We start from the raw sequence: 56,993 nt of genomic DNA, 5'->3' as shown, positions 1-56,993 counted from the left end.
CACACCCCCGACAATTGCAGTGGCAGTTCGCGCAGGCGTTGCCCGGTCAAGGCGAACACTGCGTTGGCCACCGCCGGCGCGGTCGGTGGCACGCCGGGCTCGCCGATGCCGCCGGGTTTTTCACTGCTGGGGACGATGTGCACTTCCACCACCGGCATTTCGTTGAGCCGCAGCACCTGATAATCGTGATAGTTGGACTGCACGACGCCGCCGTCCTTGACGGTGAGCTTGCTGTGCAACGCCATGCCGAGACCGAAGGTGATGCACGATTCCATCTGCGCGGCGATGCTCTGCGGATTCACCGCAATGCCGCAGTCCACGGCGCAGACCACCCGATGCACGCGGATCGCCAGATTGTCCTGCGACACCTCCGCCACTTGCGCCACGTAGCTGCCGAACGACTCGTGTACCGCCACGCCCAGAGCATGCCCGTCCGGCAACGGCGCGCCCCAGTTGGCCTTCTCCACCGCCAGATTGAGCACGCCGAGGTGGCGCGGGTGCGCCTTGAGCAGCGTTCGTCGGTACTCCACCGGATCCTTGCCCGCCGCCGTCGCCAGTTCATCGATCAGCGATTCCATGACAAAACCCGTGTGGGTGTGGCCCACCGAACGCAGCCACAACACATTGATGCCGGTCTGCGGCGAATGCAGCTCGACCTGATGATGAGGCAGATCCTTGATGTACGGACTGTCGGCCACGCCCTCGACCGAGGTGGCATCGATGCCGTTCTTGACCATCGCTGCCTCGAGCATCGTCCCGGCCATGATCGACTGGCCGACCAGCACATGCTGCCAGCTCATCGGCAAACCATCAGCACCCAGTCCGACCTGCGCCTTGTGCAGGTACATCGAGCGGTAGTAGCCGCCGCGAATGTCATCTTCGCGCGCCCACACGGTTTTCACCGGCAGGTCCGCCGCTTTCGCCACTTGCACGGCTTCGGCGACGAAGTCCGAAGTCGGATTGGCACGGCGACCGAAGCCACCGCCGAGAAATTCCGTGTGAATTTCGACCTGCTCGGGCTTGAGCCCGGTGATCTTGCTGGCGACCATTTGGTCCAGCGTCTGAAATTGCGTACCGGTCCAGATCTCGCATTTGCCGGCGCTGATTTTCACCGTGCAATTGAGCGGTTCCATCGGCGCGTGGGCCAGGTAAGGCACGCTGTATTCGACCTCGATTTTCTTCGCGGCTTTGCCGAAATTGGCCTTGGCGTCCCCCGCCTGAGTGGCGGAAGTACCCGGCGTCGCCGCCAGTTTGCGGAAACTCTCCAGCAGCTTTTCACTGCTCATGCCGGCCAACGGCCCCAGGGCCCAATCGACCTTCAGCGCATCACGGCCCAACTTCGCCGCCCAGAAATGCTCGGCCACCACCGCCACGCCGCTGGGCACCTGCACAACCTTGTGTACGCCGGGAATGGCCAGCGCTGCGGCGCCTTCGAAGGTTTTCACCGTGGCGCCAAACACCGGCGCGCGGGCGACCATCGCGGTCATCAGGCCTTCGAACTGCACGTCCATGCCGAATCTGGCGCGGCCGGTGATCTTCTCCGGGGTGTCGAGACGCTTGGTCGGTTTGCCGATGACTTTCCAGTCCTTGGCTTCCTTGAAAGTGATGGTCTTCGGGTCCGGCACCGGCAGTTGCCCGGCGGCATCGGCCAGTTCGCCGTAGGTCGCGCGTTGGTCCCCGGCGATGACCACGCCGGACTCCGTGCGAATCGTCGACGGCGCGACGTCGAAGCGTTTCGCAGCCGCTTCCACGAGCATCTGCCGCGCCGTCGCCCCGGCCAGTCGATAGCGGTCGAATTCCATCCAGGTCGACGTCGAGCCTCCGGTGATCTGCATGCCGCCAAATGCCGGCAAGCCGTAATCCGCCGCCGAGGCTGGCGAGTGCTCGACGCGGATTTTCGACCAGTCGGCGTCCAGTTCTTCGGCGATCAGCATGGTCAGGCCGGTCCAGATGCCCTGGCCCATTTCCGAATGACCGAGCAGGACAGTGACGTTGTTGTCCGCCGCGATGCGCAAAAACGCGTTGGGTGCGAAGGTCTTGTTTTCATTTTCTGCCGCCCGGGCAAAGCGGTTGGCCCCGGGCACCACAAACGCCACCATCAGACCGCCGCTTAACAGTGCGCTGCCCTTGAGAAACCCGCGACGCGATACAGGACTGTTCATCGTTCCTCTCCCAGAGAATGAATCAGCCGATTTCGGCGGCGCGTTTGACCGCAGCGCGAATGCGCGGATAGGTGCCGCAGCGGCAGATATTGCCGGAGAGCGCCTGATCGATATCGCTGTCGGTGGGCTTGGGAATTTTCGCCAGCAATGCGGCGGCGGACATGATCTGCCCGGACTGGCAATAACCGCACTGCACCACGTCCAGCTCGGCCCAGGCCTGCTGCACCGGGTGCGAGCCATCGGTGGACAAGCCCTCGATGGTGAGGATTTTCTGCCCATGGGCGACGGCAGTCGCCGGGGTAATGCAGGAGCGTAATGGCGCGCCGTCGACGTGCACGGTGCAGGCGCCGCACTGGGCCATGCCGCAACCGAACTTGGTCCCGGTCAGGTGCGCGATATCGCGCAGAACCCAGAGCAGCGGCATGTCGGCGGGTACATCGAGCTCTTGGTCCTTGCCATTGATATTCAAGGTCAGCATCAGCGGATTTCCTCAGGCTCACGGTGGTGCAAAGGGGCGTCGCTGTGGTCGCAAAAACCTACGGACGCCCGCGCTTATCCCTTTCAGCAAAGCCTAATTTGCGCAGCAAGCCAGACGTTGTGACCAGCGGTCATGCAGACCCCGGCTTTGCTCCTACAGTTGATAACGGCTCGCACTGAGTCGTCGTATCTCTGCGCAACCGGCCCGCGAACCTCGCGGTTGTCCATCACAGGTCAGGAGTAACGAATATGGGCTTTGTCACCACTCGAGACGGCGTCGACATCTTCTACAAGGACTGGGGGCCGCGCGACGCGCCGGTGATCCACTTCCACCACGGCTGGCCGCTCAGCTCGGATGACTGGGACGCGCAGATGCTGTTTTTCCTGGCACAGGGCTTTCGGGTGATTGCTCATGATCGACGCGGACATGGCCGCTCAAGCCAGGTCTGGGACGGCCACGACATGGATCACTACGCCGACGATGTGCTGGCAGTGGTTAATCATCTGGGTACGCGCAACGTTGTCCACGTTGGCCATTCCACCGGCGGCGGCGAAGTGATCCATTACATCGCCCGGCATGGTCAGGACAAGGTCAGCAAAGCGGTGTTGATCAGCGCCGTACCACCGTTGATGGTGCAGACCGAAAGCAACCCGGGCGGCTTGCCGAAATCGGTGTTCGATGGCTTTCAAGCGCAGTTGGCGGCAAATCGTGCGCAGTTTTATCGCGATGTGCCGAGCGGACCTTTCTACGGCTACAACCGCCCGGGCGCCGAGTCGGCGGAAGGGATCATCGCCAACTGGTGGCGCCAGGGCATGATCGGCGGGGCCAAGGCGCATTACGACGGCATCGTCGCCTTCTCGCAGACTGACTTCACCGAAGACCTGAAAAAAGTCACCGTGCCGGTGTTGGTGATGCACGGCGAGGATGACCAGATCGTACCTTACGCCAACTCCGCACCGTTATCGGCGAAACTGCTGCCCAACGGCACACTGAAGTCGTACCCAGGATTTCCGCATGGCATGCCGACCACGCAGGCTGAAACCATCAATGCGGATTTGTTGGCGTTTATTCGCGGGTAACCGCCTCAATCAGGCTTACTGCAATTGGCAAACACTGATCCCCTGTGGGAGCGGGCTTGCCCGCGAGGCGTCTCTCCAGTCCAATTATCTGCGAATGACACTCCGCTTTCGCGAGCAGGCTCGCTCCCACAGTTGGGATTGGGTATATCCGTCAGAGACTGGTCGGCTACAAGGCCGCCATCGCTGGCAAGCCAGCTCCCACAGTTGGAATTGGGTATATCCGCCAGAGACTGGTCGGCTATAAGGCCGCCATCTCTGGCAAGCCAGCTCCCACAGTTGGAATTGGGTATATCCGCCAGAGACTGGTCGGCTATAAGGCCGCCATCGCTGGCAAGCCAGCTCCCACAGTTGGAATTGGGTATATCCGCCAGAGACTGGTCGGCTATAAGGCCGCCATCGCTGGCAAGCCAGCTCCCACAGTTGGAATTGGGTATATCCGCCAGAGACTGGTCGGCTATAAGGCCGCCATCGCTGGCAAGCCAGCTCCCACAGTTGGGATTGGGTATATCCGTCAGAGACTGGTCGGCTACAAGGCCGCCATCGCTGGCAAGCCAGCTCCCACAGGGATCAGGGCAGGTCCGCTGCTCATTCGTATCTTTGAGATAGCTATCGCGAGCAGGCTCACTCCTACAAGAGCAAGAGCAAGAGCAAGAGCAAGAGCAAGAGCAAGAGCAAGAGCAAGAGCAAGAGCAAGAGCAAGAGCAAGAGCAAAAGATCGCAGCCTTCGGCAGCTCCTACAGTCTCCGCGTTCGCCTTAGGCCGAGTGTCAGCTCGCCTGCTTTTGATCTTGATCCACCGGCGACGTCGGAAGGCTGAGCGGAGGGATTGATCCGGGCGTGGGAGCGCAGCGACCGTCTGGCGCAGCCAGACACAGCGGAAGGAGGTGCAGCGAAGCAAACCGGAGCCGCTGCGCCCGGATCAGTCCCGGAGCGAAGGAACCCGAGCCTGCGAGGGCCGAACGCAGGAGCAAGCCTTTTTGGTTACTTTTTCGGCGTTTGGAAAAAGTGACCCGCCGTAAGGGCGGAACCATAAGCAGCCGTTACCGCAGCAACGGATATGTACTCACTCAAAAAAAAACCACCGCCTGACAAAAAGCCTTAGCGAGCAGACTCGCCCCCACAGAAATCGCAAGCGTGCTGAAGGCTGAATCAATCCCCTATCCCTCTGCCCGCCCTTCGCCTTCACGATCACCACGGTAATGCCTGGCCAGCGGAAAATCCGGCAGCCACGATTCACGCCGCACAATCCAGCTCTCATAGGTCGGCTTCAACTGATCCGGCGCATCCAGCGCGCCGAGGCTCACCTCGACCTCATCAACACTGCGGTTGAACACCGACGAACCACATCGCGGGCAGAAATCTCCATCGCGCCCGTGGTGTCACGCCCCCCCAGAGCCTATAACAGCCGGCGCTGCAATGCAGGCGCGTTTCAGATGAAAAAGCTCGATGTCACTGCGCTGCAACGGGCATTCGACGGCCAGAGCTAATACACTCAGGCACTGACCTGCCGGGACAATCACGATGAAACACGCCGCTGCGAAAAACCCCGAGAAAGCCCCGCGCTTCTGGCGCGACGACGCCCTGCCCTTCATCGAAGCGCGGGCGATCGTGGATGGGCGTGAAGTCTGTTATGCGCGGCATTCCCACGCGCACTTTTCCATCGGCGCAATCACCGCCGGGCGCAGTACCTATGTGCATGAGCAGGCGCAGTATGAAGTGGCAGCAGGCACCGTGGTGCTGATGAATCCCGGCGATGTACACGCCTGCAATCCGATCGATGATCAGCCTTGGTCGTACGTGATGTTGTATGTCGAAACGCCGTGGCTGGCGGATTTGCAACATCAGTTGGGGTTTGCCGGGGAGCTGGAATTTCGGCGGTTTAGCGACACGCATCTGGCTGATGCCGAGCTGTTCGGCAAGTTGATGGGGTTGTATGAGGTTTTGCTCGACGACCAAATGGAGGCACTGGCGAAACACAGCGCGGCGGTAGAGTTTTTCAGTGATTTGCAGGTCCGCCTCAATCCGGCGGATGAGCCCGTCGATGAGCCGAATTTCAAGCTGGAACGCGCCGCTGATTTCATCCGGGGACATTGCACCGAAGTGCTCAGCCTCGAGGCGATTTGCGCGGCGGCGCAGCTGTCGCCGTCATACCTGATTCGCGCGTTCAAGCAGCGCTACGGGATGACGCCCCATGCCTTCCTGGTCAACCAGCGCATCCAGTTCGCCCGCGAGCGCTTGCGCAGCGGCCAGTTGATTGCCGATGTCGCGCTCCAGGCCGGGTTTGCCGATCAGGCGCATTTTCAGCGAGCGTTCAAACAACATCTGGCGGCAACGCCGGGGCAGTATCGCGGCTGACTTTTATCTCCCGTACATGCAAACCCCTGCACTCGTCAGCTCCTACAGCAAATCAGGTGATCAGCAGATAACCCGCACTCACCGCCAGCAACAACGCCATCAACCGATTGAACCAGCGCATCCCGGCGGCATTGCTCAGATAACCGCGCAAAAACGTCCCGGCATACGCCCAGCAGCCCACCGACAGATAGCAGATCACCAGATACACCGCCGCAAACTGCCAGACCAGCCGCGCCTCGCCGTCGGCGACAAACGCGCCCATGCCGGCCACGCATGCCAGCCAGGCCTTGGGGTTGAGCCATTGCATCACCGCGCCATAGAGCATCGACGGCGCACGGCCGGACTCGCTGGTGTTCAGTTGGCCGTCATCGCTGGCCAGTTTCCAGGCCATGAACAACAGAAACGCCACCCCGGCCCATTGCACCACGCGGGTCATGAATGGCCACAATTGCAGCACCTCATGCAGGCCCAGGCCCATCAGCACCAGCAGCAGCACAAACCCCAGCGTCGCCCCGGCCACGTGCCGTTGGCTGGCGCGGAAACCGTACTGCGCGCCGGCGCTCAAGGCGACGATATTGACCGGCCCGGGGGTGATGGATGCGGCGAGGGCAAACGCCGCCATGGAAAGAATCAGACTCATTGCACACCTGCTTTAATCGAGGAACGAGGTGGCTACGGTAGCGAGCGGGGGATTTGCAGTATTGAAGAAAATGACCCTGAGGCTGCGAATCTGATCCGATCGTTCCCACGCTCTGCGTGGGAATGCAGCCCGGGACGCTCTGCGTCCCATTCAGAGCCGAACGCAGAGCGTCCGTAGAGGCATTCCCACGCAGAGCATGGGAACGATCAAAACCTACAGGGGGCACTCAGGCCAGGCGCGGCACGGTGAAGCGGAATTCGCTGCCCTGCCCCGGCTCGCTCTCGGCGACGATCTGGCCGCCATGAGCTTCGACGATGCCTTGAGTGATGTACAAACCCAGGCCAGTGCCGGTCGGGTTGCCTTCCTTTATCGTCCAGTAGCGGTCGAACACATGCGGCAAGTGCTCCTTGGGAATGCCTTCGCCACTGTCACGCACGATAAACACGATCTCGTCGCCCACCGATTTCGCGTGCACGCCGACGGTGCCCATGCGCGGGGTGAATTTGATGGCGTTGCCCACCAGGTTCGACAGCACCTGAAACAGCCGCTCGGGGTCGGCGTGGATGCGCAGGTCAGGATCGGCCTGGAAGGAAATGCTGATGTCCTTGTCATGGGCCAGAGGCGACAGCAACGCTTGGGCCTCTTCAAAGATGTGCCCGACCTCCAGCGCCTGCGGGGTGATCGAGTAACGCCCGGCATCGATTTTCGAGGTATCGAGCAGGTCCTCCAGCAGCGTGTTCATCCGCGCCGTGGCCTGCTGCATGGTGTCGATTGCAGTGGAGATACGCCGCGAAGTGTGCGCGCCTTCCGAGCTGAAGGCTTTCTGCATCATGCCGCAGAGCATCGAAATCACCGTCATCGGGTTGCGCAGGTCGTGGGAAACCACCGCCACCAGATCATCGCGCGCCTGCACAGCCGCCTGCTCGCGACGTACCTGACGGGCCAGATCGTTTTCCAGCGCCGAACGGCGCAGGTCATTGGCGGCGAACCGGTCACCGTGGCTCCACTTGGTGGAGATCCCGGCCATCTCGACCTTCCAGATCTCGAACGAAGTACGCGGACGCAGGCGCATCCCGGCGTCGGAGGTTTCCAGATCCAGCGGCTTGCGCGGGTCGCCGCTCCAGTTGATGTTTTCCTTCACTTCCGGACGGAACCACAGCACACCGTTGTCCACCGGTTTGGGCAGGCTCATGGCGAGCACACCGCTGGCCACAGACTGATACTGCGCCGCCGGCGGGTAAACGCTGGACAGGTGATGGCTGGCGAACACCGGCTCGCCGCGCGCCTGCAACCACTTGTGCAGCGCGCGAATTTCTTCCGGCGCCGGGCAGTTGCCGTAACGGTGCAACTGCTTGTCTTCGATGATCGCGATGCCGCCGGCATTGACCAGCGCCATCAGCGTCGCTGGCTGCTGGGCGAGGCCGTCGAAAACGTTCTGCGGCGAATCGATCATCGCCTGATTCAGCCGCGCCAGCGCTTCGACCTTCTCTTCACGCTGGCGGGTCAGTTCAAGGGTTTCCATGGCACTGATCTGCAACGACAGGACCTGGCCGATGGTCTGGCAAGCCATGCGCAATTCATGCGGCACGTGCAGCGGCTGGCGATTGCCGCAGCTGATCAGGCCCCAGAGCTTGTCGCCCTTGAGCAGGGAAATGCTCATCGACGACAGCACGCCCATGTTCTTCATGTACTGACAGTGAATCGGCGAGACGCTGCGCAGCGTGGCGAAACTGAGGTCCAGCGGCGTCTGCGTGTCCGGGCGCAGCTTCGGCACCAGTGGCACTGGCTGATAATCGGCGTTGGGGATGATCCGCAACCAGTTGGTGCGATACAGCTCGCGCGCCTGCTCGGGAATGTCCGAAGCCGGGAAGAAAAGGCCGTTGAACACTTCCATCGACGGATCGGACGCTTCGGCGATGACCTGACCGTGGCCCTCTTCCTCGAAGCGATAGATCAGCACCCGGTCGTAACCGGTCATCGCCTGGATTTCCTTGACGCTGATGTCGTACAGGGCCTGCAGCGTGGTCGCCGCTTGCAGGCGCTGGAGCATGCGGCCCAGGTGGGTATTGACCCCGGCGACGTTGCGCGGCTGGAAATTCTTCACATGAATTTCCAGCTCGAGAATCAGCACGCCCTGATGGCGGTGCAGCAAACCTTCGAATTCAGTGCCGTTGAGCTCGAATCGTAGCGGCGCCGCCTCGGAAAACGCTGTCTGCTGCAAGGCTTCGAGCACGTGCGCGGTGTGTTCGGCGCCGATCAGGCTGTGCAGCGGCTGGCCGATCAAGGATTCGGGCGCGCGGGCCAGCAGGGCTTCGACGTTGGCGCTGACCTGAATGATCTGCAGCGCAGGCTCGGTCAGGGTGAGCAGCAAACCATGGGGCTGGATCGCGCCAGGAAAGCGGATCGGCTCGTCGGCACAGTTGGCCAGCAGTTCTTCAAAGGCTTGTGGGTCTTGCGGGTTCATGCCAGTACCTCCTGGCGCTCGAGCCACTGCTCGAAACAGCTGAATGTGGTTTGTGCTGCGCTGACCACGGCCGCGCGTTCGCTGGCCGCCATGGGCCGGTTGCTCAGGTATTCGATGAACTCGCGCCAGCGCCGCCCGGTGGCCGCGCCGTAGACATCGAGGAAGGCAGCGCCATTGTCGGCGTCCAGATTCAGCCGCGCGGCGATCTCCCGACGCAGGATCTGCCCGCCGAGAGTGGCGCCTTCGAGCACGTACAAAACACCGAGACTGGCGGCGCTGGAGTCGATCACCGGCAAGTCCTCGCACAGCGGCAAATCATTGGTCGTCGCGCCCAGTGCGCGCAGGTCGGCGTGCAAGGTCTCGGCCTTCAAACGAGGCGTCAGATCGAAATCATCCGGGACAGCGCCACTGGCGAGCAACGCCCGTTCCAGCGGCTGATAAAAACCGTAATAGGCCGCCATCAAGCGCTCGAATGCGGGGGTATTGAGGGTATCGGTAAAAAAAGGAAGGCGTTTTTCCAGTGCGATGTGCAGTTCGGCTGTGCCGGCCCGCAGATCTTGCAGCACCGGTGGCACATAAACCTCACGGGCCTTTGCTTGCATGTAGATCGCTCTTGGTGGGACCCGGCAGGGGCCATTCTGGGTGGGCTCGACGTGGGGGGAATTTATCACGCCACGCAGCTTTTTCTGACTGCCGAAGCGTTTTTTCTGTCGAACTGCGACCCTATGACAGGTTCAGAGTGGCGCCGGATCAGAAAAGTTCGACCGACGCCATTATCCTGCCACTACTGACCACCTCAATCAGCGCCGTCGTTCTGCACCGATGGGTCGCCGTTGGCCGGTACGCTGCTGTCGGCAACGGGTTTCGAAGGATTGTTTTTTTCGGCCCCGGGATAACCGGGCAGACCGCGAGTATCGTCCGGCGTCATGACATCCTCGTTATCTCGACTAACGTCCCAGTCGGTGGTGGCGTTGGGGTCTTCATCGCGCCCGGCCGTGCCGATGGCGAAGCCGTCGTCGTTGGGATTGACGGTTTGATTAAGCGCTTTGTCGTTGCTGGATGGGTTGCTCATGTCTGCCTCCAGAACACGTTGATCGGACTTGTTTGGAAACGCCTTGGCCGCTCAAGTGCAATGGACAAGACCAACGGTGCATTCGCGGGGCACTGGTCGCCTGGCGTGAACCACCGCAACGGCGCACGGTTCTCAAGAGAAACACTTGCTCGAGCACCGTCATGAGCCACCCGCGATTCGGCATTGAGGAAGAGTACTTTCTCACTGACCTGCAGAGCCTGCGCATGGTCGGCAGTCCGCCGCCACAGGCCATCGAGGCTTGCAGGGCGGCGCTGGGTGTGTGGTTTGCCACGGAGATGTTTCAGGGGCAGATCGAAGTGGCTTCGCCGGTGTTCAGCGACTTTGTGCACGCTGGCGATTTTCTCCGTGGCAGCCGTCAGGCCTTGGGTGCAGCCCTTGAACCGTTTGCTCTGGGCGTGCTCAGCGCCGGCAGTCATCCGCTGGCCGACTGGCGCGAGCAGGTTCCGACCGACGAGGAACATTTCCATCATCTGTTCGAGCGCTACGGCCATGTTGCCCGGCGCAGCGTGTTGTCGGGGCTGCATGTGCACGTCGAGGTGATCGAGCCGCTGGATCGCATCGCCGTGATAAACGAAGTCCTGCCGTGGACGCCGCTGCTGTTGGCGCTGAGTTGTTCGTCGCCGATCTGGGATGGCGCCGCCAGCGATTTCATGAGCTATCGGCAGACCGCGTGTGACGAGTGGCCACGCATGGGCATCCCGCCGCTGTTTGCCGATCAGCGCCATTACGACGAACACTTGGCGTTTCTCATGCGTATCGGCGCGATCAGCCAGCCCGGCGAGTGTTGGTGGGGCGTGCGCCCGGCCGCGCGTTTTCCGACCCTGGAACTGCGTATGACTGACGCTTGCCCTCGCGTCGACGATGCGCTGACCCTCGCGGCGTTTTTCCGCGTATTGGTGGCCCATGCCAGTGCGCAGCGGCGGCCAGGATTGCTCTATGACCAGACCGCACGTTCGATGCTGGAGGAAAATCGCTGGCGGGCCAAACATCAGGGGATTCATGCGCGCTTTTTGGTCGAAGGCATCGACGGCGACTGTTCGCTCGCGCAATGGCTGGAACTGGCCGAGCAGCGTTTTGCCGAAACGGCACAGGTATTGGGCGCGGCGCAGTTGTTCGAGCGTGCCCGGGCGATCATCGACAGCGGCACCAGCGCCGATCGGCAACTGGCGCTGTTCAATCTGGCGTCTGAACAACCGCAAAACGGCCGTTCGGCCCTCGGGCAAGTGGCCGAGCTGCTGCTTCAGGAAACCGCTGGCTGATCGCTCTCGGACGGGCCTTTGAGTTCGACCTGATTGCCGTCCGGGTCGAAACAGTAAAGCGACAAGCCGTAACCCTCGGCGCCAAAACGCCTGGCGGCTTGTTCAACGGTCAGCCCGAACGATTGCAGATGGGCGATGAGCGCGGCTTCGTCGAACGGCTCTATGCGCAGACAGAAGTGATCGACGTTGCGCTTGTGCGCATCAGCGGCGCCGCCGCCCTTGCGCCCGAGTTCGCCCGCCAAATCAACGAGATCGATCATCGACGTACCGGCCCGCAGGTGCACCAGCCCCAGCGGCTGGTTATGCCTGACCACTTCGGCGCCAAACACCCTGGCGTAGAAATCGATGCTGCGCTGCAGGTCGGCGACGCGCAGGACGATATGATCGATGTGCTGAATGGAAAAGGGATGCATGAGTTGGCTTCCTCGAAAGCGGCGACCCGCTCATTGTGCTGCACAAGGGAAAAAATTCACTGTCGATTTTTCGGTGGAGCGATCGACAAAGCGGATTTACTCTCTAGCCATGAACATACCAGCCGCTGTCCTGCCGCCCCACGCCGAAATGGTTCGCGCCATGCTCGAGCGCGACACTGCCTATGAAGGCGTTTTCTTCACCGCCGTGAAAACCACCGGGATCTTTTGCCGCCCCAGTTGCACGGCGCGCAAGCCGAAACCGGAAAACGTCGAATTCTTCGCCCACGCCGACGAATGCCTGTGCGCCGGTTACCGCGCCTGCCTGCGCTGCAAACCGCTGGACGCAGCGGCCATCGCCCCGGACTGGGTGCAGCGCCTGCTCAATGCGGTGGACGCCGATCCCGAACGGCGCTGGAGCGATGCGCAATTGCTCGCCGAGGGCATCGAACCGCTGAAACTGCGACGCTGGTTCAAGCAGCACTTCGGTATGACGTTCCACGCCTGGCTGCGCACACGTCGCCTCGGCATGGCCTTGGGCGGGATCAGGCAAGGCACTTCGATCGATCACGCGGCGTTCGACTCCGGCTACGAGTCGCTCAGCGGTTTTCGCGATGCGTTTCAGAAGTCCTTCCACATCACCCCGGGCCGTGCGGCCAACAGTGAGCCGTTGCTGTTCACCCGCCTGACCACGCCGCTGGGGCCGATGATTGCCATGGCTGAGCGGCGTGGGCTGGTGTTATTGGAGTTTCTCGATCGACCGGCGCTGACCCGCGAAGTCGAAGCGCTGCAGAACCGTTATGGCTACGCGATTGCACCGGGGCATAACGCCCACTTGCAGCAGATCGAGGTGCAACTGGCGGATTATTTCGCCGGCAAACTGACTCAGTTCAGCGTGCCGCTGCACCTGCCCGGCAGCGCTTTTGCACGCGAGGTGTGGGCGGCGCTGCTGCAAATCCCCTACGGTCACACCAGCACGTACGGCGCCATCGCGGCAGGCTTGGGCAAACCCGGCGCCAGCCGTGCCGTCGGCCTGGCCAACGGGCACAATCGGCTGTCGATCGTGGTGCCGTGCCACCGAGTGATCGGCGCAGACGGTTCGCTGACCGGTTATGGTGGCGGACAACCGCGCAAGGCGTTCCTGCTCAGGCTGGAAAACGCCGCGCTGCAAATGACTCAACAATTGGCTTTTTGAGCCATGCGATCCAACGCGCAAACAGGGATTTCGATGAGTACGTCCGTATCACCGCAACATGGCTGACACGTATGAGATGGCCAGCGCTTTTCTGGCCGCGATAGACGCTGATTGGCTGCGCCATGTCAGCGCCGTCGGCCCGTGCCTGCATCAACCACATCCAGCGCGCGACCCGTATGAATCGCTAGTACGGGCGATTGCCTATCAGCGACTGCACGCCAAGGCCGGCGATGCGATCCTTGGGCGTTTAGTGGGGTTGTTTCCCGGTCAGGTGTTTCCACGCCCGGAGCAGATTCTCGCGACTGAGGTCGAGCGACTGCGTGCTTGTGGCTTTTCAGCGAGCAAGATTGCGACGATTCAAGGGATCGCCCAGGCGACGCTGGACGGCGTGGTGCCGGATTACCCGACTGCACGGGCGATGGACGATGAAACCCTGATCGAACGCCTGACCAGTTTGCGCGGTGTCGGCCGCTGGACCGTGGAGATGCTGTTGATCTACAGCCTCGAACGCATGGACATCCTGCCGGCGGATGATTTTGGCGTGCGTGAGGGATATCGGCGCTTGAAGGGACTGGAGGTGCAGCCGACGCGCAAACAGATGATCGAGATTGGCCAGGCGTGGAAGCCTTATCGGACGGTGGCGGCCTGGTATCTGTGGCGCGTAGCCAAGGGTTAGACCGCGTTATCGTTCTTCGCGAGCAGGCCCGCTCCCACACTGAATCAGCGTTCGGCGCTCTGTTTCCGCGCTCCCAGGGTGAGGGGAAAATCGAACTGTCGCTGCAAATCCTCAGCCTTGAGAATCTCGAATAACGCCTGCGCCGCCGCCGACAGGTCATTGCCCGGCTCGGTCAACACACCAATCGCCCGCTCCACAGAATCATTCAAGGTCAGGCAATGCGCACCGAGCTCGCACATTTGCCCCGCGCACAATGCCGGCACCGCGCTGACCCCAAGCCCGCTGGCAACCATTCGCCCGACCGTTGCCAATTGATGACTCTCGAACTCCACCGGCAACTTCATTCCGCGCGCCTGCAAATGCTCTTCCAGCATCACCCGCACCGTTGATGGCCGCTGCAGGGTGATGAACGGTTGCTCCAGCAAGGTCTGCCAATCGATGTCGGCGCGACCGGCCAGCGCTGAATCGGCCGGCACCACGGCGACAAAGCGATCGACATACAAAGGCGTGAATGTCATCGACGTGCTCTGCATCGGCGCGAACGCCACACCGAGTTCAACCTGACGATCGCGGACCATTTCCAGCACTTGCTCGTTGATCACGTCGTTGACCGTCACGTTGACGTTCGGATAACGCGCGCGAAAGCTTTTGAGGATCGGCGGCAGCAGATTGCCGGCAAATGACGGCATCGCCGCCAGCGTCACGCGTCCGCGCTGCAGGCTGAAACGCTGGCGCATTTCGTCTTCGGCATTGTCCCAGTCGGCGATCAAGCGGCGCGCCAGCGGCAGCAGGGACTCGCCTTCCGGGGTCAACGCCACGTTACGCGTGTTACGGCTGAACAGACGCCCTCCCAGGCCCTCTTCCAGCGCCTTGATGGTCAGGCTGAGCGCCGATTGCGACAAATGCAGACGCTCGCAGGCCACAGCAAAACTGAGGCTGTGGGCCACGGCGAGAAAGGCCCGGATCTGTTTGATGGTCATGGTCGCTTTGCTCCAGTTGCAAGCTGCAAGCGTCAAGCTGCAAGCCGTGATGCGATGGCCCTGATCGTTCCCACGCTCCTGCGTGGGAACGATCATCGCCGAACGCGTATTGGTGAGATTTATCAATCAATCCACCTTAAAAATCAACTTAACAAATATATTCAGCAGAGAGACACTCCAGTCATTCGGCTAGCCAGCCGCCCGCAAATAATAAAAGAGGTGCCTATGGCAGGTTTCGACAAGCGTGTGTATTCCTACGAGGAAGCGATGGCCGGGCTGGAAGACGGCATGACAGTCATCGCCGGCGGCTTTGGTCTGTGCGGCATTCCGGAAAACCTGATCGCCGAGATCAAGCGCAAGGGCACCCGTGACCTCACCGTGGTTTCCAACAACTGCGGCGTTGATGGTTTCGGCCTTGGCGTGCTGCTCACCGACCGCCAGATCAGCAAAGTCATCGCCTCCTACGTCGGCGAGAACAAACTGTTTGAAGAGCAACTGCTCAAGGGCGAGATCGAAGTCATCCTTACCCCGCAAGGCACCCTCGCCGAGAAGATGCGCGCAGGCGGCGCCGGCATTCCGGCGTTCTTCACCGCCACTGGCGTTGGCACCCCGGTTGCTGAAGGCAAGGAAGTGCGCGAGTTCAAGGGGCGCAAATACCTGATGGAAGAATCCATCACCGGCGATTTCGCCATCGTCAAAGGCTGGAAGGCGGACCATTTCGGTAACGTCGTTTACCGTCACACCGCGCAGAATTTCAACCCGCTGGCCGCTACCGCCGGCAAGATCACCGTGGTCGAAGTCGAAGAAATCGTCGAGCCCGGCGAACTCGACCCGACGCAGATCCACACCCCGGGCATCTACGTCGATCGAGTCATTTGCGGCACGTTCGAAAAACGCATCGAACAGCGCACCATCCGCAAATAATTCAGGCCTACGGAGAACAACAACATGGCACTTACCCGCGAACAAATGGCTCAGCGCGTCGCCCGCGAAATGCAGGACGGCTACTACGTCAACCTCGGCATCGGCATTCCGACCCTGGTCGCCAACTACATCCCCGATGGCATGGAAGTCATGCTGCAATCGGAAAACGGTCTGCTCGGCATGGGTCCGTTCCCGACCGAAGAAACCATCGATGCCGACATGATCAACGCCGGCAAACAAACGGTGACTGCAAGGATCGGCGCGTCGATCTTCAATTCCGCCGAATCCTTCGCGATGATCCGCGGCGGCCATGTCGACCTGACCGTGCTCGGCGCTTTCGAAGTGGATGTGGAAGGCAACATCGCTTCGTGGATGATCCCCGGCAAACTGGTCAAGGGCATGGGCGGCGCGATGGATCTGGTGGCCGGCGCCGACAACATCATTGTCATCATGACCCACGCCTCGAAGGATGGTGAGTCCAAGCTGCTGGCCAAGTGCAGCCTGCCACTGACCGGTGCCGGCTGCATCAAGCGCGTGCTGACCGACCTCGCGTATCTGGAAATCGAAAATGGCGCTTTTGTCCTCAAGGAACGCGCACCTGGCGTCAGTGTTGAGGAAATCGTCGCCAAAACCGCTGGTAAACTGATCGTCCCGGATCACGTACCGGAAATGCAGTTCGCTGCCCAGTGAGGAATTCGCACATGCAAGACGTCGTCATTGTTGCCGCCACGCGTACCGCGATCGGCAGTTTTCAGGGCTCCCTGGCCAATGTATCCGCCGTAGACCTGGGCGCGGCGGTGATCCGCCAGTTGCTCGAGCAGACCGGCCTCGACGGGGCGCAGGTCGATGAAGTGATCATGGGCCAGGTGCTGACCGCTGGCGCCGGGCAGAACCCGGCACGTCAGGCCGCGATCAAGGCTGGCCTGCCCCACGCCGTACCGGCCATGACCCTGAACAAGGTTTGCGGTTCGGGCCTCAAGGCTCTGCACCTGGGCGCGCAAGCGATCCGTTGCGGCGACGCCGAGGTGATCATTGCCGGCGGTCAGGAAAACATGAGCCTGTCCAACTACATCATGCCGGGTGCGCGCACCGGCCTGCGCATGGGCCACGCGCAAATCGTCGACACCATGATCAGCGATGGCCTGTGGGATGCGTTCAACGATTACCACATGGGCATCACTGCCGAGAATCTGGTCGACAAATACCAGATCAGCCGCGAACAGCAGGACGCCTTCGCTGCCGCCTCCCAGCAGAAAGCTGCCGCTGCGATCGAGGCCGGGCGCTTCGTTGATGAAATCACGCCGATCCTGATCCCCCAGCGCAAAGGCGATCCGGTGGCGTTCAAGGTCGACGAGCAGCCACGCGGCGATACCAGCGCAGAATCTCTGGCAAAACTGCGTCCGGCGTTCAAAAAGGACGGCAGCGTCACCGCTGGCAACGCCTCGTCGCTGAACGACGGTGCCGCCGCCGTGATTCTGATGAGTGCCGAGAAAGCCAAAGCGCTGGGCCTGCCGGTTCTGGCCAGGATCGCCGCCTACGCCAACGCTGGCGTCGACCCGGCGATCATGGGCATCGGCCCGGTATCGGCGACCCGCCGCTGCCTGGACAAGGCCGGCTGGAACATCGACCAGCTCGACCTGATCGAAGCCAACGAAGCGTTCGCTGCGCAATCGCTGGCCGTGGCCAAAGACCTGCAATGGGATCTGGACAAGGTCAACGTCAACGGCGGCGCCATCGCCCTCGGCCACCCGATCGGCGCATCAGGTTGCCGCGTGCTGGTGACATTGCTGCACGAAATGCTCAAGCGCGATGCGAAAAAAGGTCTGGCGACCTTGTGCATCGGCGGCGGTCAGGGCGTGGCTTTGGCGCTGGAACGCGGCTGATACGGAGTTCAAGGTTGACGGCGGATCCACGACATCCGCTGTTGGCTGGCAACAAAAAACCCGGTGCGATTTGCGTTGCACCGGGTTTCTTTTTGCCTGTCTACAATCGGTGGTGAATGTTCTGGCCCCTTCGCGGGCAGGCTCGCCCCACATTCTGCAACGCATTTCCCTGTGGGAGCGAGCCTGCTCGCGAAAGCGCTTGATCAGGCGCCAACCACTCAAGGCTTGCGCAACAGATAGGTATCCATGATCCAGCCATGCTCCGCTCGCGCCGCCTTGCGCACCCGTTCGATCTCATCGGCCACTTCCGCCAGCCGGCCGCTGAGCAGTATCTCGTCCGGCGTGCCCAGGTAAGCGCCCCAGAAAATCTCGGTCTGCCGATCTGCCACTTGCTGATAGGAATCTTCGGCATCGAGCATCACCACCAGACTGTCCGCTTCACTCACCTGCCCCGCCGCCAATCGCCGGCCTGTGGTGATTTCTACTGAGCGACCAATCGTGTTCAAAGGTATTCTGTGCTGCGCAGCCAGGGCCTGAACGCTGGTGATCCCCGGTATCACTTCGTATTCAAACTGACAGCGGCCTGATGCCTGAATCGCCTGAAGAATCCGCAGTGTGCTGTCGTACAACGCCGGATCGCCCCAGATCAGGAATCCGCCGCACTGGCCGTCGGACAATTCTTCATTGATCAGCCGTTCGAAGGTCTGCTGCTTGGCGATGTTCAGTGCATCGACGCTCGCTGTGTAGTCGACATCGCCGCGCTCGCGCTCCGGACTGCTGGCTTCGACAAAGCGATGTGCGTGGTCGGTGATGTAGCGCTCGCAGATCTCGCGGCGCAGATCGATCAGCGTCTGCTTGCTCTGGCCTTTATCCAGCAAAAAGAACACATCGACCCGATTCAGCGCTTTCACCGCCTGCATCGTGATGTAGTCCGGATTGCCGGCGCCAATGCCGATGACCAGCAGCTGTTTCATCAGAATTCCTCTTCAAGGGCTATGCCCGGCAAGCGTAGCCGCCAGATGCCATTGAAGCGCAAGTCGATCATCGCCAGTGGCTCGACGTCGATCGCATTGAACGCTGCGCCCTGCAGCACCTGCATCAGCGCCGCGCGCATGACGAACGGATGCGTGACTGCCACTACATGTCCTGGGGTTTCGGCGATGGAGTCCAGCCACATTGAGACCCGCTGCGTCAGTTGCCTGACCGATTCGCCGCCGTGGGGTGCGGCTTCAGGATCGGCCAGCCAGGCTTGCACAGCCTGGTTTTCATTGGCTTGCAGATCCTTGACCGATTGCCCGTGCCAGCGTCCCCAATCGCAATCGCGCAGGGCTTGATCAATCTGCGCATCGACGCCAAACCATGCTGCCGTTTGCCGGGTACGCAGCTCAGGCGCGCAAATCAGTCGCCGTGGCGGGGCGAATCGCGCCCTCCACGCGTCAGAAGCTAAATGCAACTCTTCAACAGGCTCGTCCGTAGGAAAACGCGCCAGTTTCTGTGCGACGGTTCGCGCATGGCAAATCAGTGTCAAACGGCTACTTGGCACAAGCATGTACTCGCTCGAAATATATAAAAATAACGGTCACTAAGAGATTTGCGGCCCATTGTGCCGTAAAACCGTGCTCCTCAGCGTAGCCCGGCCTCTGGCCGCGCGCGCGCCACGGGCAATGTCTGACACTAGCGAAGGCAAAGGACTACAAAACGATGCAACTTCCGCGTAAGCCTTGCTACACGGGCACTCTGCACACTTTTGGTGCTCGAAAAACCTGTACAAAAATTCGCTAGACATGTAGCACCCATTACATAAATACTCTTTTAACGGAATGTGAAACAAATTCGACACCCCATCCAGCAGGAGCCCGGATGCCCCCTCTCAGAGACCTGATCACCGATCCCGGCCTGGACCTGACGCCGTCGGAACGCAAAGTCGTTCGCGCCCTGCTTGATCAGTATCCACGCAACGGTCTCGGGCCTATGGCGCGACTGGCCGAACATGCCGGTGTCAGCGATCCGACCATCGTGCGTCTGGTGAAAAAGCTCGGTTTCGGCGGTTATGCCGAATTCCAGGAAGCCCTGCTCAGCGACATGGACCATCGCCTGCGTTCACCGCGCACGCTGTTGCAGCCGCGCTCGCAGCAGAACAAGGACGATGCCTGGGCGCATTACCTGGCCGACAGCCAGCGTTTACTGGTCGACACCCAAGCCCTGACCCAGCCTGAAGACGTACGCATCCTCTTGGAATGGCTGCTCGACAGCCGCCATCAGGTCTACTGTTTCGGAGGCCGCTTCAGCATTCTGCTCGCCAACTACCTGCTCAACCACTTGCGCCTGCTGCGTCCCGGCTGTTTCGCCCTGGAAGATAACGCCCTGCTGCCCGACCGTTTGTACGATCTGCAACGTCAGGACGTGGTGCTGGTGTTCGACTACCGGCGCTACCAGACCCAGGCTTTGCGCGTTGCGCAGGCGGCGAAAAACAACAACGCGCGAGTGGTGTTGTTCACCGATGTCTACGCCTCGCCGCTGCGCGAATTGGCCGACCTGATCATCAGCGCGCCGGTGGAATCGGCGTCGCCGTTCGACACCATGGTGCCGGCGCTGGCGCAGGTCGAGGCGTTGATTGCCTGCCTGACCTTGCGCGTGCCAGACCCGGCCGATCGCCTGGAAGGCATCGATGCCCTGCGCAACGACTTTGCGACTCACCTGCTGGAGGAAAAATAAGGATGTTCAGCCTTCCCCACCGTTCGCCGCGAGACTTGCCGTTTGTGGTCGACCACACCGCTTTGCTGCTGGTGGACATGCAGCGCGCCTGGCTCGAACCGCAATTCGACCCACACCTGCGCGAGGCGGATGCCGAATATTTTCTCCAGCGCACGCGCAGCCAGGTGGTGTCCAATCAGCAACGGCTGCTTGGCGCCTTTCGTCAGGCGCAGCAGAACGTGCTGCACACGATTATCGAAAGCCTGACCGCCGACGGTCGCGACCGCTCGCTGGATCACAAACTGTCTGACATGCACTTGCCCAAGGGCAGCGTGCAGGCTCAGGTCATCGCTGAACTGACCCCGACCGAAAACGAAATCGTGCTGCCGAAGACCTCCTCCGGGGTGTTCAACTCGACCAACATCGATTACGTGCTGCGCAATCTGCAGACCCGTCATCTGATCATCGCCGGCATCGTCACCGACCAATGTGTGGACATGGCCGTGCGCGACGCCGCCGACCGTGGTTATCTGGTCACGCTGGTAGAAGACGCCTGCGCCACTTACAGCGCCGAACGCCATCACGCCTGCCTCAACGCGATCAAGGGTTACTGCTGGATCACCGACACCGACACCGTACTCGGTCGTCTGCGGGAGATGCAGCCATGAGCCCGCGCCTGACCCCGTTGCCGATGACCACACTGGTCACCACCGACCTGATCGGCATCACCCGGGGCCGCTCGTTTCCTAGCGATGAGCTGGAGCATTACCAGGCGGCGGGTTGCGGCTGGGTCCCCGCCAACAGCGCGTTGACGCCGCAGGACATCATCGCCTCGAGCAGTCCGTGGGGCGCGTACGGCGATCTGCGGCTGATTCCGGATCTGAGCAGCCGCGTCACTGTCGGCAGCGGCCCGGACGCCAATGCACCGGTGCTGGATTTCATCCACGCCGATATTCGCGAGACCGACGGCCAGGCCTGGGGCGCCTGCCCACGCACATTGCTGCGCGATGAAATCGAGCGCTATCACGATGAGCTGGGGTTGCAGGTCAACGCCGCCTTCGAACATGAATTCAACCTGCACGCAGGCATTGCCGAACACGCGGCGTTCTCTCTCGAAGCGCAGCGCCAGGGCGCCGAATTCGGCGGCTGGCTGCTCAGTGCCCTGCGCGCCGGCGGCGTCGAGCCGGAAATGTTTCTGCCGGAATACGGCAAGCACCAATACGAAATCACCTGCCGCCCGACTCTCGGCGTAGCGGCGGCGGATCGTGCGGTCAACGTGCGCGAAATCACCCGGGAAATCGCCCGGCAAATGGGCCTCGACCTGAGTTTTGCGCCGAAGACTGCCGCCGAAGCGGTGTGCAACGGTGTGCACCTGCACATCAGCCTGCTCGACCTGGCCGGCCAGCCGATGTTGTACGACGCCGGCACCAGCAACGGCCTGTCGAGCATCGGCCAGCATTGGTCTGCCGGAGTCCTGCATTTTCTACCGGCGCTGTGCGCGTTCACCGCGCCGACGCCGCTGTCATACCAGCGTTTGCAGCCGCACCACTGGAGCGCGTCGTATGCGTGTCTGGGGCAGCAGAACCGTGAAGCGGCGCTTCGCATCTGCCCGACCGTGACCTTGGCCGGCAAGTCCGCCGCGCAGCAGTTCAACCTGGAGTTCCGCGCCATGGACGCCACCGCCTCGCCGCATCTGGCCATGGCCGCGCTGCTGATTGCCGGGCGGCTGGGCATCGAACAACGTCTGGCGCTGAACGCGATCACCGACGAAATTCCCGATTCACTCAACGACGAGCAACGCAAGGCCCGGGGCATCGTCGCCCTGCCCGCCTCGCTGGCCCAGGCGCTGGATTGCCTGCGCGACAGTGCAGCCTTCAATGAATGGCTGCCCAAGCCGTTGCTCGACACGTATTACGCCCTGAAAACCGAGGAACTGGCGCTGACGGAACAGCTCTCGCCCGCTGACCTGTGTGAGCACTATGCACGCCTGTACTGAATCCGCTGAGCTGGGGTTATACACCCGCCCGGTCTACACCCTGAGCCGCGAGGACTCGACGAATCCGTTGATCCTCGTGTGCGAACACGCCAGTCGCTACATCCCCGACGCCCTGAACAATCTGGGCCTGGACGAGGCGGCCGCACGCGAACATATCGCCTGGGACATCGGCGCGCTGCAACTGGCCGAACAGTTGTCGGAACAGCTTGGCGCTACGTTGCTCAGCGCCAATTATTCACGGCTGCTGATCGACCTCAACCGCCCGCGCCATGCGCCGGACAGCATCCCGCTGCAGAGCGAGATCTACCCGATACCTGGCAATCGCGAGCTGGATGAGGCGACCCGCGAATACCGGCGCCAAACGCTGTTCAAACCGTTTCATGCGCGCTTGCAGATGTTGATCGACGAGCGCATTGCCAAAGGTCTGCCGGTGCGTGTGGTCGGCATTCACAGTTTCACCCCGGTGTATTACGGCCAGCCGCGACCGCTGGAAGTCGGCGTGTTGTTCGGCCAGGCCAAAGATTATGCCCTGCGTTTGCTCGACGGCCTGCAAGCGCACCCGCTGAAAGTGGCGGGCAACCAACCGTACAGAATTGATCCCTTGGGCGACATGACCGTGCCGGTGCACGGTGATGCCCGGGGCCTTGAGGCAGTGCTGATCGAGGTGCGCAACGATCTGCTGCGCAGCCCCGAAGCAGTGTCGCGCTGGGCCGGCTACCTCGCACCTTTGCTGTAAATGACGGACCGATAAAACATAAACCGACCGATGGCTGACAAGGAGTTGCGCTTCATGGAAATTGAAGAATTCGGCTACAAGCAAGAGTTGAAACGTAGCCTGACGCTGACCGATCTGGTGGTGTACGGGATGATCTTCATGATCCCCATCGCCCCGTTCGGTGTGTATGGCTACGTCAACGCCGAAGCACCGGGGATGGTGCCGCTGGCGTACATCATCGGCATGGTGGCGATGCTGTTCACCGCGCTGAGTTACGGCAGCATGGCCAAGGCCTTTCCGGTTGCCGGCTCTGTATATTCCTACGCGCAACGCGGCCTTAATCAACACGTCGGCTTCATCGCTGGCTGGCTGATGCTGCTCGATTACCTGCTGATTCCGCCGCTGCTGTACCTGTATTCGGCGATGGCGCTCAACCATTTGTACCCGGACATTCCCAAGGTCGGCTTCATCCTGGCGTTTCTGGTCAGCGCAACATTCGTCAACCTGCGCGGCATCACCTTCACCGCGCGGATGAACATGCTGTTCCTGCTGGCACAACTGGTGGTGCTGGGGATCTTCCTGTTCTACGCCTGGAACGCCCTGCACAACGGTGGCGGTAACGGTGAGCTGACGCTGGCGCCGCTGTATCACCCGGAAACCTTCAACTTCGCCCTGCTGATGCAAGCGGTGTCGATCGCCGTGCTGTCGTTCCTCGGCTTCGACGCGATCTCCACCCTCGCCGAAGAAATCAAGGAAGATCCGGGCCGCAGCGTCGGCAAGGCAGCGCTGATCACCCTGGCGGTGATGGGCACGATTTTCGTCGTACAGACTTGGATTGCCACCGATCTGGCGGCGGGCATGGGCTTCAAATCCGCCGACACCGCGTTTTATGAAATTGCCGAAATCGCCGCTGGCAGCTGGCTGGCGACCCTGACCGCCGTCGCCACGGCGCTGGCCTGGGGCGTGGCCGTGGCAATCACCTCGCAGGCCGCCGTCTCGCGTCTGCTGTTCGGCATGGCCCGCGACGGCAAGCTGCCGAAGGTGCTGGCCAAGGTCCACCCGAAACACAACACGCCGTACCTGAGCATTTATCTGGTGGCGGTGTTGTCGCTGCTGATCTGCTACCTGTTCATCGACGCGGTCGACATCCTCACCTCGCTGATCAACTTCGGCGCCCTCAGCGGTTTCATGCTGCTGCACCTGACGGTGATCAACCACTACTGGCGTCGGCAGAAGTCGGGACAGTTTGTGCGCCATCTGCTCTGCCCGGTGATCGGCTTCATCATCGTCGCCGCCATCATGTACAACATGGGCGTCGATGCGCAGAAACTCGGCCTGATCTGGATTGCCCTGGGCCTGGTGTACCTGTTCTTCCTCAACAAGCTCGGCGCCAGCACAGCGCTGCCCGATCCGAGCAAAGGCTGACAAGAAAAAGAGCGGCGTCTGACAACAAATCAGGCGACCGCCGATTCAACGCGTGGACACCGACAGTGATAGTCAGGTTCGGCGAATCGGCCGAATCTTTTGATACAGGAGTACATCCATGCTGGTCTTACGCCCAGTCGAGCAGAATGATCTGCCCCAGCTACAGCGCCTGGCCCGCGAGAGCCTGATCGGCGTGACTTCGCTGCCGGATGACAGCGAACACCTGCGCGAAAAAATCGCCGCGTCGTGCGCGTCTTTCGACAGCGCCGCCACAGCCCAGGGGCCGGAAAACTATTTCTTTGTGCTGGAAGATCTCGAACGCCAGCAATTGGTCGGCTGCTCGGAAATCCTTGCCACCGCCGGCTTCAAGGAGCCGTTCTACAGCCTGCGCAACCGCCATTTCACCAGTGCATCGCGAGAATTGAACATCGAGCATGGCGTGCCGGCGTTGTCGCTGTGCCATGACCTCAGCGGGCATACCTTGCTGCGCGGTTTCCACATTGACACCGCGTTGGTGCGCACGCCGTTTTCTGAACTGCTGTCGCGAGCGCGCCTGCTGTTCATTGCTGCGCATGCACAGCGGTTCTCCGAGGCGGTGATCACCGAGATCGTCGGCTACAGCGACGAGCAGGGTCACTCGCCGTTCTGGGATGCGCTGGGCAAGCACTTTTTCGACCTGCCGTACGCGGAAGCCGAGCGTCTGTGCGGATTGCAGAGCCGCACGTTCCTCGCCGAACTGATGCCGCAATACCCAATCTACGTGCCGATGCTGCCGCAAGCGGCGCAGGATTGCATCGGCCGCGTGCACCCGGACGGCCAGGAAGCGTTCGACATCCTCGCGCGGGAAGGCTTCGAAACCAACAGCTACATCGACCTGTTCGACGCCGGCCCGACCCTGTATGCGCGTACCGCAAACATTCGCTCGATCGCTGACAGCCAGACCGCTATTGTCCGCCAACAAGTATCGACCGACGCCCGTGGCCGTTACCTGCTCAGCAACGACGCCCTGCATGACTACCGCGCGATTGTCACCGAACTCGACTATCACCCTGATCAACCGCTGCCCCTGACACCCGCCATCTGCGCGGCACTGAAAGTCAGCGAAGGCAGCTCGATACGGCTGGTCGCTCTGTGAGCCGCGTTAGCCATCCGCGCCTGAATCGGTACGCCAAAGGAGTTGGAGCATGATTGTCCGTCCGGTAAAAGTCAGCGACCTGCCAGCCTTGATGACCCTCGTCGAACAGGCTGGACCAGGTTTCACCACCCTTCCGGCCAACGAGGACCGACTTGCGCACCGGGTGCGCTGGGCGCAACGGGCGTTCGCCGAACAGGTGGAACGGGCCGATGCCGATTACCTGTTTGTCCTCGAGGATGATGAGCAGCGCGTGGTCGGTGTCAGCGCGATGGCCGGCGCCGTTGGCCTGCGCGAGCCCTGGTACAACTATCGGCTTGGGGTGACCGTCAGTTCGGCACCGGACCTGGGCATTCAGCGGCAGATCCCAACGTTGTTCCTCAACAACGAACTGACCGGCCAATCGGAGCTGTGCTCGCTGTTCCTGCGCCATGACCAGCGCAACGGCAGCAATGGCCGCCTGTTGTCGCTGGGTCGTCTACTGTTCGTCGCCGAATTTCCGCACCTGTTTGGCGAGAAGATGATCGCCGAGTTGCGCGGCAGTGCCGATGAAAACGGTTGCTCGCCATTTTGGGACAGCCTTGGCCGGCACTTCTTCCAGATGGATTTCACCCACGCCGATCACTTGTCCGGTCTGGGCAACAAAGCCTTTATCGCCGAACTGATGCCGCGCCAGCCGCTGTACACCTGCCTGCTCACCGAACAGGCGCAGGCGGCGATAGGCCAGACTCACCCGAACACCCAGCCGGCGTTGAAGATTCTTCAGGCCGAGGGCTTCACGCACAAAGGCTATATCGACATTTTCGACGGTGGCCCGGTCATCGAAGCGCCGATCCGCAGCATCCGCACGGTGCGCGACAGCCTCGAACTGACCTTGAGCCTCGGCACCCCGGACGAGCAGGCGCCGCTATGGCTGATTCACAACCGCCGGCTGGAAAACTGCCGTATCACCGTGGCCCCCGGTCGCCTGGTGGGCAACAGCCTGGTTGTCGATCGTCTCACTGCCAAGCGCCTGCAACTGCAGCCGGGCAATTCAGTGCGCGCAGTGCTCCTGCCCCATCAACAGCAACATGCCGTGGCGGCCTGATATTTCCGGCACGGGAGATTAAACCTTTCAGCCGCCAGTCCTGCCGCGCAAATTCGTCATGATTCTTGACCCATTCGCGTGATAGCCTTTTCATTCTTCGGCGTTGACACCTTTGCTCAAGCCTTTCCATTCCTTATGTATTGGTGGAACTCGTATGACCAGGCTTTCCCATCAAGATTTGCGCCGTAACTTCCGTCAGCTGCTGGCCTCCGACACCTGCTACCACACGGCTTCGGTATTCGATCCGATGTCCGCCCGCATCGCCGCTGACCTGGGTTTTGAAGTGGGTATTCTCGGCGGTTCCGTGGCCTCCCTGCAGGTGCTTGGCGCGCCGGACTTCGCCCTGATCACCCTCAGCGAATTCGCCGAACAGGCCACGCGCATTGGCCGCGTCGCCCAATTGCCAGTGATCGCCGACGCCGACCACGGCTATGGCAACGCTCTTAACGTGATGCGCACCATCGTCGAACTGGAACGCGCGGGCGTCGCTGCACTGACCATCGAAGACACCCTGCTGCCCGCGCAATTCGGGCGCAAATCCACCGACCTGATCACCGTGGCCGAAGGCGTCGGCAAGATCCGCGCGGCGCTGGAAGCCCGGGTCGACACCGAGATGGCCATCATCGCCCGCACCAACGCCGGCATTCTGCCGAATCAGGAAATCATCAGCCGCACCCGCCAATATCAGGCGGCGGGCGCTGACGGTATCTGCATGGTCGGCGTGCAGGACTTCGATCAACTGGAACAAATCGCCGAGCACCTCACAGTGCCGCTAATGCTGGTCACCTACGGCAACCCGGCCCTGCGCGACGACAAACGCCTGGCCGAACTGGGCGTGCGCGTGACCATCGACGGCCATGGCGCCTACTTCGCCGCGATCAAAGCAACCTACGACAGCCTGCGCGAACAGCGGCAGATCTTCACCCAGGCCGCCGACCTGAGCGCGACCGAGTTGACCCACACCTATACCCAGCCGGAGGAATACATTCTCTGGGCCAAGGAGTACATGAGCGTCAAGGAGTGATGCACACGCTGCACCGGCCCCTTCGCGAGCAGGCTCGCTCCCACAGTTGAAATGCGGTCCCCTGTGGGAGCAAGCCTGCTCGCGAAAGCGTCTATTGCGGCACCGCTAAACCGGCGTCTTATACCCCTCCTCCCGCTGCGCCGCCCGCGCCTGAATCACATTCAAAATCGCACAGCCCTCGCGCATCAGCAGATGAACCGCGCTGGTCACCCGCGTCAGATCACAATCGGAGATGCCCTTGAGGTTGAGGCTGGCGAAAGTGTCGGCCAGATCGCGCACGACCAAAAACCGGTGCATCGCACAGGCGGCCATGTCGCTGAGTTCAGTGTGGGTATTGATGAAGAGCACCGGCGATTCGGCGTCGTAGGTGTCGATGGGGAGATAGCGCGGCATTACTTGGTCGGTCATAGAGTTCACTCCAGAAAGGTCAGGTTCTGTATTCGACCGGCCAAGATCGTCGCAGGGTTATCTGCGAACCGAGACTATAAGAGCCGCGCCCGACGGCCGCAACGAGAGCTTCTGTCGGACTTTTCGGTATTTTTTGTGCGCCGTCCTCGACTGCCACTTTTCCCACAAAAGCCCCTCACCCTAGCCCTCTCCCAGAGGGAGAGGGGACTGATTGGGGAATGCTCTGGATCTGCGCCGACGTGGTGGACCGTGTTGAATGCGAAATTGAATTCAGCAGAAAATCTTAAGCTTGCCGCATTGACTATAAACAACACGGTCAGTCCCCTCTCCTGGGGGAGAGGGCTAGGGTGAGGGGTGAGTCAACTGACACCCCGCCCCAAACATTCACACCACCAATCCCATCACCGCGGCTTGGCCAACTCCATGATCATCCGTGACAACAAATAAATCCGCGGCGCCACGCTCGCCACCTCGGCATATTCCTCAGGCGTGTGAATATTGCCGCCGACAATGCCGAAGCCATCCAGCGTCGGCGTCCCTACGCCTGCGGACAGACTGGCATCCGCCGCGCCACCACTGCCCTCCTCGGTCAGCTTGCGGCCAATCTCGCCGTAAATTCCCTGGGCCATGGCCATCAGGCGATCCGACTCGGCCGTTTGTGGCATCGGCGGCAAACCGCGCTGCAGAGAGGTTTTCACCTCGGTCTCGGCAATCAACTTGTCCTGCGAGACCCGCGCCAGATCCTTCTCGATGCGATCAAATTCCTCCGGCACTGCCGCACGCACATCCGCTTTGGCCGTGGCCTGATCAGGAATCACGTTGGTGCGATCACCGGCCTTGAGCACGGTAAAGTTGATGGTGGTCTTCTTCGCCTCGTCACCGAGCTTGCCCAGTTGCAGAATCTGATGCGCCGCTTCCATCGCCGCGTTCCGGCCCAATTCAGGCGCGACGCCGGCGTGGGCGGCCTTGCCTTTGACTTCGACCAGCGCCGTCGCACTGCCCTTGCGCCACACCACCAGGCCATCGGCCGGGCGCCCCGGTTCGAGGTTGAGGGTGACGTCGTGCTGTTTGGCGGTTTTCTTGATCAGGTCGGTGGCGACGTCCGAGCCGGTTTCTTCGCTGGCATCCAGCAGGAAGGTGATCTGCGCGTAATCCTTGAAGTCGAGGTTCTTCAGCACTTTCAATGCGTAGATGCCGGCGACGATGCCGCCTTTGTCGTCCATTACACCCGGCCCGTAGGCGCGGCCGTCCTTGATGTGGAAAGGCCGCTCGGCGGCGGAGCCTTCCTTGAACACCGTGTCCATGTGCGCCATCAGGAGGATCTTCGCTTTGCCCGTGCCTTTGAGCGTGGCCAGCACGTGGTTGGATTTTTCCGGGGTGTTGGGCACCAGTTCGATGGTGGCGCCGAGTTTTTTCAGTTCATCGATGGCAATGTCGCTGACCTGTTTCAGGCCCGGCTCATAACCTGAGCCGGAGTCGATATTGACCAGTCGCTCCAACAATTTCAGGGCTTCGGGCTGATACTGCTCGGCATCGGCGAGCACTTGTTTGTGCGGTTCGGCGGCGTTTGCGGCCGAGAATGCGAGGGACAGACCGAGGCTGGCGGCCAGCAGAGAGCGGGGAAAGGAGAACGTCATGAAGCAGTCCTTGTTTCGTGTCGGAGGGATTCAACCGTAACCGACATCGGCGCAAGGCTCTATAGCGGATGCGACACTGATCTAACCGACAACACATACCCCGGTGGGAGCGAGCCTGCTCGCGAAGGCGTCGTGGCAAACGATATTGATACCGCCTGACCCAGCGCTTTCGCGAGCAGGCTCGCTCCCACAGGTATCAGCTCGCCCGTCAGACCGAATCCAGCAGCGCCTGCCTCGGCTTGTTGTCGCTGTTGCAGATCACCCGATTGCGCCCACTGGCCTTGGCTTCGTACAACGCCTGATCGGCCTCATCCAGCCAACGCGTGGCGTCGGCATGGCTCGGGTCGTACGCGGCCAGGCCAATGCTCAGACTGACCTTCAACGCCGGGTTCTGCTCGTAGCCCATCACCGCAAAACGCTCGCGCAAGGCTTCCATCGCCTGAGCCGCGTTGAACAGTGGCAGCTCCGGCAAAATCACGCAGAACTCGTCCCCGCCATAGCGCCCCGCCACATCCGTGGCGCGCAGATTCTGTTTGAGCAGTTTGCTCAACTGGCGCAGGACGATATCGCCAGCGACATGCCCATAGGTGTCATTGATCGCTTTGAAGTGGTCGATGTCGATCAGCGCAATCGCCGCGCCCTGCTGCTGGCGTTTGCAGCGCTGGAACGCGAGGTTCAGCTGATCCTTCCACGCGCCATGATTGAGCAGGCCGGTCAGGCTATCGGTGCGACTCAACGCCAATAGCTCGCGCTTGTGCCGACCGAGGGTCGAGGCCTGGCGAAAGCAGATCCAGCCTAGCGCCAGCGGATACAGCAACAGCAACGGCAAACAGGCGTACAGCTGCAGCGGCGTTGTTGGCGGGATGAACGCCGGCGCAAACACCACCAGCCCCACGCCCATACCGAATAGCTGTGCCGCCGTGCCCGCCAGCAAAAAACGCCCGCCACCGATGGCGACGTTGTTCATCGCCATCATCGAAATCGTGGTAGCGCTGGGCAAGGGATTGAACTGCATGGCGGCGACCCAGAAGCCGCCCATGAATGCATCGATCAGCAAATTGCGGTGTTCGGCGCGAAACGGCACGCTCGAGCTTCGCGCCCATAGAAAGGCCAGATGCGGCCAGACCAGGCCGTTGAACAGCATCAGGCCCCACACCCACAGCGGCGGATCGAGCGCGTGCATCGCCACGCTGACACACATCAGCCCGAGCAGCAGCCCGAACACCCGCGACCTGTACAGCCTCCTGGCCAGTGAAAGTCCCTTTCCTCGCGTATTTCCCATAAGGGCCTCGACCGCGCGATGCATGGTTACATCCCGACAAGGATGTGTCCGGAGTCTATCAGGGCGCCGCTAAATAGCCATCACCGGCCAGCGGCCTGAATAGAGCGCTATCAGCGCCGCACGCGCGGCCCAGAGTTGGCTATAAATGAAAGAGGGGAAATGGAAAAACAACTATAAAAAGGGGGCACATGCATACCTACGCTGTGTTGATCATCGGCAGCGGTTTCGGCGGCCAGTGCGCGGCGGTCAACCTGCTCAAGGCCGGAATCGACGACTTTCGCATTCTCGAGCGACGCGATTTTTTCGGCGGCACCTGGTGCCAGAACACCTACCCCGGCGCAGCGGTGGACGTACCGTCGCCGCTGTATTCGCTGTCATTCGCGCCCTACCGCTGGTCGCAGATGTTCGCCGAACAGGCGGAACTGCGTCGCTACACCGAACAGCTGATCGAGCAGTTCGGTTTGCGCGACCGCGTGGAGCTGGGGGCCGATGTCGAGCGGGTCGAATGGGACGAAGCGGAAAAGCGTTGGTTGGTGCACACCCGCGCCAGAGGTACTTTCCGAACCCAATTCCTGATCAACGCTTCCGGGCCGTTGAGTCAGCCGGTCATCCCCAACTTTCCTGGGATGGATCGCTTTCAAGGCAAGACTTTCCACACAAATAATTGGGATCACAGCTACGACTATCGCGGTAAACGCGTGGCGATCGTCGGCAGTGGTGCCAGCGCCGCGCAGGTGATCCCGGCGATTGCGCCACAAGTCGAACACCTGCATGTATTCCAGCGCACGCCGCATTGGGTGCTGCCGCGTGCCGATCGCAAATTCGGCCGTTTCCAACGCTGGCTGCTCGGTCTGAAGCCGGCGTACAAGCTGCTGCGCTGGCTGATCTACTGGCAATTCGAAACCCGGGTGATCGCCTTCAAATACTCGAGACCGGCGATTCACTTGGTCCAGCGACATGCGCTGCGTTTTCTCAAGCGGCAGGTTCCGGACCCGCTGCTGCGGCAAAAACTCACTCCGGACTTCACCATCGGCTGCAAACGCGTTTTGGTGTCCAGCACGTACTACCCGGCGCTGAGCCGCGCCAACGTCACGTTGCACAGTCGCGAGCACGGCATCGCTTCGATCGACGAAAGCGGGATCAACACCGTGGACGGTGAGCATCTCGATGTTGATCTGATCGTCTGGTCGACCGGTTACGACGCCACCGACGGGGTGATTTCTTACCCGGTCAGCGGCAAAAACGCGGTGCAACTCAGAGATGTCTGGGCCGAATACCCGCGCGCGTACCTCGGCACCAGCCTGCCGGATTTCCCCAACCTGTTTATCGTCACCGGGCCGAACACCGGCATTGGCCACACCTCGGCGCTTTTCATCATTGAATCGCAGATGAACTACATCCTCGACTGCATCCGCACCGTACGGGCCAAAGGCCTGAGCAGCATCGAAGTGCGCCGTGACGCAGAACGTACCTACACTGCAATGATCCACCGGGAAATGCAGCGCACGGTGTGGAAGTCCGGTGGTTGCCACAGTTGGTACCAGAGCAAGAGCGGTCATGTGATCGCGATGTTTCCCGGCTTCAGTTTCAGCTATCACCTGCTGACCCGGGCGCTGAAACCGGCCGACCATATTTTGTCCTGAACACGTATAAGGAAGACGTCGATGCTTTTGCTGTTTGTCGCACTCGCGGTTTTCGTGGCCTGGAGCTGGTTGAGTTACCCGGCGGTCGGCCATTGGCTGTACGACCTGGCGATGGCAAGCGAGGCCAGGTTGTACAAACTGCACAAGATCGAAGTGCCGATCGCCGAGATGACCGTGTCGACCTGGCAAGGCGGGCCATACGAGGCGTCCAGCGCGATCCTGATGCTGCACGGCTTCAGCGCCGACAAAAACCTCTGGCTGCGCTGCGCCCGGCATTTCGTCCGTCAGTATCGGGTGATCATTCCGGATCTGGCCGGCCACGGTGAGACTGGCTTCAAGGCTGGCGGCGGTTACGACATTGCGGTTCAGGCCAAACGCATGATTCAACTGCTCGACGTCTGCGGCGTGGAGAAAGTCCATGTCATCGGCAACTCCATGGGCGGCTATATCGCCGCGTGGCTGGCGGCAACCTATCCCGAGCGCATCGCCTCGCTGGCGTTGATCGACCCGGCCGGCGTCACTGCACCGGAGCCGAGCGACATGGAGCGCCATCTGGCGCGCGGGCACAATCCGTTCCTGATCAACTCCCGCGAAGAATTTCAGCGCTTCTACGCGATGACCATGGAGTCGCCGCCGTGGGTGCCGAAGCTGGTGCTGGACGCCGTCGCCCAGCGCTACGAGCAACAACGTGACGAGCTCGAAGAAATCTTCCGCGACTTCCGCGCCAGCCCGCCGATGGAGCCGAAACTGGCCGAGATCAAATGCCCGGCGCTGTTGCTGTGGGGGCGCAAGGATCGCCTGATCGACGTCAGCAGCGTGCCGGTGTGGAGCAAAGGCATCGCCAATCTCGAAGTGGATGTGTGGGATCACGTCGGGCACATGCCGATGGTCGAACAGCCGGGAAATACCGCGCGTCTGTACGGGGAATTTCTGGAACGACAGCGATGAAGATGGATATTCGCAATGCCCCAGGTTGCGCAACTGATCGTTCCCATGCTCTGCGTGGGAACGATCAGCGGAGACAGAAGGTTGGCGTTCCCATGAACATCCTTTACGACGAACGCCTCGACGGTCCGTTGCCCGAGGTGAACAAGGGCGAATTGCTCAAGGCTCTGCAACAAGCCCTGCCGGACCTGGACATCCTCTGGCGCGAAGATGAACTCAAACCCTACGAATGCGACGGTCTCTCCGCCTACCGCACCACGCCGATGCTGGTCGCCCTGCCCCGGCGCCTGGAGCAAGTGCAAACCCTGCTGAAACTCTGCCATCAAAACAACGTGCCCGTGGTCGCGCGGGGTGCCGGCACTGGGTTGTCCGGCGGCGCCCTGCCACTGGAAAAGGGCCTGCTGCTGGTGATGGCGCGGTTCAACAACATCCTGCACATCGACCCCGCTGCACGTATCGCGCGGGTTCAGCCGGGGGTGCGCAATCTTGCTATCTCCCAGGCGGCGGCCCCGTTCGGCTTGTATTACGCACCGGATCCGTCATCGCAGATTGCCTGTTCGATCGGCGGCAACGTCGCAGAAAACGCTGGTGGCGTGCATTGCCTCAAGTACGGCCTGACCGTGCACAACGTGCTGAAAATCGAAGTGCTGACCATTGAGGGCGAACGTCTGACGCTGGGCTCCGAGGCGCTCGATTCAGCCGGTTTCGACCTGCTCGCCTTGTTCACCGGCTCCGAAGGCCTGCTGGGGATCATCACCGAAGTCACGGTGAAACTGCTGCCCAAACCGCAAGTCGCCAAGGTCCTGCTCGGCAGTTTCGATTCAGTCGAGAAGGCCGGCCGAGCGGTTGCCGAAATCATCGCTGCCGGGATCATTCCCGGAGGCCTGGAAATGATGGACAACCTGGCCATTCGCGCCGCCGAAGATTTTATCCACGCCGGTTACCCGGTCGACGCCGAGGCGATTCTGCTGTGCGAACTCGACGGCGTCGAAGCCGACGTGCACGACGATTGCCAGCGCGTACGGGAAGTCATGACAGCGGCCGGCGCCACCGAGGTGCGCCAGGCCCAGGACGAAGCCGAGCGCGTGCGTTTCTGGGCCGGGCGCAAAAATGCGTTTCCGGCGATCGGCCGGTTGTCGCCGGATTATTACTGCATGGACGGCACCATCCCGCGCCGCGAATTGCCCGCTGTGCTGCAAGGTATCGCCAGCCTCGGCGAGGAATATGGCTTGCGCGTGGCCAACGTGTTCCATGCCGGCGACGGCAACATGCATCCGCTGATTCTGTTCGACGCCAACCAGCCGGGGGAGCTGCATCGCGCCGAGGCATTGGGCGGCAAGATCCTCGAACTGTGCGTGAAGGTCGGCGGCAGCATCACTGGCGAGCACGGCGTCGGCCGCGAAAAAATCAATCAGATGTGCGCGCAGTTCAACAGCGACGAGTTACTGCTGTTTCATGCAGTGAAAGCCGCGTTCGATCCGCAGGGCTTGCTCAATCCCGGCAAGAACATTCCGACCCTGCACCGCTGCGCCGAATTCGGCGCGATGCACATTCACGCCGGGCAACTGCCCTTCCCCGAGCTGGAGCGATTCTGATGGCTGATTTCGACGCCGCCAACGCCCTGCTCGATCAGGTCAACGCCGCGCGGGCCAATGCCACGCCGCTGAAGATTCAGGGCGGCAACAGCAAGGCCTTTCTCGGTCGCGAGGTGGCCGGCGAAGTGCTCAACACCCGTGCTCATCGCGGCATCGTTCAATACGATCCGACCGAACTGGTGGTCACCGCACGTGCCGGCACGCCATTGTCCGCGCTGCTTGCGGCGCTGGATGACGCCGGGCAAATGTTGCCCTGCGAACCGCCATCCTTCGCCGACAGCGCCACGGTCGGCGGCATGGTCGCCACGGGACTGTCCGGACCTCGCCGGCCGTGGTCCGGCTCGGTACGCGACTTCGTTCTCGGCACGCGGGTGATCACCGGCCTCGGTCAGCATCTGCGCTTCGGTGGCGAAGTGATGAAAAACGTCGCCGGTTATGACCTTTCGCGACTGATGGCCGGCAGTTTCGGTTGCCTCGGCGTGCTCACCGAAGTGTCGCTGAAAGTCCTGCCGAAACCGCGCCAGTGCCTGAGCATTCGCCTCGATATCGACTGCGCTCGGGCCTTGAGCAAACTTGCCGAATCGGGCCAGCAACCGCTGCCGATCAGCGCGGCATGTCACGATGGCCAGAGCCTGTATCTGCGTCTGGAAGGCGGCGAAGGTTCGGTAACGGCGGCGCATCAACGCCTCGGCGGCGAGCCGCTGGACTCGGTTTTCTGGCGCGACCTCAACGAACAGCGCCTGAGTTTTTTCGACGAAGGTTTGCCGCTGTGGCGCCTGTCATTGCCGAACAATCTCGGCCCGCTCGAGCTGCCCGGCGAGCAACTGATCGACTGGGCCGGCGCGCAACGCTGGGTGAAATCCGAAAGCTCTGAGATTCACGCACTCGCCCATTCCTTGGGCGGCCATGCAACGTGCTTTACCCATGGCGCCACGGATTCGCCGTTTCAACCCTTGGCGCCAACCCTGCTGCGCTACCACCGGCAACTCAAGGCGCAACTCGACCCGCAAGGGCTGTTCAACCCCGGACGCATGTACGCGGAGGTCTAGCCATGCAAACCACCCTCAGCGAGCAATCGCGAAAATTGCCCCGGGCTGGCGAAGCGGAAAAGATCCTGCGCACCTGCGTGCATTGCGGCTTTTGCAACGCGACGTGCCCGACGTACCAATTGCTCGGCGATGAACTCGATGGGCCGCGCGGGCGCATTTATCTGATCAAGCAAGTGCTGGAAGGCGCACCGGCCACCGAGCAGACGCAGCTGCATCTGGATCGCTGCCTGTCGTGTCGCAACTGCGAAAACACCTGCCCGTCCGGCGTCGATTATCACAACCTGCTCGACATTGGCCGCGCAGTAGTCGACAGCGCGGTGCCGCGCCCGGCCGCTCAGCGCTTGCTGCGCGAAGGCTTGCGTGCGTTGGCGCCCAATCCCGGTTTGTTCAAAGGCTTGCTGCGCATGGGCGCGACCTTTCGACCGCTGCTGCCGCGCCTGCTGGAAAGCAAACTGCCGCAACACTTGGGTGTTATGGGGTCGCGCCCCGCTCCTCGGCATCCGCGCCGGGTGTTGTTGCTCGAAGGCTGCGTGCAACCGGGTCTGTCGCCGAACACCAATGACGCGACCGCGCGGGTGCTCGATCGTCTGGGCATCAGCGTCACTCCGGTGAGCGAGGCGGGTTGCTGCGGCGCGCTCGACTATCACCTCGACGCCCAGGCCAAAGGTCTTGACCGCGCTCGACAGAACATCGACGCCTGGTGGCCGCACTTGCAGAATGGCGCCGAAGCCATCGTGCAAACGACCAGCGGTTGTGGCGCGTTCATCAAGGATTATGGGCATTTGCTTGCGGACGACCCGATCTACGCCTCGAAAGCACGGCGGATCAGCGAAATGACTCGGGATCTGGTGCAAATCATCGCCGAGGAACCGCTGGAGCAAGTGTGCGCCGCCAGCGAACGACGCATCGCCGTGCATTGCCCGTGCACTTTGCAGCACGCACTGAAACTCGGCGGCGCCGTGGAAGCCGTGCTGACCCGACTCGGCTTCAACCTCACACCAGTGCCGGACGGCCATTTGTGCTGCGGCTCGGCGGGCACCTACTCGCTGACCCAACCGGTGCTGGCGCGGCAACTGCGTGACCATCGACTCAACGCTCTGGAAAGCGGCCGGCCCGAGTTGATCGTCACTTCCAATGTGGGCTGTCAGAGCCATCTGGCGAGCGCCGGGCGCACGCCGGTCAGACACTGGATCGAGCTGGTGGATCAGTCGTTGGCAGAATGAAGTTCGTAGGATTCTTCGTTTGCCCGCGTGGGCGAAGGCTGCGATCTTTTCGGGCATCCATTTCGTCACCGTGGCAGGAATTTTTTTCATGACCGTGCAGCCGTTCGTCAGCCCCGACCTGATCCGCCAACGCTTCTCCCGAGCGATGTCCGACATGTACCGCGAAGAGGTGCCGCTGTACGGTGCGCTGATGGAACTGGTGGAAAAAACCAACCGCGAAGTGCTGGCACGTCAGCCTGACATCGCCGGACAGCTCAAGCGCACCGGCGAAATCGAACGCCTGGACATGGAACGCCACGGCGCCATTCGCGTCGGCACCGCGAGCGAACTGGCCACCCTCGCCCGCCTGTTTGCAGTGATGGGCATGCAGCCAGTGGGTTATTACGACCTGACTCCGGCGGGTGTGCCGGTGCATTCAACGGCGTTTCGCGCGGTGCATGAAGAAGCGCTGCAGGTCAGCCCGTTTCGCGTGTTTACCTCGTTGCTGCGCCTGGAGCTGATTGAAGACGCCGAATTGCGTTCGTTTGCCGAGTCGGTACTGGCCCGTCGTTCGATTTTTACTGAAGAGGCGTTGCGCCTGATTGAACAGGCGGAAACGGCAGGCGGACTGAATGACGACGAAGCCGCAGAATTCGTCCGACAGGCCCTGGAGACTTTTCGCTGGCACCACAGCGCCACCGTCAGTGCCGCGCAGTACCAGAAACTCAGCGCCCAGCACCGCTTGATCGCCGATGTCGTTGCGTTCAAAGGCCCGCATATCAATCACCTGACCCCGCGCACGCTGGACATCGACACCGTTCAGGAGCAGATGCCTGCCCATGGCATCACACCCAAAGCGGTGATCGAAGGTCCACCACGCCGCAATTGCCCGATCCTGCTGCGCCAGACCAGCTTCAAAGCGCTGGACGAGCCGATCGCCTTCACCGATCAGCCCGAAACCCGTGGCAGCCACAGCGCGCGCTTCGGCGAAATCGAACAACGCGGCGCAGCTCTGACACCCAAGGGTCGCGCGCTGTATGACCGCTTGTTGAATGCCGCTCGCGATGAACTGGGCGACTTCCCCAATGAAGCCAATGCCGCACGCTACGACGCGCTGATGACGCAGCACTTTGCCGAATTTCCTGACAGCATCGAGGGCATGCGCGAACAGGGGATGGCGTACTTTCGTTATTTCGCTACGGAAAAGGGCATCGCGGCGCACGGACTTGGCGAATCGTCACTGGAGGATTTGCTGCGCGATGGCTACGTGAAAGCGGAGCCGCTGGTGTACGAAGATTTCCTGCCGGTGAGCGCAGCGGGGATTTTTCAGTCGAACCTGGGGGATGCCGCACAGGCGCATTACGCCGAACACTCCAATCGACATGCTTTCGAACAGGCGCTGGGGCGTTCGACCATTGATGAGTTGGGGTTGTACGCCGAGACGCAACGGCGGTCGATTGAGGAATGTGCCGAAGTGCTGCGGATCAAACTCACCTGAATTTTGCACCGCTCTACTGTAGGAGTGAGCCTGCTCGCGATAGCGGTGTAACAGTCGCCGATGATGTGACTGGAAAGACGCCTTCGCGAGCAGGCTCGCTCCCACAGGTTTTGCGGATGGACCGCCGTTCAGGACAAGCGACAAAACCAAATGGTCGCTGCATCTATTGGAAAACAATGTCGGATCTGAATTATCCCGCTTGTTTTCACAAACCAATCAGATCGGCAAATTAAGCTTCACCTAAGCTTCCCCCGCTAGCATCCCGGCTTATCAACCTGTCGTCTTGAGCCGTGATGAGTCCCTCCGACATGAAAGCCTTCGATCTGCCTACCCAGCCGCATCCCAACTTCAGTCTTGTTCTGGTCAATTACAAAACTCCGGACATCACCCGCATGTGTCTGGAGCTGTTGCGCGAGCATGTCCAGGCGCAGGGCATTCCAGTGTGGGTGGTGGATAACGATTCGGCGGATGCCAGCCTTGATTATTTGCGTTCTCTGGACTGGATCAATTTGATCGAGCGGCCGTCGCCGGGCAAGGAAATGGGGCATATTGCCCATGGCAAGGCGCTGGATCTGGCCTTGGCGAAAGTTGAGACCGATTATTTGTTTCTGCTGCACACCGATACCTTTGTCTACGACATGGAAGTGTTCGCGATGATGATGCGCGAATGCACGAAAAGTGTGGACATGGCGGCGGTGGGTTGTGTTGAGCAACTTGATCGTGGGTGGCTGCGAGATACCTGGCGGTTAACTTCGCGATTCTGCAAACATCATGTTCGTCGGCTCAAAGTTCATTTCGGGCTGCATTCGAAACCACCACGCCCGTATAAAGAAACCCATTTGAAAAGTTTCTGCACGCTGTGGAATGCACGTTTGATGAAGTCGCTCGGACTGCACTTCTGCATGGATGAGGAGGTGCCTGGTTACACGCTTCAGGATCGAATGGTCGGGTTGGGCTATGGCGTCAGGTTTCTCTCGCCGCGGACGATCTTCCGCTACCTTGATCACATCCAGGCCGGCACCGTCGCGGCGGCAGGCACGTATGGCAAGGATCACCGCCGGACAAAAATGTACCAGCAGACACTCAAGCGCTTGCAGGGGCAGCATGGCAAAACCGGTATGCAGGCTTCGACTTGATCGAAAACAATAAAAAAGGGCGACTTCAAAGTCGCCCTTTTTGTTTGCAGATTCTGTATACAACTTTCGCCAGTAGTGGAGTTCGCCCAGTGTTACGGCCTGGCAATCCTTGCACCGGTAAAGAGCCCTGACACTGGGCGAACGCCGAGGATTTTAATTCAAACAAGTGGACCTGTCGTCATGGGCAAACATGAAATTTTTGCACTGAAAAGTTAAAAACTGTGTTTTGCCGATTTATCCCGGGAATTGTCTTACAAAAACCTTTATATGATTGCTCTCATACATAAAGTTGTACAAGGGCAATAAACTTGTAGAGTTAATACTCAACTATCGTGCTGACTGGTCACTTTCAGGATATCGGTATAAGTGACAATAACGCTCTGCCCTACTTTCAGATCTTTCAACTTGGCCTGAATCTCCGGCTTCTTCACATCGAGCGTCTTCGATTGTCCGGACGGATCTTGGAGGGTGACCTGATTGGTCTTCAAATCGATTTTGCTGATTTTCAGCTGCACCTGAACCTGACGATAGGCCTCGCCGCCCGGGTTATCGCTGCCCGGGGCCTTGCGCAGTTCGCCGGTACGTTCGGTGGTGCCCGGCAGACCTTTATCTACATCGGTGTCGAGATAAGCCGCGACAGACCGCTGCACTTCGATCTTCACCAGGTCCCCCACCTTGAGATTGGCGAGATTTTTCGCTTTGTCGCTGAGCTGAACGTGGACCTGACGTCCCTCGGGGCCTTCCAGCACGACCTGGTGATTGGCCGGGTCGACGGCGAGCACTTTGGTGGTAACGGAATCGGCCTCAACGACGGCAGATAACGGAATATCGGCAGCTAAAGCGCCGAAACTGGCAGCAGAAAGCAGCGTTGCGAGAGTGATGGCCTTGGCCAGAGCGTCGAGCTTCATATGCATTACTTTCCCTGTGATGAAATGGCGACGCCCGCCACCGAAACGACTTCTGCAGCAGGCGTGCCAGTGAGCATAGACGCTGTTCAGGGCTTGACTTGGGTTTGTGGCCCACGGGTATGTGGCTTGGCGGTCTCTTGCGCAGTGGATTCGCCACTCGGCGTGCCTTTGCCGCTGTCCTGCCGCTGCTTGGGATCGGTCGGGCGCAGGGCATCATTGTCGCGCTCGGTTTCACCGGCCGGGCGTGGTTCGTCGGGGTTGTCGTTCTGGTTGCTGGTGGTATTCATGGCAGGAGTCCTCAGGCTTCGGGATCTTCGAGTTCGCGGGCGACGTTGACCTCGGGTGACTGCTTGTGCAGATCGTCGGCTTTGGCGCGCATCAACTGCCATTGCTCAAGATCGATCGCGCCTTGGCCGAGCAGGTCATCGGCGATGCGCTGCAGATGGAGGTAGTGAGCGTCAGGGGAGTTCTGCCAGTAGGCTTGATCGTCGAACAGGCGCTGCCAGGTGTCGAGGTCTGGGGGTTGCAGGTCGTCGCTCATGGGTGAGTCCGAAAATGGCGGGTTTCTGGGTAGAGCGGAGAGCGCTGGCGAGAGTTCCAGTCAGTTAACTCAGCGGTCACAGCGCTGACGCTTTCGCGAGCAGGCTCGCTCCCACAGGGAAGAAAGCGGTGCCGCCGTTAATACCCGGTCATTTCCAGATAGCCTTGGCCAGGATGGCTGCCATCAATCTTCACCGGCCCTTCCCAGTACGGGATACGCAAATTCATCCACGCATTGCGGTTGATCGCGTCAACGCTGATATCGAGTTTCTTGTCTGGAATGCGGATCGACCATTTCACCGGCATCGGCCGATCAGCAACCTTGGCCGTATCCTGCGGCACAAGGCTGATCTGCTCGCTGCGCAACGTCTGAATCTGCCCGTCAGCGGCGATCCAGGTGCCGGTCAGATAAGGCGCGCCGGTCTTCTGCCGCATGCGATAAAGCATCACGTGTTCGCCGCTGTCCAGATGCAGCGAGAACCAGTCCCAGCCAGTTTGATTGGCGGTGAGTGGCTGACTGCTCCACTCGCGATCGAGCCACGCCGGGCCGCTGACGGTGTAGGTCTGGCCGTCGATCTGCAGCGTGCCGCTGGCCTGGAAAAATGGCTGGCTGTAGTAATACGACGCCTGGCCTTCTTCGGATTTCTGGCTGAAACCCTGGTCGCCCTGCAGCACCAGCGGGCGGCTGGAGGTAAGGCGCAGTTGATAAGCGAAATTCTTGTCACGAGCACTGAGTTGCATATCGCTCAACGGATCCTGCGCCTGACTGGCAAACATCCAGTCATCGATCCACGCCTCGAACGGCGCCAGGCGCACGCCCGCCTGGCCTACTCCGCCCCGGGCGTAGCGCTCGGCGGCATGATGCACCGAGCGCGAAGTGACTGCCGCATGGCCCAGCCAGATCGTTTGGTTGCCCCAACCGGCCTGCTCGGCGACGGGTTTCAGGGCGCTGCGAAACAGCGTCCATTGCACGCCGAAATCATTGCCCTGCTGATCCTTGAGGTTGGCGGTGACGTACCACCACTCAATGCGAAAACCATCATGCGCGCCATGATCGGCCGGAAAGCTGAATACCCGACCGGGCACCACCGGGGTGAAGGATTGCGCCTGATCGCCCATGCCGGCAAAGCCCTTTTTCTCCGGTGCAGGCTGATCGCAGCCAGCGAGCAGCAGCGCAATCATCAGCACGAGCCATTTAGTCCTCATGGGCAAACGTCCTCAGCAAGTCCGCCGGTTGCGTGCGGTACAGCGAATACAGCGGCCATGCCGAAGCCAGTAAAGTCGCGAGCAAGGCCAGGCCCATCAGTTGCAACAACTGCAACGGGAACACCCGCAGCGGCAGTCGCCAGCCGAACGCCTGCACGTTGATCACCGCATCGAGGCTCCACGCCAGGGCGATGCCCAACGGCAGCGCCAACAGCAACGTCAATACGGCAAGCAGCCAGGTCTGACCGAGGTTGAGCAGCATCAATTGTTTGCGTGTAACGCCCAGCGCCCACAGCGGTGCGAGCTGACTGAGGCGACTCTGGCTCTGAGTGAGCAGACTGATGAACAGCGCCACACCCGCCACGGCCAGGGTCAGGCTGTTCAAAGCTGCTGTCGCAGCAAATGTGCGTTCAAAGACTTGGACCGACCAGCCCTTGAGCCGCGCCTGATCGACGATGCGGTTGTCATCTAGCGCAAAACGCGTCTGCAAGGCGTTGAGCAGCGCCGGAATCTGCGCTGGGTCGATACGCAGATTGAAGCGGTTCGGCGTGAGTTGCGGCCATCCGCGCAGCAGGTGCTCACTGCTGATCAGCACGTGCCCCTTCGGATTGCCGTAGTCGGCGTAGATGCCGACGATGCGCGGCGACCATGTGCCGTTCGGCGTGGGAACGTTCAGATGCTCGCCCGGCTTCACTTTCAGGCGTCGCGCCAGTTGTTCGCTGAGCATCACCGCATCGTCCGCCGCCAGTTTGCCCCACGGATCGCTGCCACTGCTTTCGAGCAACGGCCAGTGCTGGCGATAGTAGGAGTGGTCGATGATGCCGTAGACATCGGCCGGCCAGCCTTGCAGCGTCACCGAAACCTGCCAGTTGGGCAGCACCGCGGTCACATTCGCCTGCTGTTTGAGCCAGTCGTGCATCTCGCGGGCCTGCGCCGGGTTGGCCGGGTTGATGTACAACTCGGCGCTCAGGCGTTGTTCGAGCCAGTCGTTGAAGGTCTGGCGAAAACCGGCGGTCATGCTACCGGCGCCGATATTGGCGGCGAGCGCCAACAGCAGCGCCATCAGCGCCAGACTCAGGGCTGGCAGTTGCTGGCGGCAGTCGGCGAGAAACCACTGGCCGAGCACCGAACGACTGCGCCCGAGCAACGGGTTCAACAACGCGCTGAGCAACACCGGCAAGGCCAGAGCGGCACCGAGCAACAGCCCGGCCATGAGCACGAAACCGCTGCTCAGGCTGTCGCCCCAGATCAGCGCTGCCAGCGCAATTGTCAGCAGCGCTGTCGCCAGCCAACCCTGTCGGCGCAACCAGCGCGAATACTGTTGATGCCACGCCTGCGGATCGGCCACCGCCAGCAACGGCAGGCGCGCCGCCCGCAGCAGACTGTTGGCCCCGGCCAGCAACGCGCCGAGCAGGCTCAGCCCTATGCCGCTGAACCACCACCAGGGACTCAAACGCAACTGCCCCGCCACTTCCGCGCCATACAGACCGCGCAGGCTGGCGGCGACGTCCGGCAGCAGCACGCTGGCCAGCCAATAGCCGCTGATCACACCGAATAATCCGCCGATCAGCGCCAGCACACCCAGTTCAACCACCAGACATGCGATCAGCATTCGTGCACTGACGCCACAGGCGCGCAAGGTGCGCAGCAAACCTCGGCGCTGTTCCAGAGCGAGGCCGATGGCGGCGTGGACGATGAACAGGCCGACCAGAAATGACAAAAATCCAAGGGCATCAAGATTGAGGTGAAAGCTCTCGGTCAGCCGCGCGAGGTTGTTTTCTTCGCCGCTGCTCTTGAGCTGCAAGCGATCGGTGAAACTCGCTGGTAATTCTTGATGAAAGTCCTTGGGTAGCAGCAGTCGCGACAATTGCTCGGGTTGTTCGAGCAGGCGCTGCGCTACGCCGATGTCGACCAGCAACAGGCCCGGCGCCATGTCCTTCTGCGCGAGCAGTGGCGGCAGGGTTTGGCCGTTTACGGTTTGCGGTGTATCACCTTCGCGCAAGCCGAGCATTTGCAGGGTGTCCGGGGAAATCCAGGTGCTGCCCGGCGGGCTGAAAAACTCGACGATGCGCTCGATCGGCATCGCCTGCCCGGCTACTGCCGAATCCGACGGCAGCGACACCGGCTCGATGCCCATCACCTGAATGCGTTGATCTTCCTGGCCCTTGAGCGTCAGCCGGCCCTGCAACACCGGTGACACTGGCCAGCCCTGACGGCGCAATTCGATAAACCAGCGCTGTGGAAACAGCGCCCCATTCGGCGTGCTCAGGCTGGCTTGCGGTTCGCCGCCGATCATCTGGCTGGCCCGCGCGTAGCTGTCACGTGCCTGACTGTTCAGCGCCTCGACGCCAGTGAGCAGACTGGTGGCCAGCCACAACCCGGTCAGCACGCTGAAAAACTGCACGGGATGGCGCCGCCAGTGGCTGAGCAGCGCGCGCAGGGTTTGCCGCCAGATCATCAGGCGACCCGCCCGTTCGACAACACCACACGCTGGGCCAATCGCGCCGCGACGCGCTGACTGTGGGTGACCATCAGCAGGGTCGTCGGCGTGTCATCGAGCAATTCCAGCAACAGCCGCAGCACTTCATCGCTGGTCGCTTCATCGAGGCTGCCGGTGGGTTCATCGGCCAACAGCAATTTCGGCTGCGAAGCCAATGCTCGACCCAAAGCGACTCGTTGCTGCTGACCGCCGGAGAGTTGCTCGGGATACCGCGAGAGCAGATCGCCCAGACCCAGACGCTGCACCAGATGCGCTTGCCAGCGCGGCTCATGGCGCCCGGCCAGGCGCGCCTGAAAGGCCAGATTGTCTTCCACGCGCAGACTGCCGATCAGGTTGAACTGCTGAAACACCAGACCGATTTCCGTACGTCGCCAGTTGGCCAGTTGCGCTTCGCTCATGGCTTCCAGACGATGTTCACCGCTGCGGATGCTGCCGCTGTCGACCTTGTCCAGCCCCGCCACCAGATGCAGCAGCGTGCTTTTGCCACTGCCCGATTCGCCCATCAGCGCCAGGCTGCCACCGGCCTCCAGCGTCAGGTCGACGCCTTGCAGCACCGGCAACAATCCCTGTGGCGTGGCATAGCTTTTGAAAACGTCGCGAACCTCAAGCATGGGCAAACCCGATCAGTGAACCTGGGCCTAGGATAGCGGCCCTGAATGGTTTTTGTCCGCTGATGATCATCGTCAACCCAGCGCCGCGCCTTAAGCTGCTGGCTGTTCGGCCATAACGATAATAAAACCGGAGACACCCATGCCCCGTTTCATCCTGAGCCCGCGTGGCCTGCTGACCTGCCTGATCACCACTTGCCTGAGCCAGCCGTTGCTCGCTGCTGACGGTCCGGTGGCGCCGAGCATGCAAACCGCTGCAAGCAACGCTGCCGTCCTGCAAACCCTGCCTTTCAGCGACCGCACCGATTTCGAATCCGTCAGCAAAGGCTTGATCGCACCGTTCAAGGGCCAGATCAAGGATGCCGCCGGCAAAGTCATCTGGAACGTCAATGCCTATGATTTCCTCGCCAAAGACAAGACGCCGGAATCGGTCAATCCGAGCCTGTGGCGGCTGGCCCAACTCAATGCCCACGCCGGTCTGTTCGAGGTCAGCCCCAAGCTGTATCAGGTACGCGGTCTCGACCTCGCCAACATGACCATCATCGAAGGTGACGACGGGCTGATCATCATCGATCCGCTGACCATGGCCGAAACCGCCAGGACGGCGCTGGATCTGTACTACGCCAATCGCCCACGCAAACCGGTCGTCGCGGTGATCTACAGCCACACTCATGTCGATCATTTCGGCGGCGTGCGCGGGGTGATCGACGAGGCCGATGTCAAGTCCGGCAAGGTCAAGGTCTACGCGCCGGTCGGCTTCATGGAACACGTGATGAGCGAGAACGTCATGGCCGGCAACGCCATGAGCCGCCGCGCGCAGTACCAGTTCGGCAGCCTATTGCCGCGCAGTGAAAACGGCCAGGTCGACGCTGGCCTCGGCAAGAGCGCCCCCAGCGGTGGCACGGTCACACTGATCGCGCCTACCGATCTGATTGCCGAGCCGTTGGAAACCCGCACCATCGCTGGCCTGCAAGTCGAATTCCAGCTGACCCCGGGCACCGAAGCGCCAGCGGAAATGAACCTTTATCTACCGCAGCTGAAAGCCTTGTGCATGGCCGAAAACGCCACGCAGATGATGCACAACATCCTCACCCCGCGCGGTGCGCAGGTGCGTGACGCCAAAGCCTGGTCGCAATATCTCGATGACAGCCTGGCGCGCTATGGTGACAAGGCCGACGTGCTGTTCGCCCAACACAACTGGCCGACCTGGGGTGGCGAGCGGATTCGTACTTTGCTCGCCGATCAGCGCGACATGTACGCCTTCATCAACGACCGAACCCTGCACTTGCTCAACCAGGGCCTGACGCCGCTGGAAATTGCCGAAGCAATCAACAAACTGCCCGGCTCACTCGATCAGAAGTGGTACACCCGTGGTTATTACGGCTCGCTGAGTTTCAATACGCGCGCGGTGTATCAGCGCTACATGGGTTTCTACGACGGCAACCCGGCCAACCTCAATCCGCTGCCGCCGGTGGATGCGGCTAAACGCTCGGTCGAGGCCATGGGCGGTGCCGCATCGGTGCTGGAGAAAATGCGCAGTGCGATGGCCAGCGCTGACTACCGATGGGCCGCGCAGTTGGGCAACCAGTTGCTGTTCGCCGATCCGGACAACGCGGATGCCCGCAACGCTCAAGCCGAGACGCTGGAGCAGTTGGGTTATCAAAGCGAGAACGCCACCTGGCGCAACATGTACCTGACCGGTGCGATGGAACTGCGCAACGGCGTACCACCGCAGTCTGCCAATACCGTATCGGTGGACATGGTCCGGGCGATGAGTCCGGAAATGTTCTTCGATTACCTCGCGGTACGCCTGGACAGCGACAAAGCCGTGGCCCATGACCTGACGCTGAACTGGACGTTCGACGATGTGCAAAAGGATTTCACCCTGACCCTGCGCAACGGCGTGCTGACTCACCGCGCCGGCTTGAATCCGGCGGCGGATGCGAGCGTCAGCCTGAGCCGCGATACGCTGGAGAAGATTAGCCTGAAGCAATTGGACTTCCCGACGGCGATGCAAAAAGGGCTGGTGAAGTTGCAGGGCAATGGTCAGAAATTCGGATTATTGATGGGCAGCCTGGATACGTTCGGGCCGCAGTTCAATATCGTCACGCCGTAAGTCAAAAGCCCCTCACCCTAGCCCTCTCCCAAAGGGAGAGGGGACTGACCGTGTTGGATCTACGAGATACGCCGAGGTGGGATACCGAGTAGGACTCAGATTCCGAACGCCATGAAGATCGGCTCCCTTTCCCCCTCGCCCCCTTGGGGGAGAGGGGGGAAATCTTGCTGGCACCCTCAATAACGATCAATCACCTCAATCCTGCTTTCAACAAACCTGCCCCGGATTCAACCGGAACTGCTTCGGCGTAATCCCGAACTGTTTGCGAAACGCGCGGATAAAGTTGCTCGGCTGGCGATAACCCAGCCGCTCAGCGATCCGTTCGATCGGTTGATCGCCCGCCGTCAGCCAGTGCCGCGCCATCGTCAGATTGTCCTCACGCGCAGGCGCGCAAGTTGCAGCGTGCCAGTGGCGCAGCATGCTCTGGTACAGAAACGGGTTGGCGCCCAGCAAGGCCTGATCGAGCCTGGAGCGCGGCAAGGTCAGGCACAGATGCTCGCCCTGCTCCACCGCGATACCCACTCCACGCAGCCAGCCACCGGCCATTTGCTCCGGGCGCAGGCTGACACTCACAAACAAATCTCCAGGCGCCCCGCCGAGTCGACGGGCAATGTTGCGCACCAGCGTTATCGCCGCCGCATCCAGAGCGAAATGATGCAACTGCCCCTGCAGCGAATGCAGGCGCAAACGAGCCACGTCGCCTGCCTCGACCAACTCCACCGCAACGTAATTGATCACCCTTGGCAAGCAGTCGATGAAGCACTTCAGACTGGCCCGCAGGGTCGCGGCCGAGTCGAGCAGAATATTCAGTCCTTGCAGGCAATCGGTCGCCATCCCGTCGGACAGTTCGCAGCCAAACGTCGGCGCTACCCCGGCCCATTCACACTCACGCCACAACCGTTCAACCGCTTGTGCGGCGATCAATTGATGCTGCCCGGCGAGCACAGACGGGCAGATCCCGATGCGCGTCATCAAGCGTTGCGGGCACAGCCCGGACTGGCGAGCATGCGCGAGAATCGTGCGGGTGAACGCGCTGGAGGCGAACAGAGGCTGAGACATGAAGGCGGCCATCGAAGAACAGGCGTGTACTTATGCCAGCGGACGTGCTATCGATCCAATGCATTAAAAGTATTCACAAAATGCAGGAGACGCATGATGGATCTTCGCCAGCTTCGCCACTTGGTCGCCCTCGCTGATTACCGCAACTTCGGTCGCGCCGCCGAGGCGATCAACCTCAGCCAACCGGCGTTCAGCCGCAGCATCCAGACTCTGGAGCGTGACCTTGACTGCGAGCTGGTCGAGCGCAGCAGCCGTGAGTTTCGCCTGACCGGGCAAGGCCAACTGGTGCTGCAACATGCGCGGCGCCTGCTCGCTGGCAGTCAGGCGCTGCACAACGAATTGACGCAATACAACGGCCTCACCGGCGGCGAACTGCAATTCGGTTGCGGCCCGTATCCGGCACAAGTGCTGGTGCCGGAAGCGCTGGCCGATTTCATTCAGGCGCATCCGGCAATTCGTACGCGCTTTCATCAGGGCGACTGGCAGCAATTGTCGCTGTGGTTGCGCGAGCAGCAGATCGAGTTTTTCGTCGCCGATGCGCGGCACTTCGTCAGCGATCCGCAGTATCAGGTGCACCTGCTGCGCACGCGGCCGGGACGGTTTTTCTGTCGCGCTGGTCATCCGCTTGCCGCGCAACGAGACCTGCGCTTGCGCGCCCTGCTCGATTACCCGATCGTCGGCACGCGCATTCCTCCGATGATCCGCAAGGTGCTCGCCGATATCCTCGGTGAGCAGGACTTCACCCCGAGCGTCGAGTGCGCACAATTTGACGCGATCCAGCGCGTAGTGCTGCGTTCAGACGCGGTGGGGCTCGCCACGCTTGAGGCCTTGCGTGAACAACTTGATCGAGGCCTGATCGAGCTGCTCGACTTTGTCGACGTCCCCCATGACGAGGCGGCGCTGCAATTGGGTTACGGCATCGTCAGCCGCGCCGGTTTTACCCTGACGCCAGCAGCGCGGGCGATGATCGAGGCGATCCTCAGCGTCGATCAGCGTTTGCTGGCGGCTAACGGAGCGACGGGAGACGCGCGCACAACATGAGCAAAATCGATCCGCAACCCGTCAACGCTTTTTACGCGCCGACCCTGCTGCCGGCCATTGAAGAATTGCTCGCGCGCGGCGTTACCCAAGGCGCAATCGAAGCGCAGCTGCGCCGCAGCCTGTTCGATCTGCGCACGCCGTTCACGCGCATGCCGCTGCTGATGTCACGGCGCTTCTGGGCGTTTGCCGTGGAACAGAGCGGGGATCCACTGATCGGTCTGGCGGCGGGTGAACGTTTCGTTTCGACGGCCACCAACGGGCTGACCTATCTGTTCGATGTCGCCGTGTCGCTGGAACGTGCCTGTGCGTTTTTCGCCGAGTACTTTGCGTTTTTCAACGGACATTTCCGTGTGCAAATCCTGCGTGAAGATGACGGCGTAACACTGCGTCTGGTCGAAGCCGGCAGTCTGGGTGCTCCGGCGGCGCTGACCGATTACATCCTTGTCAGCCTGTGCAGCCTGGTACGACGCAAATTGCTCGCCAGCGGCGTGAATCGTGATCCGGTGCTAGGTGTGGCACTGGCATCGGCAAGCCGCGAGCAGCATCAATCGGCATTGCGCGCCCCGGTGAGCGCAGAGCAATCATGCGCGGCGATTTATCTGGATCCTCAGCTGTTCGTGATGCCGTTGACACCGGGCAATCCGGCATTGGAGACAACGCTTGTCGATCTGCTGGAACAGACCCGACGTCTCAGTGAATCGACCTTGCTCGGACAGCTCAGCGATTATCTGATCGAAGATCTGGCGACAGCGGATTGGCAGCAGTTCTGTGTTACACAGCATTTGCTTGAGCGCACGGCGGCAAGGCGTTTGAAGGCGTTGGGCTGGACTTTCAGCGAACTGCTTGATGAGCATCGCCGCTATCGTGCCGAGGACCTGCTGCAATCCGGGGCGCTGGAGCTGGTCGACGTGGCGGATCGGTTGGGTTACAGCGATGTGCAGGGATTCAACCGGGCTTTCGCGCGTTGGCTGGGGTGCGCGCCTGGGGAGTATCGCGCGCGGTGGCTGAAGCTTTGAATTGGCTGGTGTCAGTGCTGGCCCCATCGCTGGCAAGCCAGCTCCCACGGAGGCCAGTGCTGACACAGGATTTGTGAACAACCTCGAACCCTGTGGGAGCTGGCTTGCCAGCGAAGAGGCCCGCCCGAGCAATCCAAAAACTCATTGCCCCGCAGCCACACTTGCCGGCGCCCGCTCGGGCGTAACGATGCTGCCCAGATCGATATGCTTCCACTCAGGCTTGGCCCCCAAGCGCGCATTGAAGCGGTAGTTGAAAGTGAACTCATCCGCCGTCGGCACGCTCAGCGGTTTGCCATATACCGCTTCAATCCCCGCAAGGTCATATCCCATCACCTGCAGCAGCGTCGGGAAGATGTTGTAGTGGCTGGAGCGGTCCTTGTTTGCCGGCAGATTCGCCGCCCAGTCCGGCGTCTGCAATCCACGGCCCTGAATCACCACCAGCGGCACCAGCCCCTCCTCTTCCACCGGGTCGCCGCCGCAGTGGGTATTCAAGCCCGGGTTGCCGCGCTCGTGCAGATCCTGGCCATGATCGGAGGTGTAGATCAGCAGCGCATTGTCCAGATTGGCCTGGGCAAACACCCGGGCGAAGAACTCGCCGACGTTCCACAACAGCGTGTTCTTGTAGGCGTTGCGATACAGCACCCAGTCATCCGGCTGGCCATTGAAACCGGGGCGTTCGCCAGTGTCGGCGACTTCGGTGAACTGCCCGCGCGGCAGCGTCGGCCGGTAGGCCATGAACGCGTCCGGGTATTTGTCATGCACCGGAAAATGCGCGCCGACCTTGTTGATCACGATCAGCTCGGGGCGATCGTCATTGAGCAATTCGATCAGCTTCGCCGCTGCCGCCATGTCGCGGTCGCGCACGCTGGTCTGGTCGAATTGCACGAAACTGTCGATGTCGTTTTTCTCGGCGGCGGTCATCAGGTTCTGCAGGTTGCCGGCCGTGCGTTGGGCGTCGATGTAGACCGTGCCGAGCCCGGCCTTCTTCGCGTACTGCCAGATCGACGGCAACGTGCTGTTGATGCGCCTGTAATCGGCGCGGGTGCCGCCGTAGCGCAAGGTGACGTTGGTGTCGGCGCTGCAGTTGGCAATGGACGCGGCATAACCGAAGTTGAAGACATCGACCCCGGCCGGCGCTTGCTTGAGGTTGCTGTGCACGCCGAACGGCGCGTTGATGTCGAGGTAATTGCCGGAAATGCTTTCGTCGATGATCAGCACGATATCGTGGCTGATGGCAGGCGCGGCGCGCGCGAGCGTCACCGATTCACGCGGGCCGACGGTGTCATGCAACGCTTCATAGGCAAACAGGTTCAGGTAGGCCAGCGGCGTGTACATGATCGGCAACCCACGTGCGCCCTCACCCGCTCGTAGAAACAACAATCCGCTGAGCATCAATACGCCGACGAGGGGCGCCGCGACCCGCAACGTGTTGGGTATGAACAGCGCATGACGCGGCTTGAGCCCGATGCCGAACAACAGCAGCAAGCCACTGAGCAGCGCGCGCAGGATCGCGTCGCGGTACTGATAGGCCGCTTCCTGAATGAAGCCGCCGGAGTACACCAGCGAGACAAAATCGCTGTACCTCAGGTAATCCGCCGTGACCCGGGTATAGACATCGAAAAAAACCGCCGCCACAAACAGCGTTAATGCGAACGCATGTCGAACAAGAGCCTGACGTATATAGGCAGTTAGATATAACGCGAAAGTAAGCGCCAAAAACATCGCGCCAAAAACAAGTACATTAAAACCCCACCCGATAGCATTTAACCGGTCCAGATAGTAGTCGGAAAAGAGCAATAAGTAGGCAACTAAAAGCAGTTCCTTGGCGTATTTGAACATGGCGATACCGGCCGTCCGAAATGGGAGGTTGTCAAAGCTTTGTCGGTCAGAACCTGACACTAGCACCCGGCCATCAAAGCGCAAGAAATGACTGATAGGCGGGGAAAGCGTCAAAAAAACGGTGACTCAAATCTGACACACCTGTAGCGGTGAAAGCCTTTAATTTCGGGGACTTAGACCGTCTGTCGGTTAAATTGAATCTGAACAAATCTGCAAAGAAAGAACAAATTCAATCGCAGCAATGACTTGATGGCCAATCGCCAAAAACGCCTCAAGTGTTATACCTGTGCAACATGTCATTTTGCTGACACGCTTTTCAAACCCTGCGCTATACCCCTTTAACAATCTCATTCCGTAGTTAACTTTTCTGGTTTTATTGAGGTGCGCAGATGGACGTGAGCGTATTTGGCACTGGCTATGTCGGACTTATACAAGCCGCTGCACTTGCCGATGTCGGCCATCGGGTTTTATGCATTGATATTGATCCGAACAAGATCAAACAACTGCAACAAGCGGTACCGCCTATCAGTGAGCCAGGCCTGTCCGCAACACTTGACGAAAACATCAAGGCCGGGCGCTTGTTGTTCAGCACCCAGGCCAGTGATGCGGTGACTCACGCCGAGCTGATTTTCATCGCCGTCGGTACCCCGGCGGACGAAGACGGCTCAGCCGACCTCAGCCATGTACTCAACGTCGCCCGGCAGATTGCCGGCCTGATGGAGGCCGATCGCACACTGATCATCAAATCCACGGTGCCGGTCGGAACTGCCGATCAGGTGCTGGCCACGGCCACCAGCGAATTGCTGTTGCGCGGCAAAACCGAGCTGCAGGTGCGCGTGGTTTCCAACCCGGAATTTCTCAAGGAAGGCAGCGCCCTCGCCGACTGCATGCGCCCGGACCGGATCATCATCGGCACCCGCGACGACGCTGCCCGCGAGCAGATGAGCGAGCTGTACGCGCCGTTCTGCCGCAATCACGAAAAACTGATGTTCATGGACAACCGCAGCGCCGAGCTGACCAAGTACGCGGCCAACGCGATGCTCGCCACCCGCATCAGTTTCATGAACGAACTGGCCAATCTCACCGAGCTGCTCGGCGCCGACATCGAAGCGGTGCGCAAAGGCATCGGCTCCGACCCGCGCATCGGCTACCACTTCATCTATCCGGGCTGCGGCTTCGGTGGCTCGTGCTTTCCCAAGGATCTGCGGGCCTTGCTGCACACCGCCGAACACAACGGCATGCCATTGAAACTGCTGCGCAGCGTCACCGACGTCAATGACAGCCAACGGCACATCCTGTTCAGCAAACTGCGCGCGCAGTTTCCGCAAGGCCTGGCCGGCAAATCCATCGCGGTCTGGGGCCTGGCGTTCAAACCGAACACCGACGACATGCGCGAAGCCCCCAGCCGTTACCTGATGGACGCGTTGTGGGCCGAAGGCGCCAGCGTGCAGGCTTATGATCCGGAAGCCATGTCCGAGTGCCGGCGCATCTACGGCTACCGCAACGACCTGCACCTGTGCGCGACCCGCGACGACACTCTCGAAGACGCCGACGCGCTGGTGATCTGCACCGAGTGGAAAAACTTCCGCGTGGTCGATTTCGAACTGCTCGCCGAGAAGCTGCGTTCGAAGGTAATCATCGATGGGCGCAATCTCTACAACCCGGAACAAGTAGCCGCCGCCGGCCTGCATTACAGCGGCATCGGCCTGCGCCACATCGCCCCCGAAGGGCTGCGGCCATGAAAATTCTGGTGACCGGTGCCGCCGGTTTCATTGGTGCCCATTGCGTCCTGCGCTTGCTGCGCGACGGGCATTCGGTGGTCGGCCTGGACAATTTCAATCACTACTACGACCCGCAGCTCAAGCACGACCGCGTGCAGTGGGTGCGCGAGCAGGTCGGCGATTTTCCGCTGGCGACGGTGGATCTGGCCCACGCTTCAGCGATCGACGCGTTGTTTGCCCGCGAGCAGCCACAAGTGGTGATCCATCTGGCCGCGCAGGCCGGGGTGCGTTATTCGCTGGACAATCCACGGGCGTATCTGGACAGCAACCTCAACGGTTTCCTGAACATTCTCGAGAGCTGCCGCCACCACCCGGTCGAGCACCTGATCTACGCCTCGTCGAGTTCGGTGTACGGCGCCAATCAACACACGCCTTACTCGGTCAAGGATGGCGTCAACCATCCGCTGTCGCTGTACGCCGCGACCAAAAAAGCCAATGAACTGATGGCGCACAGCTACAGCCATCTGTTCGGCATTCCCTGCACCGGCCTGCGCTTTTTCACCGTGTACGGGCCTTGGGGACGGCCGGACATGTCGCCGATCCAGTTCGCCCGGGCGATCAGCGAAGGCGAGCCGCTGAAGCTGTTCAATTACGGCGAGCACCAGCGCGACTTCACCTACATCGACGACATCATCGAAAGCATCGCACGCCTCATCGATCAGCCACCGCAAGCCAATCCGCAGTGGGATCGCGAGCAGCCCGACCCGGCCAGCAGCATGGCGCCGTGGCGCCTGTTCAACATTGGCGGGCAGCAGCCGGTTGCACTGAAAACCTACCTCGCGCTGATGGAAAAACATCTCGATCGGCAAGCCATTGTCGAGCTGCTGCCGCTGCAACCGGGCGACGTGCTCAACACCTGCGCCGAGGCCATCGATCTGGCCCAGGCCACCGGATTCCAGCCCCGGATAGAACTGGATGAAGGACTGGGCCGCTTCATCGCCTGGTTCCGCGACTACTACCCCACTGCCCGTGCGCCGCTTGCGGCTGATTGAATGCGGAGGACGCCATGACTGGACATGAAAGAAGTGTGTCGATTGCACAGATGCGCCCTGACAAGCGCGTCGACCCGGAACATCGCATGCGCCTCGATGCGGCGATTCACCGTCAGGGTCGCGGCTGGCTCAGCGGCCGCGATGGCGGCCGCCCATGGCAGCTGTCGCGGACCAATCGGGTGGTCGCCTGCCTCGGCGCGCTGACGATTCTCGTGCTGATCTCGCCGGTGCTGCTGGGTCTGGCCCTGGCCATCAAGCTCACCAGTCCGGGGCCGGTGCTGTTCGTGCAGAAACGCACCGGTTATCGCGGGCGCAAGTTCGGCATGTTCAAGTTCCGCACCATGGTCAGCAACGCCGAAGAACTCAAAGAGTCGCTGCGCCACCTGAACAAACACGGGGCTGACGCCATCGACTTCAAGATCGACAAGGACCCGCGTGTCACCGGCATCGGCAGTTTTCTGCGGCGCACCAGCCTCGACGAGCTGCCCAATCTGATCAACGTAGTGACCGGCGACATGCGCCTGGTCGGCCCTCGTCCGACCTCGTTCAACGCCTACCGCTACAAGGACAATCACCTCGCGCGTCTGGCGATCTACCCCGGCATGACCGGTCTGTGGCAGATCTCCGGACGCAGCAACATCGACTTCGACCAGCGCGTTGAGTTGGACCTCAGCTACATCGCCGAGCAGAGCCTTCTGCTTGATCTGAAGATTCTGTTGAAAACCCCCTTCAAAGTATTCAGCGGCCACGGAGCAAGCTAATGGACGGTTCAACCAATAAAAGCCTGAGCATCGCCAGCCCCAGCGAATCGAATCTGACTTCGACCGTGCTGGATCTCGATCTGCGCATTCTGTTCCTGACCGCCGCCAACCCCGGCGCCGGCACCACTACCAGCGCTCTGGCACTGGCCAGTCAGCTGGCGCAGATGAGCAGCGGCCAGGTGCTGCTGGTCGACGCCAGCCAGTCGGCGAACAACCTCACCCAGCAGATGAACCTCGGCAAGGAGCGCGGCCTGCGCGACCTGCTGTTCAATCCGGGCAACCCGCCGCTGTTGCAGGACTGCGTGGTGCAGGTCTCGAGCCTGCCCTTCCATGTGCTGCCCAACGGCCGGCCGATCCGCACGCTGGAACACCTGACCGCCGAGCGCCTGAGCCCATTGCTCGACCAGTTGGGCAGCCAGTACCGCTTTGTGGTGATCGACGGCGACGCGGTGTATTCCGCCGCCGACACCCTGGTCATCAGTACTCAGGTCGACGGTGTGGTGTTTGTCGTGCGCGCCGAAGACACCCGCTGGGAAGTCGCCCAGGCCGCTGTGCAACGCC

At 61.1% G+C, this 56,993-nt stretch carries 51 protein-coding genes and 1 pseudogene (2 of these 52 running past the window's edge); 30 read left to right on the top strand and 22 right to left on the bottom strand.

Annotation, left to right across the window (positions count from 1 at the left end; genetic code table 11):
* Positions 1–2,162 carry the 5' portion of a xanthine dehydrogenase family protein molybdopterin-binding subunit gene (locus PSH90_RS10345; protein ID WP_305382663.1) on the bottom strand. It extends 1 nt beyond the left edge of the window, so only the first 2,162 of its 2,163 coding nucleotides appear in the window; its start codon is at positions 2,160–2,162; only part of the stop codon is in view: it crosses the left edge, with 2 bases visible at positions 1–2.
* A 22-nt stretch (positions 2,163–2,184) separates the two neighbouring features.
* A complete protein-coding gene (locus PSH90_RS10340; protein ID WP_041478642.1) occupies positions 2,185–2,640 on the bottom strand; it encodes a (2Fe-2S)-binding protein in 456 nt (151 codons plus the stop codon).
* A gap of 248 nt (positions 2,641–2,888) precedes the next feature.
* On the opposite strand from PSH90_RS10340, the gene PSH90_RS10335 reads away from it, so the two are divergent.
* Positions 2,889–3,719: an alpha/beta fold hydrolase gene (locus PSH90_RS10335; RefSeq protein WP_305382662.1), complete on the top strand. Its 831-nt coding sequence runs from the start codon at positions 2,889–2,891 to the stop codon at positions 3,717–3,719.
* A 1,156-nt stretch (positions 3,720–4,875) separates the two neighbouring features.
* Here PSH90_RS10335 and PSH90_RS10330 read toward each other — a convergent pair.
* Positions 4,876–5,076 (bottom strand): annotated as a pseudogene (locus PSH90_RS10330) (GFA family protein); the annotation flags it as partial.
* A gap of 163 nt (positions 5,077–5,239) precedes the next feature.
* Here PSH90_RS10330 and PSH90_RS10325 point away from each other — a divergent pair.
* Positions 5,240–6,073: an AraC family transcriptional regulator gene (locus PSH90_RS10325; RefSeq protein ID WP_305382661.1), complete on the top strand. Its 834-nt coding sequence runs from the start codon at positions 5,240–5,242 to the stop codon at positions 6,071–6,073.
* A 52-nt stretch (positions 6,074–6,125) separates the two neighbouring features.
* On the opposite strand, the gene PSH90_RS10320 is transcribed toward PSH90_RS10325, so the two are convergent.
* The 4 genes from PSH90_RS10320 to PSH90_RS10305 all read right to left on the bottom strand — a co-directional run bounded on the left by PSH90_RS10320 (position 6,126) and on the right by PSH90_RS10305 (position 10,249).
* Entirely contained in the window at positions 6,126–6,713 is a 588-nt protein-coding gene (locus PSH90_RS10320; RefSeq protein WP_305382660.1) for a LysE family translocator, read from the bottom strand.
* Positions 6,714–6,939: 226 nt separating this feature from the next.
* Positions 6,940–9,177, bottom strand: a complete 2,238-nt coding sequence (locus tag PSH90_RS10315; protein ID WP_305382659.1) for an ATP-binding protein — start codon at positions 9,175–9,177, stop codon at positions 6,940–6,942.
* Positions 9,174–9,779, bottom strand: coding sequence for a biliverdin-producing heme oxygenase (locus tag PSH90_RS10310; protein ID WP_305382658.1), 606 nt, complete (start codon positions 9,777–9,779; stop codon positions 9,174–9,176). The genes PSH90_RS10315 and PSH90_RS10310 overlap by 4 nt, the downstream gene beginning before the upstream one ends.
* Positions 9,780–9,973: 194 nt before the next feature.
* Positions 9,974–10,249, bottom strand: coding sequence for a hypothetical protein (locus PSH90_RS10305; RefSeq protein WP_122746962.1), 276 nt, complete (start codon positions 10,247–10,249; stop codon positions 9,974–9,976).
* Positions 10,250–10,410: 161 nt separating this feature from the next.
* On the opposite strand from PSH90_RS10305, the gene PSH90_RS10300 reads away from it, so the two are divergent.
* Entirely contained in the window at positions 10,411–11,529 is a 1,119-nt protein-coding gene (locus PSH90_RS10300; RefSeq protein WP_305382657.1) for a carboxylate-amine ligase, read from the top strand.
* Here the strand turns inward: PSH90_RS10300 and PSH90_RS10295 are convergent.
* Positions 11,511–11,942: a VOC family protein gene (locus tag PSH90_RS10295; RefSeq protein ID WP_252869197.1), complete on the bottom strand. Its 432-nt coding sequence runs from the start codon at positions 11,940–11,942 to the stop codon at positions 11,511–11,513. The genes PSH90_RS10300 and PSH90_RS10295 overlap by 19 nt on opposite strands.
* Before the next feature lie 109 nt (positions 11,943–12,051).
* On the opposite strand from PSH90_RS10295, the gene PSH90_RS10290 reads away from it, so the two are divergent.
* Together PSH90_RS10290 and PSH90_RS10285 are read left to right on the top strand one after the other, a co-directional pair.
* Positions 12,052–13,134 (top strand): bifunctional transcriptional activator/DNA repair enzyme AdaA, encoded by a 1,083-nt coding sequence (locus PSH90_RS10290; RefSeq protein ID WP_073475332.1) that lies wholly within the window; start codon positions 12,052–12,054, stop codon positions 13,132–13,134.
* A 58-nt stretch (positions 13,135–13,192) separates the two neighbouring features.
* Positions 13,193–13,810: a DNA-3-methyladenine glycosylase gene (locus PSH90_RS10285; protein WP_305382655.1), complete on the top strand. Its 618-nt coding sequence runs from the start codon at positions 13,193–13,195 to the stop codon at positions 13,808–13,810.
* A 44-nt stretch (positions 13,811–13,854) separates the two neighbouring features.
* Here PSH90_RS10285 and PSH90_RS10280 read toward each other — a convergent pair whose 3' ends face one another.
* Positions 13,855–14,790 (bottom strand): LysR family transcriptional regulator, encoded by a 936-nt coding sequence (locus PSH90_RS10280; RefSeq protein WP_252869194.1) that lies wholly within the window; start codon positions 14,788–14,790, stop codon positions 13,855–13,857.
* Positions 14,791–15,015: 225 nt separating this feature from the next.
* Between PSH90_RS10280 and PSH90_RS10275 the strand changes: the two genes are divergently transcribed.
* Genes PSH90_RS10275 through PSH90_RS10265 form a run of 3 tightly spaced genes read left to right on the top strand, consistent with a single transcriptional unit; the run spans position 15,016 to position 17,597 of the window.
* Entirely contained in the window at positions 15,016–15,714 is a 699-nt protein-coding gene (locus tag PSH90_RS10275) for a CoA transferase subunit A (protein WP_016774135.1), read from the top strand.
* A gap of 24 nt (positions 15,715–15,738) precedes the next feature.
* Positions 15,739–16,404: a CoA transferase subunit B gene (locus tag PSH90_RS10270; protein WP_150742753.1), complete on the top strand. Its 666-nt coding sequence runs from the start codon at positions 15,739–15,741 to the stop codon at positions 16,402–16,404.
* 11 nt (positions 16,405–16,415) lie between these two features.
* Complete coding sequence (locus PSH90_RS10265; RefSeq protein WP_130889022.1) at positions 16,416–17,597, top strand: acetyl-CoA C-acetyltransferase; 1,182 nt, start codon at positions 16,416–16,418, stop codon at positions 17,595–17,597.
* A gap of 218 nt (positions 17,598–17,815) precedes the next feature.
* Here PSH90_RS10265 and cobF read toward each other — a convergent pair whose 3' ends face one another.
* Together cobF and PSH90_RS10255 are read right to left on the bottom strand one after the other, a co-directional pair.
* Positions 17,816–18,571, bottom strand: coding sequence for a precorrin-6A synthase (deacetylating) (gene cobF, locus PSH90_RS10260; RefSeq protein ID WP_305382653.1), 756 nt, complete (start codon positions 18,569–18,571; stop codon positions 17,816–17,818).
* The gene (locus PSH90_RS10255) at positions 18,571–19,146 is read right to left on the bottom strand and encodes a histidine phosphatase family protein (RefSeq protein WP_370695123.1); all 576 of its coding nucleotides are present in this window, start codon (positions 19,144–19,146) and stop codon (positions 18,571–18,573) included. The genes cobF and PSH90_RS10255 overlap by 1 nt, the downstream gene beginning before the upstream one ends.
* A gap of 311 nt (positions 19,147–19,457) precedes the next feature.
* Here PSH90_RS10255 and PSH90_RS10250 point away from each other — a divergent pair, with 311 nt between their 5' ends.
* From PSH90_RS10250 to PSH90_RS10215, 8 genes are all read left to right on the top strand, one after another.
* Complete coding sequence (locus PSH90_RS10250; RefSeq protein ID WP_305382652.1) at positions 19,458–20,312, top strand: MurR/RpiR family transcriptional regulator; 855 nt, start codon at positions 19,458–19,460, stop codon at positions 20,310–20,312.
* A gap of 2 nt (positions 20,313–20,314) precedes the next feature.
* Positions 20,315–20,959 (top strand): isochorismatase family cysteine hydrolase, encoded by a 645-nt coding sequence (locus tag PSH90_RS10245; RefSeq protein WP_305382651.1) that lies wholly within the window; start codon positions 20,315–20,317, stop codon positions 20,957–20,959.
* The gene (locus tag PSH90_RS10240) at positions 20,956–22,287 is read left to right on the top strand and encodes a glutamine synthetase (RefSeq protein WP_305382648.1); all 1,332 of its coding nucleotides are present in this window, start codon (positions 20,956–20,958) and stop codon (positions 22,285–22,287) included. The genes PSH90_RS10245 and PSH90_RS10240 overlap by 4 nt, the downstream gene beginning before the upstream one ends.
* The gene (locus tag PSH90_RS10235; RefSeq protein WP_150635705.1) at positions 22,271–23,023 is read left to right on the top strand and encodes an N-formylglutamate amidohydrolase; all 753 of its coding nucleotides are present in this window, start codon (positions 22,271–22,273) and stop codon (positions 23,021–23,023) included. Before PSH90_RS10240 ends, PSH90_RS10235 begins: the two co-directional genes overlap by 17 nt.
* 54 nt (positions 23,024–23,077) lie before the next feature.
* Positions 23,078–24,427 (top strand): APC family permease, encoded by a 1,350-nt coding sequence (locus tag PSH90_RS10230; protein WP_076567476.1) that lies wholly within the window; start codon positions 23,078–23,080, stop codon positions 24,425–24,427.
* 118 nt (positions 24,428–24,545) lie between these two features.
* Entirely contained in the window at positions 24,546–25,562 is a 1,017-nt protein-coding gene (locus PSH90_RS10225; protein ID WP_150742759.1) for an arginine N-succinyltransferase, read from the top strand.
* A gap of 49 nt (positions 25,563–25,611) precedes the next feature.
* The gene (astA, locus tag PSH90_RS10220; protein ID WP_041478621.1) at positions 25,612–26,646 is read left to right on the top strand and encodes an arginine N-succinyltransferase; all 1,035 of its coding nucleotides are present in this window, start codon (positions 25,612–25,614) and stop codon (positions 26,644–26,646) included.
* A 154-nt stretch (positions 26,647–26,800) separates the two neighbouring features.
* The gene (locus tag PSH90_RS10215; RefSeq protein ID WP_024012471.1) at positions 26,801–27,670 is read left to right on the top strand and encodes an oxaloacetate decarboxylase; all 870 of its coding nucleotides are present in this window, start codon (positions 26,801–26,803) and stop codon (positions 27,668–27,670) included.
* Between the two features lie 105 nt (positions 27,671–27,775).
* Here the strand turns inward: PSH90_RS10215 and PSH90_RS10210 are convergent, their stop codons facing one another.
* From PSH90_RS10210 to PSH90_RS10200, 3 genes are all read right to left on the bottom strand, one after another.
* Positions 27,776–28,078, bottom strand: coding sequence for a hypothetical protein (locus PSH90_RS10210; RefSeq protein WP_056784599.1), 303 nt, complete (start codon positions 28,076–28,078; stop codon positions 27,776–27,778).
* Positions 28,079–28,479: 401 nt separating this feature from the next.
* Positions 28,480–29,715 (bottom strand): M20/M25/M40 family metallo-hydrolase, encoded by a 1,236-nt coding sequence (locus PSH90_RS10205; protein ID WP_116658919.1) that lies wholly within the window; start codon positions 29,713–29,715, stop codon positions 28,480–28,482.
* A 208-nt stretch (positions 29,716–29,923) separates the two neighbouring features.
* Positions 29,924–30,997 (bottom strand): diguanylate cyclase, encoded by a 1,074-nt coding sequence (locus PSH90_RS10200; protein ID WP_056786785.1) that lies wholly within the window; start codon positions 30,995–30,997, stop codon positions 29,924–29,926.
* Between the two features lie 188 nt (positions 30,998–31,185).
* Here PSH90_RS10200 and PSH90_RS10195 point away from each other — a divergent pair, with 188 nt between their 5' ends.
* The 7 genes from PSH90_RS10195 to PSH90_RS10165 all read left to right on the top strand — a co-directional run bounded on the left by PSH90_RS10195 (position 31,186) and on the right by PSH90_RS10165 (position 40,065).
* Positions 31,186–32,640: an NAD(P)/FAD-dependent oxidoreductase gene (locus PSH90_RS10195; RefSeq protein ID WP_305382646.1), complete on the top strand. Its 1,455-nt coding sequence runs from the start codon at positions 31,186–31,188 to the stop codon at positions 32,638–32,640.
* A 21-nt stretch (positions 32,641–32,661) separates the two neighbouring features.
* Positions 32,662–33,588 carry an alpha/beta fold hydrolase gene (locus PSH90_RS10190; protein ID WP_056784590.1) on the top strand — a complete coding sequence of 309 codons (927 nt, stop codon included), beginning with the start codon at positions 32,662–32,664 and terminating at the stop codon, positions 33,586–33,588.
* Positions 33,589–33,680: 92 nt separating this feature from the next.
* Positions 33,681–35,180: a glycolate oxidase subunit GlcD gene (glcD, locus tag PSH90_RS10185; RefSeq protein ID WP_122880115.1), complete on the top strand. Its 1,500-nt coding sequence runs from the start codon at positions 33,681–33,683 to the stop codon at positions 35,178–35,180.
* Positions 35,180–36,229 carry a glycolate oxidase subunit GlcE gene (gene glcE, locus PSH90_RS10180; RefSeq protein ID WP_305382645.1) on the top strand — a complete coding sequence of 350 codons (1,050 nt, stop codon included), beginning with the start codon at positions 35,180–35,182 and terminating at the stop codon, positions 36,227–36,229. The genes glcD and glcE overlap by 1 nt, the downstream gene beginning before the upstream one ends.
* Positions 36,230–36,231: 2 nt before the next feature.
* On the top strand, positions 36,232–37,452 hold the full coding sequence (gene glcF / locus PSH90_RS10175) for a glycolate oxidase subunit GlcF (RefSeq protein WP_305382644.1): 1,221 nt from the start codon (positions 36,232–36,234) through the stop codon (positions 37,450–37,452).
* A gap of 88 nt (positions 37,453–37,540) precedes the next feature.
* Entirely contained in the window at positions 37,541–38,929 is a 1,389-nt protein-coding gene (locus PSH90_RS10170; RefSeq protein WP_305382643.1) for a VOC family protein, read from the top strand.
* Between the two features lie 308 nt (positions 38,930–39,237).
* Positions 39,238–40,065, top strand: a complete 828-nt coding sequence (locus PSH90_RS10165) for a glycosyltransferase family 2 protein (protein ID WP_305382642.1) — start codon at positions 39,238–39,240, stop codon at positions 40,063–40,065.
* A gap of 323 nt (positions 40,066–40,388) precedes the next feature.
* Here PSH90_RS10165 and PSH90_RS10160 read toward each other — a convergent pair whose 3' ends face one another.
* The 6 genes from PSH90_RS10160 to PSH90_RS10135 form a co-directional block, all read right to left on the bottom strand.
* Positions 40,389–40,973: a hypothetical protein gene (locus PSH90_RS10160; protein ID WP_041478611.1), complete on the bottom strand. Its 585-nt coding sequence runs from the start codon at positions 40,971–40,973 to the stop codon at positions 40,389–40,391.
* An 86-nt stretch (positions 40,974–41,059) separates the two neighbouring features.
* Positions 41,060–41,260: a hypothetical protein gene (locus tag PSH90_RS10155; RefSeq protein ID WP_056784567.1), complete on the bottom strand. Its 201-nt coding sequence runs from the start codon at positions 41,258–41,260 to the stop codon at positions 41,060–41,062.
* 11 nt (positions 41,261–41,271) lie between these two features.
* The gene (locus tag PSH90_RS10150) at positions 41,272–41,514 is read right to left on the bottom strand and encodes a hypothetical protein (RefSeq protein ID WP_305382640.1); all 243 of its coding nucleotides are present in this window, start codon (positions 41,512–41,514) and stop codon (positions 41,272–41,274) included.
* A 137-nt stretch (positions 41,515–41,651) separates the two neighbouring features.
* Positions 41,652–42,719, bottom strand: a complete 1,068-nt coding sequence (locus PSH90_RS10145) for a lipocalin-like domain-containing protein (protein WP_305382638.1) — start codon at positions 42,717–42,719, stop codon at positions 41,652–41,654.
* Complete coding sequence (locus PSH90_RS10140) at positions 42,709–45,177, bottom strand: FtsX-like permease family protein (RefSeq protein WP_370695122.1); 2,469 nt, start codon at positions 45,175–45,177, stop codon at positions 42,709–42,711. Before PSH90_RS10140 ends, PSH90_RS10145 begins: the two co-directional genes overlap by 11 nt.
* Positions 45,177–45,830: an ABC transporter ATP-binding protein gene (locus tag PSH90_RS10135; protein ID WP_016774109.1), complete on the bottom strand. Its 654-nt coding sequence runs from the start codon at positions 45,828–45,830 to the stop codon at positions 45,177–45,179. The genes PSH90_RS10140 and PSH90_RS10135 overlap by 1 nt, the downstream gene beginning before the upstream one ends.
* 139 nt (positions 45,831–45,969) lie before the next feature.
* Here PSH90_RS10135 and PSH90_RS10130 point away from each other — a divergent pair, with 139 nt between their 5' ends.
* Entirely contained in the window at positions 45,970–47,943 is a 1,974-nt protein-coding gene (locus PSH90_RS10130) for an alkyl/aryl-sulfatase (protein WP_305382637.1), read from the top strand.
* A 207-nt stretch (positions 47,944–48,150) separates the two neighbouring features.
* Here the strand turns inward: PSH90_RS10130 and PSH90_RS10125 are convergent, their stop codons facing one another.
* Positions 48,151–49,002, bottom strand: a complete 852-nt coding sequence (locus tag PSH90_RS10125) for a helix-turn-helix domain-containing protein (protein WP_305382636.1) — start codon at positions 49,000–49,002, stop codon at positions 48,151–48,153.
* Between the two features lie 96 nt (positions 49,003–49,098).
* Here PSH90_RS10125 and PSH90_RS10120 point away from each other — a divergent pair, with 96 nt between their 5' ends.
* Together PSH90_RS10120 and PSH90_RS10115 are read left to right on the top strand one after the other, a co-directional pair.
* The gene (locus tag PSH90_RS10120) at positions 49,099–50,043 is read left to right on the top strand and encodes a LysR family transcriptional regulator (RefSeq protein ID WP_305382635.1); all 945 of its coding nucleotides are present in this window, start codon (positions 49,099–49,101) and stop codon (positions 50,041–50,043) included.
* Entirely contained in the window at positions 50,040–51,059 is a 1,020-nt protein-coding gene (locus PSH90_RS10115; protein WP_305382634.1) for an AraC family transcriptional regulator, read from the top strand. Before PSH90_RS10120 ends, PSH90_RS10115 begins: the two co-directional genes overlap by 4 nt.
* A 141-nt stretch (positions 51,060–51,200) precedes the next feature.
* Here the strand turns inward: PSH90_RS10115 and PSH90_RS10110 are convergent, their stop codons facing one another.
* Positions 51,201–52,898 (bottom strand): sulfatase-like hydrolase/transferase, encoded by a 1,698-nt coding sequence (locus PSH90_RS10110; protein ID WP_305382633.1) that lies wholly within the window; start codon positions 52,896–52,898, stop codon positions 51,201–51,203.
* A gap of 389 nt (positions 52,899–53,287) precedes the next feature.
* Here PSH90_RS10110 and PSH90_RS10105 point away from each other — a divergent pair, with 389 nt between their 5' ends.
* The 4 genes in view from PSH90_RS10105 to PSH90_RS10090 are tightly spaced (at most 14 nt apart) and all read left to right on the top strand, a layout consistent with a single transcriptional unit that may run on beyond the window.
* Positions 53,288–54,640, top strand: coding sequence for a UDP-glucose/GDP-mannose dehydrogenase family protein (locus PSH90_RS10105; protein WP_305382632.1), 1,353 nt, complete (start codon positions 53,288–53,290; stop codon positions 54,638–54,640).
* Entirely contained in the window at positions 54,637–55,671 is a 1,035-nt protein-coding gene (locus tag PSH90_RS10100) for an NAD-dependent epimerase (protein WP_305382630.1), read from the top strand. The genes PSH90_RS10105 and PSH90_RS10100 overlap by 4 nt, the downstream gene beginning before the upstream one ends.
* Positions 55,672–55,685: 14 nt before the next feature.
* Entirely contained in the window at positions 55,686–56,432 is a 747-nt protein-coding gene (locus PSH90_RS10095; protein WP_016774101.1) for a sugar transferase, read from the top strand.
* Positions 56,432–56,993, top strand: partial view of a CpsD/CapB family tyrosine-protein kinase gene (locus tag PSH90_RS10090; RefSeq protein WP_024012451.1) — the 5' portion only. The gene runs 86 nt beyond the window's last position; 562 of the gene's 648 nt are visible here — the first part of the coding sequence; it begins with the start codon at positions 56,432–56,434; its stop codon lies off the right edge, out of view. Before PSH90_RS10095 ends, PSH90_RS10090 begins: the two co-directional genes overlap by 1 nt.

This window comes from Pseudomonas sp. FP1762, from assembly GCF_030687105.1.
GTDB lineage: Bacteria > Pseudomonadota > Gammaproteobacteria > Pseudomonadales > Pseudomonadaceae > Aquipseudomonas > Aquipseudomonas siliginis.
The sequence above is the reverse complement of the archived record's forward strand: the minus strand, read 5'-3'. Positions and strand labels throughout refer to the sequence as shown.

Coding starts and splice junctions, on each gene's coding strand:
- PSH90_RS10155 (WP_056784567.1), bottom strand. CDS start 41,260: ATGAATACCACCAGCAACCAGAACGACAACCCCGACGAACCACGCCCG.
- PSH90_RS10200 (WP_056786785.1), bottom strand. CDS start 30,997: ATGGGAAATACGCGAGGAAAGGGACTTTCACTGGCCAGGAGGCTGTAC.
- astA (WP_041478621.1), top strand. CDS start 25,612: ATGATTGTCCGTCCGGTAAAAGTCAGCGACCTGCCAGCCTTGATGACC.
- PSH90_RS10305 (WP_122746962.1), bottom strand. CDS start 10,249: ATGAGCAACCCATCCAGCAACGACAAAGCGCTTAATCAAACCGTCAAT.
- PSH90_RS10310 (WP_305382658.1), bottom strand. CDS start 9,779: ATGCAAGCAAAGGCCCGTGAGGTTTATGTGCCACCGGTGCTGCAAGAT.
- glcF (WP_305382644.1), top strand. CDS start 36,232: ATGCAAACCACCCTCAGCGAGCAATCGCGAAAATTGCCCCGGGCTGGC.
- PSH90_RS10255 (WP_370695123.1), bottom strand. CDS start 19,146: ATGCTTGTGCCAAGTAGCCGTTTGACACTGATTTGCCATGCGCGAACC.
- PSH90_RS10115 (WP_305382634.1), top strand. CDS start 50,040: ATGAGCAAAATCGATCCGCAACCCGTCAACGCTTTTTACGCGCCGACC.
- PSH90_RS10280 (WP_252869194.1), bottom strand. CDS start 14,790: ATGACCATCAAACAGATCCGGGCCTTTCTCGCCGTGGCCCACAGCCTC.
- PSH90_RS10340 (WP_041478642.1), bottom strand. CDS start 2,640: ATGCTGACCTTGAATATCAATGGCAAGGACCAAGAGCTCGATGTACCC.
- PSH90_RS10225 (WP_150742759.1), top strand. CDS start 24,546: ATGCTGGTCTTACGCCCAGTCGAGCAGAATGATCTGCCCCAGCTACAG.
- PSH90_RS10110 (WP_305382633.1), bottom strand. CDS start 52,898: ATGTTCAAATACGCCAAGGAACTGCTTTTAGTTGCCTACTTATTGCTC.
- PSH90_RS10215 (WP_024012471.1), top strand. CDS start 26,801: ATGACCAGGCTTTCCCATCAAGATTTGCGCCGTAACTTCCGTCAGCTG.
- PSH90_RS10270 (WP_150742753.1), top strand. CDS start 15,739: ATGGCACTTACCCGCGAACAAATGGCTCAGCGCGTCGCCCGCGAAATG.
- PSH90_RS10230 (WP_076567476.1), top strand. CDS start 23,078: ATGGAAATTGAAGAATTCGGCTACAAGCAAGAGTTGAAACGTAGCCTG.
- PSH90_RS10125 (WP_305382636.1), bottom strand. CDS start 49,002: ATGTCTCAGCCTCTGTTCGCCTCCAGCGCGTTCACCCGCACGATTCTC.
- PSH90_RS10160 (WP_041478611.1), bottom strand. CDS start 40,973: ATGAAGCTCGACGCTCTGGCCAAGGCCATCACTCTCGCAACGCTGCTT.
- PSH90_RS10170 (WP_305382643.1), top strand. CDS start 37,541: ATGACCGTGCAGCCGTTCGTCAGCCCCGACCTGATCCGCCAACGCTTC.
- PSH90_RS10315 (WP_305382659.1), bottom strand. CDS start 9,177: ATGAACCCGCAAGACCCACAAGCCTTTGAAGAACTGCTGGCCAACTGT.
- PSH90_RS10130 (WP_305382637.1), top strand. CDS start 45,970: ATGCCCCGTTTCATCCTGAGCCCGCGTGGCCTGCTGACCTGCCTGATC.
- PSH90_RS10190 (WP_056784590.1), top strand. CDS start 32,662: ATGCTTTTGCTGTTTGTCGCACTCGCGGTTTTCGTGGCCTGGAGCTGG.
- PSH90_RS10100 (WP_305382630.1), top strand. CDS start 54,637: ATGAAAATTCTGGTGACCGGTGCCGCCGGTTTCATTGGTGCCCATTGC.
- PSH90_RS10235 (WP_150635705.1), top strand. CDS start 22,271: ATGCACGCCTGTACTGAATCCGCTGAGCTGGGGTTATACACCCGCCCG.
- PSH90_RS10300 (WP_305382657.1), top strand. CDS start 10,411: ATGAGCCACCCGCGATTCGGCATTGAGGAAGAGTACTTTCTCACTGAC.
- PSH90_RS10105 (WP_305382632.1), top strand. CDS start 53,288: ATGGACGTGAGCGTATTTGGCACTGGCTATGTCGGACTTATACAAGCC.
- PSH90_RS10250 (WP_305382652.1), top strand. CDS start 19,458: ATGCCCCCTCTCAGAGACCTGATCACCGATCCCGGCCTGGACCTGACG.
- glcE (WP_305382645.1), top strand. CDS start 35,180: ATGGCTGATTTCGACGCCGCCAACGCCCTGCTCGATCAGGTCAACGCC.
- PSH90_RS10245 (WP_305382651.1), top strand. CDS start 20,315: ATGTTCAGCCTTCCCCACCGTTCGCCGCGAGACTTGCCGTTTGTGGTC.
- glcD (WP_122880115.1), top strand. CDS start 33,681: ATGAACATCCTTTACGACGAACGCCTCGACGGTCCGTTGCCCGAGGTG.
- PSH90_RS10165 (WP_305382642.1), top strand. CDS start 39,238: ATGAAAGCCTTCGATCTGCCTACCCAGCCGCATCCCAACTTCAGTCTT.
- PSH90_RS10335 (WP_305382662.1), top strand. CDS start 2,889: ATGGGCTTTGTCACCACTCGAGACGGCGTCGACATCTTCTACAAGGAC.
- cobF (WP_305382653.1), bottom strand. CDS start 18,571: ATGAAACAGCTGCTGGTCATCGGCATTGGCGCCGGCAATCCGGACTAC.
- PSH90_RS10095 (WP_016774101.1), top strand. CDS start 55,686: ATGACTGGACATGAAAGAAGTGTGTCGATTGCACAGATGCGCCCTGAC.
- PSH90_RS10290 (WP_073475332.1), top strand. CDS start 12,052: ATGAACATACCAGCCGCTGTCCTGCCGCCCCACGCCGAAATGGTTCGC.
- PSH90_RS10265 (WP_130889022.1), top strand. CDS start 16,416: ATGCAAGACGTCGTCATTGTTGCCGCCACGCGTACCGCGATCGGCAGT.
- PSH90_RS10140 (WP_370695122.1), bottom strand. CDS start 45,177: ATGATCTGGCGGCAAACCCTGCGCGCGCTGCTCAGCCACTGGCGGCGC.
- PSH90_RS10295 (WP_252869197.1), bottom strand. CDS start 11,942: ATGCATCCCTTTTCCATTCAGCACATCGATCATATCGTCCTGCGCGTC.
- PSH90_RS10205 (WP_116658919.1), bottom strand. CDS start 29,715: ATGACGTTCTCCTTTCCCCGCTCTCTGCTGGCCGCCAGCCTCGGTCTG.
- PSH90_RS10145 (WP_305382638.1), bottom strand. CDS start 42,719: ATGAGGACTAAATGGCTCGTGCTGATGATTGCGCTGCTGCTCGCTGGC.
- PSH90_RS10135 (WP_016774109.1), bottom strand. CDS start 45,830: ATGCTTGAGGTTCGCGACGTTTTCAAAAGCTATGCCACGCCACAGGGA.
- PSH90_RS10275 (WP_016774135.1), top strand. CDS start 15,016: ATGGCAGGTTTCGACAAGCGTGTGTATTCCTACGAGGAAGCGATGGCC.
- PSH90_RS10210 (WP_056784599.1), bottom strand. CDS start 28,078: ATGACCGACCAAGTAATGCCGCGCTATCTCCCCATCGACACCTACGAC.
- PSH90_RS10325 (WP_305382661.1), top strand. CDS start 5,240: ATGAAACACGCCGCTGCGAAAAACCCCGAGAAAGCCCCGCGCTTCTGG.
- PSH90_RS10285 (WP_305382655.1), top strand. CDS start 13,193: ATGGCTGACACGTATGAGATGGCCAGCGCTTTTCTGGCCGCGATAGAC.
- PSH90_RS10195 (WP_305382646.1), top strand. CDS start 31,186: ATGCATACCTACGCTGTGTTGATCATCGGCAGCGGTTTCGGCGGCCAG.
- PSH90_RS10240 (WP_305382648.1), top strand. CDS start 20,956: ATGAGCCCGCGCCTGACCCCGTTGCCGATGACCACACTGGTCACCACC.
- PSH90_RS10320 (WP_305382660.1), bottom strand. CDS start 6,713: ATGAGTCTGATTCTTTCCATGGCGGCGTTTGCCCTCGCCGCATCCATC.
- PSH90_RS10150 (WP_305382640.1), bottom strand. CDS start 41,514: ATGAGCGACGACCTGCAACCCCCAGACCTCGACACCTGGCAGCGCCTG.
- PSH90_RS10120 (WP_305382635.1), top strand. CDS start 49,099: ATGGATCTTCGCCAGCTTCGCCACTTGGTCGCCCTCGCTGATTACCGC.